We start from the raw sequence: 57,216 nt of genomic DNA on the forward strand, positions 1-57,216 counted from the left end.
AGCTGCTCTCCAGCAGCGTAACGAAGTAATCAGTGTCGACGATAAAGCGATTAAGAGCAGCTTTGGCTTGTGTAGTGTCAACTGTATTAGGGGTCGAGACTTGCTCAAGTGCGGGCATAAGAGTGTGCTGCCACTGCTGCTGAAGCTCATCTAGCTGCTCTAAAATAACTTCGTTACGGGAGAATAGTGGGCCTTCATATAGCGTCGGGCTGTCAAGACGAGTCGTCAAATTCTCTATCAATTGATTTATATTGTTAGTGTTTTCCGTCTCAGCCCTATCTTGCATCAATTCAATAATCTGAGCGCTTGTAAGCCTTAATGAGCCTGCCAAATTAATGGCTGCCGCATCACCTTTACTGCTATGAGCGATCACCATAGTTAAGCTGATGCTGATGATGGACATACCGCTGATCGCCAGAAAGTACGCCACAATACGAGTAACGAGTGAGTGACGAAGAGATTTCATGCAGCTCCCAGTGGTGGGGGAAACGTGTTGGCTTCTTTGCAATACTTATTCTACAAATTCATGTTAACAAATGCTTATTTTACATAATTGTAGTAAGTAAATTACTTCTTTACAGGTGAATAGTTTTGCAAAGCGCTACCTTTACGCCAAAGGCGTTAGTAACCGAGCGGCTAGTGGGGGACGGTGAGGGTGGGAATACGCATCAGCGTTGAGAGCTGTGATGTACGATCTGTTAGCAGGTCGGCAAGCGTATATTGATCCAATACACCAAGAAATGCCGAGAGCGCTTCCGCCAAAATCGGCTGCAAACGGCAAGATGGAGTGATGACGCATTTATTATCTTCGCGGAAACACTCAACCAGTGCCATCTCATGTTCGGTATCTCGGACCAAAGCCCCCAATGAAATAGTTTCTGGCCGTCGACCCAGCAATAATCCACCACTTTTACCGCGTATGGCGGTGAGATATCCCTTCTGATTAAGCTCTTGAACGATTTTCATCAAGTGATTACGTGAGATGGAGAACGTCTCCGCTATCTCATTGATTGTGGAGCGTTCTTCGCCCTTAACCGCGAGGTAGAGAAGTACGCGGATGGCGTAATCGGTATAGCGAGTCAAGTGCATAGAGGGCCATCAGCTCAGGTAAAACGCCATTGTACGGTCTGCGCAGGCGTGCGGAAATGATATTCGACTTCTTGTTTACGGCGAGAGTAAAGCTTGATATTTTAAAGATATATTTAAAATATATCTTATGGGGCGCTTATGTTGACACCAATGCAAGAAGAGATTGTTCAAGCCACTGCACCTGTGGTGGCAGAACATCTAGACGTGATTACTCAACGCTTTTACCCGCTTATGTTTGAGCGCTACCCCCAGGTAAAGCCCCTATTTAATCAAGCGCATCAGCAAAATGGCGGGCAACCCCGCGCACTGGCAGGGATGATTCTTGCCTATGTGCAGCTACGCCAGTCCCCTCAAAAAGCCAGAGAGACGTTAGAAATCGTGGTCAATAAGCACGTCGCCCTGGATATTCAGCCGGATCAATACCCCATTGTGGGTGAGTGTTTGATGGCGGCGATTGGTGAAGTACTCGGTGATGCAGTAACACCGGAAGTCGCCGATGCATGGAGTGCGCTCTATCAGGAGTTGGCTGACCTGCTAATAAGCCTGGAAAAGCAGCGCTACCAAGCTTTTGAGCAGGAGCCAGGCGGTTGGCGTGGTGCTCGACGTTTTCGTATTGCGAAAACCCACCAGGAAAGCCGCGTGATTCGCTCGTTCATTCTCGAACCTGAAGATGGTGGCCAAGTTGCCGCCCACCTCCCAGGGCAATATATCGGTGTCAAACTTACCATCGGTGGCCAACCGGTTTACCGTCACTATAGCCTTTCGGATGTTCCCAACGGGCACTCCTATCGGCTCTCTATCAAGCGGGAAACTCACGGTGTAGCAAGCCGCTATTTTCATGATCAGCTTAGCGTAGGCGACACCATCGAACTGCTGCCGCCTGCGGGTGAGTTGATCTTGGCAGGGAATAAAGAGCCGTTGATGCTGATTAGCGGGGGCGTCGGTCAAACACCCTTGCTGCCAATTGCCAAGCAGGCGCTTGAACAGGGACGCACTGTTACCTACCTGCATGCCGCGCTGGATGCTGAGCACCACGCCTTTGCCGATGATTTAGCGGAGTTACGCAATGCATACCCCGCCCAGTTGAATACTGTCACCATCTACGAAAATGAGGCGGGCGGGAATCATCAAGGACGCATTAACCGGAGCCTGCTATCGGACTATTTGCCGGCCCAGGCTCGTTGCTATTTCGTGGGGCCACACGGTTTTATGGTGCTCATTAATCAAGAGCTGGAGCGCTTGGGTGTACCAGCTTCGAAGCGACACTTTGAGCACTTTGGCCCAGCCGAAGCGTTAAATGTGGCGTAACTCGCAGGGTGCTGCTGAGCATTGGCGATAGAGCAAGAAGGAGGGGGCTCAAACAAGCTGAGCTCCCTTGTCGATATGCACTATCACCGTAAACCTATCCCCGCTCAATAAGCCCAAATAACGGCTAACAGCACTCCCCACCCTAAAATGCCAGCCGACATAATGGTGTAGGTAGCGGAGATAGTGACGACGTCATGCTCTTTTCTTGTGCAGAGCGCTTGTAAACCGTGGTAAATCAAACTGCAAGAGATGCCTAGTGCAAAGAGCGCCACTAGCGTATTAAAGAGCAGACTGGGCACCCCCAGCGCCAATGAAGATGCCCAGAGCGGCAAAGGAGCCAAAGCCGCCAGTAGGTAGGCATCTTGATAATTGATGGAGAGCTGCTCCGTGCCATTGACGACGGCGTGAATTACCCAGCCCATGATGAAAAATGTCAGTAGTTCAGCTAAAAAGAGAATAGTGGTGATGAATCGCCACTCGCGGTCAGCAAAGCCTGTCATGAAAGCATCGCCATAATGCGTGCCAGCAAAGTAGAGCATAACGGGGGGAAGCAGCGACATGGGTAACACCACACACCATGCCAGCAGTGGAATTGAGGGAGACTTTGCCTGAAGTTCTCGCCACCCTTCACGATAGCTGAAAGGCATCTTCATGTAGGCCATTACTTTCATCGGTAACCCCTCCAGTGAACATCGGCTAAACCGTTTTTTGCATCACATGGGATAGTATCTCTAGAGTAGCAGCAAATAGGGCATTGTCAGCGGATAGGGTGACAGAGCGATGATTTATCACATTGAACTAAAGCGCGTATACGCCCCTATCGACGAGCAGGATGGAGCTCGAATATTAGTCGACCGGTTGTGGCCACGCGGGAAATCGCATAGCTCCCTTGCACTGGATGAGTGGTGCAGGGAGGTGGCGCCATCAAACGAATTACGCCGTCACTACCATCAGCAACAGATTAGCCAAGCAGTGTTTAACTCACGCTACCGTCATGAGCTGGAAAGAACACTAGATAATTTGCTACCACTAATGGCGTATGCGCGGCAGGGGCGTTTGACGCTGCTCACCGCAAGTCGCTACATAGAGAAGTCGCACCTTCCAGTGCTAAAGGAAGCGACGCTGGCCGCGCTTGCAGAAGAGGACGCTAGTGATAGTGAACCCTCTTCTCCGCCTTGTTGGGCTCATATGCTACCCACCTCTCGACACGAGCGTTGATGCTTTAGCCAAGCCAGGAGAGTGGGGAACGCTCTACCGCAGCGCCGACTATATACGCGAACACCAAAACCGCGGCGACGGCGGCAGAAGCACGAATTTTAGGCGTTTTACCACGCTTGATAGCGACAGTGCCGAGCAAAATATAAATCACAAGCGCGGTGATTTTAGCGCTCAGCCAGGACGGTAGTGGCCAGAAGTTGAGTATAACGGCTAGTGTTACGCCGAACGTGAGCAGTAGGGTATCGATCACATGGGGGACGATTTTAACCCAGCGCGCTTGCAGTAAAGATACTCTCCGAACCGACCATAACGCCCGTAGAACAAAAAATGCCAGGCTGGCATAAGCCGTTGTGATATGCAGGTGTTTCAGTATTAAGTAGTGTTCAATCACCCTCGTCCTCCCTTGCTGTTTGCCGCGCCAACAATGGGCGATGGTTAGCCTTCCTCGCCATCAACACGCGCGCTCAACAGTGGCACAGCGTAGTGCAACACAAACACTAGATAACTTAAGCACCAGGCAATAATGACAACGCTGTAAACCCAGTGGCTAGATTGAGGAAAGAGCACTAGCCATACCGAGCGTAGCAGCGCAGCGATAAGCAGCACCGCTATCGCGACCCCAATCCCTGGCAGTGTGCGAATGGCGCGTCCTGTGTGGCCTAGCGATACCCGTGACATCATTGCCAGCATCATCGTGCCCATGCTACCAATCGCAAGCGCGTGCAAAGCGGTTTCTACCCGTTGACCAGTGAAGAGCTGCCATGCCCACATCGCAAGCCCGAGCGGAATAAATGCATAGCTAAGGTGTAATCCCCAGAGCAGTGGTTCTCTCCAGCTTTGCCACCCCTTCCAATGGCTTAAACGCCAAGCGTTGCTGATAGCCGCTATCACCATTAACGCTGCCAGCATCGTGTCAGCGTGCAGACCGCTTATCATCAGCACCCCTTGAAGTAGGACGGCTGCTGCCAGGGCGCCCATACTGCCGATCTCAATCAAGCGTGTACGCTCAGGTTGAGGAACCCCCAGTTTGCGCGACGTAAAAAACGGAATGACGCGCCCCCCTAGCAGCACCATCACTAACGTGATGATAAGCATCGCCAAGTGCCCCGCCTCCCGAATCAATAGCGCATTGCCGCTCATCACACCTACATGCATGGCGATATTCGTCAACGCCAGCGCTAGCAGAACGGGAACAAACATCAGGTTCCGCCACATTCGTTCGGTGATGACCGGTTTTGCCATGGCTAGCGCCACTAACGGCAAAAACGCACCATCAATTAGTAACAACCACCAAGCGGGCAGGTGAGCAGCGTAAGCGAGGAGTAAGCGAGCTGTCAGCCATAGGCTTACGAGTGCTAATAGTGGCCAGCCAGAAAGGCCAGGGCGCCCTGTCCAATTCTGAACCGCCGTGAGTAGAAATCCGGCAATAATGGCACTGCCAAACCCAAACAGCATTTCGTGCTGATGCCACCACAGCATGCCACCGTAGGGGGTGAGCCATAGGTTGCCGTGCCAAAAAGCCAGCCAAACGAGCAGTGAGAGTAGGCTAAACAGTGCCCCCAATAGAAAGAAGGGTCGAAAGGCAAGGCGTATAAAAGCGAAGCGTTTAGGGTTGTGGCGTGCGGTCATGGTAAGCCTATTGGCGAAGTGCCGGAGCGTTGTTCAGGTTTAAAGAGCATACAAAACTTGTGCTTAGCATCGATGACATAGATCAATGACAGCAAGCTATTTCAGCCCTCTATCCCCAGTGGCTTTCCTGACTATCACCTAAGAGGTAGAGAGAGGCTATATAGGGGTAACCACGCAGTAATTGCCGCTTTAATCCCCCAGAATCGATCTCCAAGGTGCCTGTCAGCAGGCAATCGCTGTATTTTGAAAAGCCTGGAGATTGTCCATGAGTCATTTCATTGACCGGCTGAATTTTTTCCGCAAAGCGCGAGAGCCTTTTGCCAATGAGCACGGCGAACTGCGCAGCGAGTCGCGCGATTGGGAAGATAGTTATCGTGCCCGCTGGCAGCACGATAAAGTGGTGCGCTCTACCCATGGCGTAAACTGTACCGGCTCCTGTAGCTGGAAGATCTACGTTAAGAACGGCTTGGTCACCTGGGAAACCCAGCAAACTGACTACCCACGCACTCGGCCTGATCTTCCTAACCATGAACCGCGTGGCTGTCCACGCGGTGCCAGCTACTCCTGGTATCTGTACAGCGCCAATCGCCTGAAGTATCCATTGATCCGAAAGCCGCTGCTGGCGCTATGGCGCGAAGCGCTTAAGGCCCATCCCGACCCAGTCGATGCCTGGGCGTCTATTGTCGAAGACCCCGCCAAGACCAAACAGTACAAGCGTGCTCGCGGCATGGGCGGCTTCGTTCGCGGTGACTGGGAAGAGCTCAACGAGCTGGTCGCTGCCTCTAACGTTTACACCGCCAAGCAGTACGGCCCCGACCGAATCATTGGCTTCTCTCCGATTCCCGCCATGTCGATGGTCAGTTACGCAGCAGGCAGCCGCTACCTGTCGTTGATTGGTGGCGTCTGCATGAGCTTCTACGACTGGTACTGCGACCTGCCGCCGGCCTCACCGATGACCTGGGGCGAGCAGACCGACGTGCCCGAGTCCGCAGACTGGTACAACTCGGGCTACATTATCGCCTGGGGCTCCAACGTACCCCAGACGCGTACCCCAGATGCCCACTTCTTTACCGAAGTGCGCTACAAGGGCACCAAGACGGTTTCGATTACCCCGGACTACGCCGAAGTTTCCAAACTCACCGACGAGTGGCTGTCCGCCAAACAGGGCACCGATGCCGCCCTGGCGATGGCCATGGGGCACGTCATCCTCAAAGAATTCCACCTCGACAAGCCCAGTGCTTACTTCACTGACTATGTGCGCCGCTACACCGACATGCCGTTCTTGGTTGAATTAGAGGTACGTGAGGACGGAAGCCTTGTGCCGGGCCGCCAATTGCGGGCTAGCGACTTTGATGCCGCCCTGGGTCAGGAAAACAATCCTGAGTGGAAAACCGTTGCCTGGGACGAAACCCGCGACCAGCTGGTGGTGCCGCGCGGTTCCATCGGTTTCCGGTGGGGCGAGACCGGCGATGAAGTGGGCAAGTGGAACCTTGAATCGCTGGATGCCGAGGGCACGGAGATCAAGCCGCTACTCACTTTGGCCGAACATTACGATAGTGTGGCGCGCGTTGCATTTCCGTACTTCGGAGGTATTGAGCACGAACACTTTAAGCACGTGAAAGGTGCCGGTGTAGGTGCTGCTGATGACCTGCTGTTCCACAACCTGCCCGCCAAACGACTGAAACGAGCTGATGGCAGTGAAATGCTGGCTGTCACTGTTTTCGACCTGATGTGTGCTAACTATGGTATCGACCGGGGTTTCATTGGAGAGGGTGAAGATGATGGCGCGACAGCGTATAGCCAGATTCGCCCCTATACCCCAGCGTGGCAGGAGAAAATCACCGGTGTCCCTGCAGAGCAGTGCACCCGCATTGCCCGTGAATTTGCCGACAATGCCAATAAAACCAACGGGCGTAGCATGATCATCGTCGGTGCCGGTATGAACCACTGGTACCACATGGACATGAACTACCGCGGTCTGATCAATATGCTGGTCATGTGCGGTTGTATCGGCCAGAGCGGTGGCGGTTGGGCTCATTATGTGGGGCAGGAGAAATTGCGTCCGCAGACTGGCTGGACACCGCTGGCCTTCGGCCTCGACTGGCAGCGCCCACCGCGCCATATGAACTCTACCTCGTTCTTCTATAACCACTCCTCCCAGTGGCGCTACGAGAAGCTCGAAATCAAAGAGATCCTCTCACCGTTGGCTAAGGCCGAGGATTATCCCGGCAGCCTGATTGATTTTAACGTGCGCGCCGAGCGTATGGGCTGGTTGCCGTCAGCACCTCAACTGGACACAAACCCGCTGCGCCTGGCGAAAAAAGCCGAAGCTGCGGGTATGTCTACCGCCGACTATGCGGTTCAGCAACTTAAAAGCGGTGAGCTGCGTTTTGCCGCTGAAGACCCCGATGCTCCACAGAACTTCCCGCGCAATATGTTCATCTGGCGCTCTAACTTACTGGGTAGCTCCGGCAAGGGCCATGAATACATGCTCAAGTACCTGCTGGGTACCCGCCATGGTATTCAGGGCAAAGACCTGGGCGACTTCGGCGGACAAAAACCTGAGGAGGTCGTGTGGCGTGACGAGGCACCGGAAGGCAAGCTCGACTTGTTGGTGACTCTAGATTTTCGCATGTCCACCACCTGCCTCTACTCGGATGTCGTGTTGCCTACGGCCACTTGGTATGAGAAGGACGATCTCAATACTTCTGACATGCACCCCTTTATCCACCCGTTGACCGCGGCGACCGATCCGGCATGGGAGTCGCGTAGCGACTGGGATATTTATAAAGGTATTGCCAAGGCTTTCTCCAAGGTGTGCCTAGGCCACCTGGGCGAGGAGACCGACTTGGTTACGCTGCCGATGCAGCACGATTCGCCAGGGGAGTTGGCCCAACCGGCGGTGATGGATTGGAAAAAGGGCGAATGCGCGCCGATTCCCGGCAAGACCATGCCATCGCTGATAGAGGTCAAGCGTAATTACCCCGAAACCTATGAGCGCTTCACTTCCGTTGGGCCGCTGCTGGAAAGCATCGGTAACGGCGGCAAGGGCATTGCCTGGAATACCGATACTGAAGTCGAGCTGCTGGGCAAACTCAACCATCGCAAATTGGATGGCCCGCATAAAGGACGCCCATTGATCGACAGCGCTATCGATGCCGCCGAGATGATTCTGACCCTGGCGCCGGAAACCAACGGCGCCGTGGCAGTAAAAGCCTGGGATGCACTCTCCAAGATTACCGGACGTGACCATACCCACCTGGCGAGACCCAAACACGAAGAGAAAATTCGCTTTCGCGATATCGTCGCCCAGCCGCGCAAGATTATCTCCAGCCCGACCTGGTCCGGCCTAGAAGATGAACACGTCTCCTATAACGCCGGTTACACCAACGTTCACGAGCTGATTCCCTGGCGCACAGTGAGTGGCCGCCAGCAGTTCTATCAGGATCATGCCTGGATGCGCGCTTTCGGCGAAAGCCTGCTGGTCTATCGCCCACCCATCGATACCAAGGCGGCCAAAGGCTTCACGCTGCCCGCTGACAACGGCTTCAAGAGCAAAGCGCTGAACTTCCTCACGCCGCACCAGAAGTGGGGTATCCACTCTACTTACTCGGACAACCTGCTGATGCTGACGCTCAACCGAGGCGGCCCGGTGGTATGGCTCTCCGAGGCGGACGCAGGGGAGATCGATATCGAGGACAACGACTGGATCGAGGTCTACAACGCCAACGGCTCGATTGCCGCGCGAGCGGTAGTCAGTCAGCGGGTCAAGGCGGGCATGGTAATGATGTACCACGCCCAAGAGCGCAACGTGAACGTGCCCGGTTCTGAAATAACCGGCACCCGAGGCGGTATCCACAACTCTGTCACCCGTGTCTGCCCCAAGCCCACTCACATGATCGGCGGCTACGCGCAGCTTTCGTACAGTTTCAATTATTACGGAACGGTCGGCTCCAATCGCGACGAGTTCGTGCTGGTACGCAAGATGAAACACGTTGACTGGCTGGATGGTGAAGGCAATGACAGTGTTCAGAAGAACAGTGCTCAGGAGGCCGTGAAATGAAGATTCGCTCCCAGGTAGGCATGGTTCTCAACCTTGATAAGTGTATCGGTTGCCACACCTGTTCGGTGACCTGCAAAAATGTCTGGACCAGTCGCGAAGGTATGGAGTACGCCTGGTTCAATAACGTCGAGACCAAGCCCGGTATCGGCTACCCAAAAGAGTGGGAGAACCAAACCAAGTGGAAGGGCGGCTGGATGCGCCGGACCGATGGCCGGATTGAACCGCGAATTGGTGGTAAATGGCGGGTGCTGGCGAATATCTTCGCCAACCCCGACCTGCCCGAAATGGACGACTACTATGAGCCGTTCACGTTCGACTACCAACACCTGCATACCGCCAAAATCGGTGAGCACCAGCCGGTGGCGCGCCCACGCTCACTGATTTCCGGTCAGCGCATGAAAAAGATTGAATGGGGCCCGAACTGGGAAGAGATTCTCGGCACCGAGTTCGCCAAGCGGCGCAAAGACGCCAACTTCGACAAGGTGCAGGCAGATATATACGGCCAGTTCGAAAATACCTTCATGATGTATCTGCCGCGTCTGTGCGAGCACTGCTTGAATCCTACCTGTGTGGCGGCTTGCCCCAGCGGTGCGATCTACAAGCGGGAAGAGGACGGCATCGTTCTAATCGACCAGGACAAGTGCCGCGGCTGGCGGATGTGTATCTCCGGCTGCCCCTACAAGAAGATCTACTACAACTGGAAAAGCGGTAAGTCCGAGAAGTGCATCTTCTGCTATCCACGTATCGAAGCCGGTCAGCCGACTATCTGCTCCGAGACCTGTGTGGGGCGCATTCGTTACCTCGGCGTGCTGCTGTATGACGCCGACCGCATTGAGGAAGTGGCAAGCTCTCCCGACGAGCGTGACCTCTACCATCGCCAGCGCGAGATCTTCCTTGATCCCAATGATCCGGAAGTGATTGCCCAGGCCAAGCGGGATGGCATCCAGGATAACGTCATCAAAGCCGCCCAGGCCTCACCGGTTTACAAGATGGCTATCGACTGGGGATTGGCGCTGCCGCTGCACCCGGAATACCGCACGCTGCCGATGGTGTGGTACGTGCCGCCGCTGTCACCGATTCAGTCCGCCGCCGAGGCAGGGCATGTCGAGTTCGACGGCATCCTGCCCAAAATCGAATCGCTTCGTATCCCCGTGAAGTACTTGGCCAATCTACTCACCGCTGGCGAAGAGGAGCCCGTGGTGTTGGCACTCAAGCGCTTAATGGCGATGCGCGTTTACATGCGCGGCAAGCATGTGGAGGGTGCCCCCAACGCCGAAGTGCTCGACGCCGTGGGGCTGAGCGTGGCCCAGGTAGAGGAGATGTACCGCTACCTGGCCATTGCCAACTACGAGGATCGGTTTGTGATCCCCACCAGCCATCGGGAAATGGCCACCGAAGCCTTCCCCGAACGGGGCGGATGTGGCTTTACCTTTGGTGATGGTTGCCACGGTGAGAGCCAGCCCAGTCTATTTAACGGCCGTAAGCAGACCAGCGTGTTGGTCAAACCGGTAGAGGTCTTCGACCCGCAGCCACAACTTGAGGAGTCTCGTCATGACTGAAGCCGCTACCCCATCGCCGACCCTGGTAGAGCCGTCGTTCGAGCCGCTACAGGGCATGCGTAGCCTACGCGTACTGGCCCGCCTGCTCGATTACCCGACCCAGGAACTGCAGGATGCCTGCGGCGAGCTCATCGAAATCCTCAATGCCGAGCGCCGCCTGGAGGCGGCTCTCAAATCGTCATTAATGGAGTGGTGTCAGCGTCTTAACGATGGCGACTTGCTTGAGCTGCAGGCCGAATACGTCGCCATGTTCGATAAGGGAAGGGCTACCTCGCTGCTGCTATTCGAACACGTTCACGGCGAGTCCCGTGACCGTGGCCAGGCCATGGTGGATCTCATGGCTGAGTACAGCGCGGCCGGGTTCGAGTTGGATGCCCGTGAACTGCCCGATCATCTACCGGTGTTTCTTGAATACCTTTCGATGTGCGACGAAGCCGAGATTGGCCGCTGGCTGGGCGAAATACGCCATATTCTGGCGCTGCTGACCGCACGGCTGGAGGAGCGGGGAGCAGATCACGCGCTAGTACCGCTGTCACTGTTGGCGTTAATCGGGGCCGAGGGGGATGTCGAAGAGCATCGGCCCCAGGTCAAAAAAGAAGCGCCTGATAACACCCCCGAAGCCTTGGACGCCGTATGGGAAGAAGAAGCGGTACGCTTTTCGGCGACCTCTGACGAAGACTGCGCGCTGCAGTCTGCGGAAGGGCGGCGGCTTGCCGAGCGCAAGAATACGGTGCACAGCGATCCCGTCAAAATCATGCCGTCCGCCTGGAGCGCTGCCCCTCCCTCAACCGTGGCCGATCGCTAAAAGGAGAATCGCCATGTTCATAGAATACTTGCAACATCTTATCTACGGCTATTACCCCTATCTGGCCGGTACGGTGTTCTTGGTCGGAAGTCTCATGCGTTACGACCAAGGCCAGTTCACCTGGAAGACCGGCTCCAGCCAAATGCTGTCCTCGAAAAACATGCGCCTGGCCAGCAACCTGTTCCATATCGGGATTATCGTCATCTTCTTTGGTCATTTGGTGGGCATGCTCACGCCGCACTGGGTCTACGCACCTTTCCTGCATGCAGGCACCAAGCAGCTGATTGCCATCGTGGTCGGCGGTATCGCCGGTGCCATGTGCGTGGTGGGCGGCGCCATGTTGCTCTATCGGCGATTGTTCAATCCTCGCGTAAAGGCATCGTCGAGCTTAATGGATACCTTGATCCTGGGTTTGATCGTCTTACAGGCATGTCTTGGCATGGTGACCATCATTTTCTCGCTAGGCCATATGGACGGTGAAATGATGTTGACGCTCTCCAGCTGGGCGCAGTCGATTGTCTTCTTCAGCGGCGGTGCGGCGGATTACATGCAGGAAGTGTCGTGGATCTACAAACTGCATATCTTTATTGGCCTGACCATCATTCTGCTGTTCCCGTTTTCGCGGCTGGTGCATGTGTGGAGCGTACCTTTCGGCTATGTGACTCGCCGCTACCAGCTTGTCCGTCGGCGCAGCTAAAAACCGGCTTGTGCACGTCCAGGACTAGAGGAGAAATAACATGCAGATGATTGATATCGAACAACTACCTGGAGGCATCGCTCCGCCTCCGGTACGCGTCGGCAGCGCTGGTATCGGTGAAGAAACGATTGCGTTAGAGATGCAGTATCACCCCGCTGAAACGGCGGGTGAGGCCCAGCTTCAGGCTGCTCGTGCGTTGGTGGTTCGAGAGCTGCTTCGCCAGCGTGCTAGCGTCCTGGGCCTACTATCGACACAGGAAGTTAGCGAAGCACAGGAAGATGCGGCGATTGCTGCCTTGCTTGAGCAGGAACTTGAGGTGCCCGAGCCGGGGGAGGCCGATTGCCAGCGCTTTTTCGACACCCACCGGGAGCGCTTCAGCGAACCGACCCAGTTACGCGTTCGGCATATCCTGCTCGCGGCCGCAGCCGATGACTCCCAGGGGCGCGACGACGCTTACCAGCTTGGCGAAAAGCTACTCGAACAGCTTAATCAGATACCCGAACGGTTTGCCGAATTTACTCAGCACCACTCCGCGTGCCCTTCAAAAGAGCTGGATGGTGATTTGGGTTGGTTGGTATCAGGGCAAACTGTTCCAGAGTTGGATCGCGCTTTGCAGCACTTGCCCGAAGGTCTACACGAGCGCCCCTTGGCGTCTCGCTATGGCTGGCATGTGGTGAGTATTGACGAGCGCAGAGAAGGTAGGGCGTTACCTTTCGATCAAGTTATTGACCGGGTGCGCCATAGCCTACGGGAGCAGGCAACTCGACGCGCGCTGCGTCACTATTTGCTGGCGTTAGAGAGCGAAATAGGCGTCGAAGGGATTGTTCTGGATGACGATGCTGGCGGCAGCTTGATGCAATAGGAAAGCTAATAGGAGAGGCTTGATGTCCCATGTTCCTGTAGATGCCCTTTTCGCTCCGCTTGGCATCGCGGTGCTAACGGTTTCCGATACGCGTGGTTTCGATGAGGATGGCAGCGGTGACTTGCTGGTTAAACACCTGAGCGAAAGCGGCCATATCCTGGTGGAGAGACGCATCGTTCGTGATGATATCTATCAGGTTCGTTCCGTGGTCTCGGAATGGATTGCGCGAACAGATATTCACGCGATTCTGGTTAATGGCGGCACTGGCTTTACCGCCCGAGATACCACTCCCGAGGCGTTGATACCGCTGTTCGACAAAGCGATTGAAGGTTATGGCGAGCTGTTCCGACACTATTCTTTGCAGACCATCGGCACCGCGACGATCCAGTCTCGCGCCGTAGCGGGGGTGGCCAACCGAACGATGATGTTTGCGATGCCCGGCTCGCCCAAAGCGTGTGCGTTGGCGTGGGACAAAATAATCGCTTTGCAGCTGGACTCCCGCACTCGGCCCTGCAACTTCGCCGCCATGGTGCTGCCTTCAGCGACCCCGTGCAGTGGACGCCAAAAAGCGACTTCTTTCAATGAGGTGGAGCGCTTATGAACTGTCACTGCGCAGAAATCGTCACGCCCGGCTTGTTAGAGCTGTTTGATGCACGTCAACGGCTTATCGACGCCGCCAGGCCCATGAATGCAGTAGAAAACATCACCCTTGAACACTCTGCGGGGCGAGTGCTGGCCGAAACGGTGGTCGCACCTCTCGATATGCCGGGGGTGGACAATAGCGCTATGGATGGCTACGCGCTGTGTCTGGCTGACTACCAAGCGACACCTCTCGGCTCTGGCTTACCCATTCTTCAACGCGTGCCGGCAGGTGCAGGCGTCATGCTGCTACCGAAAGGAGGCTCCGCGCGTATTTTTACCGGCGCGCCGGTACCCATGGGGGCGGATATTGTAGTGCCTCAAGAGCGGGTAACGCTTGATCAGCGCGGGCATATACACCTTGAGGGTAACTTGGTGGTAGGCGCTAATATTCGTCGTCAAGGCGAGGAGACCCGCATGGGTACCCCGCTACTCGCTGTGGGTAAGTTTCTTGATGCCGCGTCGATTTCGCTGTTGGCAAGCCATGGGATAAATGCTGTTACCGTCAAACGGCGCCTGCGGGTGGCACTGCTCTCAACCGGCGATGAACTGATTGCCCCTGGCATGTCGCGGTCACCGGGGCAGGTGTACGACAGCAATCGCGCCATGCTTAACGTACTGCTAACGCAAGCTCAGTGCGACGTGCTGGATTTGGGCGTCATTGCTGATTCGCCAGCGTCATTGCATCAGGCCTTTGAACACGCACAAACCGTTGCAGATATGGTGATGTGTACTGGGGGCGTTTCGGTAGGCGAAGAGGATCATGTTCGCCCGGTGATCGAGCAGCGCGGCGGGCTGCATTTTCATGGTGTCGCGATGAAGCCAGGGAAGCCCTTTGCGTTCGGTTATCTTGGCCTGGAGCCTTCTTCTGCCAAGCCACTCATCGCGCTACCGGGTAACCCCGTGGCATCCCTGGTGGGCTGGCAACTGCTGGCGCTGCCGTTTATACATGCCATGCAAGGTAGAGCTGTAGCGGCTCTACAGCGTTACCCGGTAAAAGCCGGCTTTTCTCAGCGTGGGCCCCAAGGGCGCTGCGAGCTATTACGGGTGGAGCTGGATTGGTCACAGGGGACTCCCGTGGCGCAGTTAGCGGGCGGGCAGGGGTCGCATATGCTCAGTGCGGCCAGTCAGGCCCATGGTTATCTGATGATTAACCCTGACTCCGACGTGACAGAAGGGGACTCATACCCCTATTACCCGATCAGTCAGTTCGACGCTTGAATCGCTTTTTCTGGCGTGACCGCTGACGTCGTTTGCTTTTATAGGAGAGGGTATGTCTTCACATCATAAACCGCGCACACTGATTTATGCCTGCTCCGGCTGTTCTGATGTGGCGCAACTGGCCAATAGTGTTGCTCTGCGTCTTGACCATGCAGGAGAGGCAGAAATGTCCTGCATTACCGGTGTCGGCGGTGGTGTGCCCGGTCTGGTACGCATCGCCCGCTCCGGGAGGCCTATCGTAGCCATTGATGGGTGTCAGATGGATTGCGCCAGCCACTGTCTTTCCAAAGCGGGCGTTATACCCACTGAGCACGTCAAGCTGTATGAGAACGGCCTGCGCAAGCGGCGGGCCCAACTTTATGATGAGGAAACCAATGAAGAGGTCACCGCCGAAGTGAAAGGGCTCATAGCTCGGCTACCCGTTAACGCCAGTGCCCAAGCAGAGGAGCCCTCAGATTGAGTGCGCTAGTCGATGGGTTTGGCCGTACGGTGCGTTACCTGCGCATATCGGTGACTGATCGTTGTGATTTTCGCTGTGTTTATTGCATGGCTGAGGAGATGACCTTCCTGCCTCGGGCCCAACTGCTTACCCTTGAAGAAATAGCCACGCTGTCGCAGGCCTTCGTAGAGCTGGGGGTGGAAAAAATCCGCCTAACTGGCGGGGAGCCGCTGGTACGCCAGGGCGTACTAACGCTAGTGCAAAAACTCGGTGAATTGGAAGGCCTGCGCGAGCTGGCCATGACCACCAACGGCTCAGGATTAGTCAAACATGCCGAGGCCTTACGTTTAGGCGGACTTGATCGTCTCAATATCAGTCTCGACTCACTCAAGCCCGAGCGCTTTAAAGCATTAACCCGGACAGGTGACCTTAGCCAGGTGGTCGCGGGTATCCGCGCAGCTCGCCGCGCTGGGTTTCAGTCGATTAAGCTCAACGCCGTATTGCTTAAGGGGCGAAATGACGACGAAATCCTCCACTTGGTGAACTTTGCCCGTGATGAGGAAGTGGATATCAGTTTTATCGAGGAAATGCCGCTGGGCGCTATCAGCGAGCATAACCGTGGCGAGACCTTTCTTCCCACCGATACGGTGCGTGAGACCATAGAAAACCATTATCAACTCTTACCCACCACCGAGACTACCTTAGGGCCATCCCGTTATTACCGTATGTCTGACAGCCAATCGCGCATTGGCTTCATTTCACCTCATAGCCACAATTTCTGTGGTGCCTGTAATCGTGTTCGGGTGACGGCAGAAGGGCGGCTACTCCTTTGCTTGGGCAATGAGCACTCGGTAGATTTGCGCGCTGTAATGCGACGTTATCCGGGTGATATCCAGCGGCTTAAAGTGCACATAGTGGCGGCCATGAAGAAAAAGCCCGAGCGTCATCACTTTACGACGGATGGTGAGGTTCAGATCGTGAGGTTTATGAATGCAACAGGTGGCTAACCCATTATATGTGTTTGAAACTGCTATATCTTTACAAGGAATTTGTAGATTAGGCATGAACGTTGGATCGCAACTGGCAAGTTTTTTGAAAGACTTTTGTTTACAGGACGCGAAAGAGTTTGAAAAGCTAAGGCGTTAACAAGTATCACTATTGCCCGCGGCCTATGCTTGTCGCTGATATAAACAGATCACAGGCTTTGATGCACCGTTACTCATTGGAGTAATTCTGAATTCAAGCGGCAAACCCGTGACGCAGTTGCTCAAGAAGCGTTACAACGCACTTGTACCCCGGTGTGGTAGCAGTCGCCTCCAGCGCAGTTCGCCCCCCGAACGCTTTTCGCGGCTTATGAAGCCAAATATCTGATTTTCGTTTGTTGCGGAAAATCGATGTTGCGAGGAGTGTTGCCAGAATAGCCCGATAAAGTTTGTCACCCTCGCAGGGGGTGAGAGGTTTTCCCTGATTCAATCTACGCTTGAGAGCAATTTTACTGATAATACCCAGCTCTCCAGCGTCCACGCCATACTCTGCGACCCTGTCTATAGCCGACAAAGGGACTCCCTGTCGGATCAGTACATCTAAACTGAGGTTGTCACTAGCCCCGAGTAGCACAGCCACTTGTCTCTCAAAATTGCTTTCACAGTCGGTTGACGATGGCATGATCATTTCCCTACAGGAGTTGCTAACGGTAAAGATAGTAGATCCAGCTTGGAAAGGGCAGATATAGGGGGCAAGCAAAAAATGGCACCATAGGTGGCCACGGGCGAGCGAAACCTGCGAGGGAGTTGTGAGCTAAGTCACAATTCATGAACTTAAGATTGTTTCAACGGCTTAACTATTTGATATTAATAACCAATTAACTAAAAACAAAGAGGTTACTTTATTTTAAAATTGATGCAGATCATTTTTTTTCAAAATTCGATTTTTTTATTTAATTTTCATGTGTCTGATGCCGATATTATTTTTAACTTCATCTAAATCAGTATTTAGATGATTGTTAAGGCAGGTGCCTTCCCAGTGGCTGGACGCATTCAAGTAGAATGACTCCCCTCTCTTAGAGAACATAGATGCATAACCTATTGAAAAAATTAACCGTTAAGGCGAGTTTGACGGTTGTATTAGGCTTATTTACTACCTTGATTCTCATCGTAGCTGCACTTGGCTACAAATCCAGCATGTTGGGCGCTGGTTCGATAGATGAGCTAAACCGCATTAACGTGCAGCAGTTGAATACGCTTAACCGTGCTCAGGTAAATGTTGCTGATACTCAGCTGTTTTTTCTTAACCATCTGGATGCATTGAACGAAGGTGACGAAACACTAGCAAGAAACTACCTGGAAAAGGCGGGTCAAGCGCTGCAGTTGGCTCAGCAGCGTTTTGATGCGTTCTTGGCTGTGCCTAAGACGGAGCAGGGCAAGCCTTATACAGATGCAGTCGAGGTAGCTTTCGCTGAGCTTCTCTCCCAAGGCTTGGTTCCACAGCATGAGGCGCTCCAGAGCTATAACGAAAGGGCTTATCGTGCTGCTAAGCGTGAAGGCGACCGACTCAATCTGGCTTATATCCAAACTAATGAAGCCTTTATCGACTTTGCCAGAACACGTGGTCAGGATCTAATGGCTGGTTATCAAGCAACCATGACGACGTCAGGGTATGTGGGTTTGGCTGCATTGCTGCTGGTTATCCTTAGTGTTGTCTTGGTTAGGATCGGTATGATGCGTGTTGTCATTCAACCCCTTCAGGAAGCTGTTCACCATTTTGAGCGCATTGCCCAGGGTGACTTATCGCATAAGATTGCTGATCGTGGCCGGAACGAAATTGGTCAGCTGTTCGCAGCTATGCGATATATGCAATCGGGACTTTCTCAAACGGTCTCAACCGTGCGTGACAGTAGCGGCTCAATTCATATCGGTGCACGTGAAATTTCAACTGGCAACGCTGATTTATCTTCGCGTACTGAACAACAAGCTGCTTCGCTGGAAGAGACGGCTGCCAGCATGGAGCAGCTCACCGCGACAGTGAAGCAAAACTCCGATAATGCGCGACAGGGTAGTACCCTTGCGAGCAATGCGTCTGCCACGGCAGCCCGTGGTGGTGACGCGGTAGGTCAAGTTGTCGAAACGATGCATAGCATTGCTGAAAGCTCTAGAAAGATTAGTGACATCATCGGCGTGATCGATTCGATTGCTTTTCAGACCAATATTCTGGCACTTAATGCATCGGTCGAGGCTGCACGGGCCGGTGAGCAAGGCCGCGGTTTCGCTGTTGTTGCAACTGAAGTACGTAACCTCGCTAGTCGTAGTGCTGATGCAGCGAAGGAGATCAGAAAATTAATAGAAACTTCAGCGGGACAGGTTCACCAGGGCTCCACTCTAGTGGAGGGCGCTGGTCAAACAATGGAAGAAATTATGGCTTCTGTGAAGCGAGTTGCCGATATCATGGATGAAATCTCTGCTGCTTCCATAGAACAAAGTGAAGGTATCGAGCAGGTTAACCAAGCAGTTTCACAGATGGATGAGGTGACTCAACAAAACGCAGCTCTTGTGCAGGAAGCCGCCACAGCAGCATCTTCCCTCGAAGAGCAGGCAGCTCAGCTTGAATCAGCGGTGGCAACCTTCAAGCTAGAGGGTGGTGAACATCGTACGTCTCTTCCTCTTGGCAAACCTGTGACAAAGCCAGTTGCTAGTCTTAAGCAGGATCGACCCATTGTAGGTAGGCCTACTAGGGCTAAGGTGGCAGAACTGGAATGGGAAGAGTTTTAAGTAAGCGATTCGGACTGAGATCTCCGCCCCCATATAGTAATAATATCCCGGCTAAGCAGCCGGGATTTCTGTATGTGTAGGCTCCCTGATATCCCTTGCCTCTCATGCTTCTCCCTAGCTTTGCCATGAACACTAGCGTAGGCACAAGCATAGTGACACGGTTCTATAATCTCGTGTTGAGGTATAACGGCTAATCGTTGGTGCGTAGCATAGCCTGGAGAGCCATGGTTTGAGATTGACTATAGCATTGGCTAATGCAGTGAGACGTCCGCCAGTTTACTGAATGAGAGATGATGCGATGCGACTTCGATTCAAATTCTGTCTATTGATGATGCTTCCTTTGGGACTACTGGGCGGTTGCGACGAGACTCCGAGCGGTCGCTCTTAGCTGGCGCTAGTACCCGAAAGCATGATGTCTCAAATGGGTGAAGACGCCTTTGATCAGCTTCTTAGTCGACAGCCGGTGTCCCGCGACGTCGCTGTGAACAAACAGGTGCAATGTGTTGCTCAGAAAATAGTGAATGCCGCTGAAGTTCATTACTCAAACGCTGAACTGCCTGACGCCTGGGAGATTGTCGTTTTCGAAAACCCGTCTCCGAACGCCTTCGCTTTGCTAGGTGGACGCATCGGCGTAAATACTGGCTTGCTCAGGGTGGCTGAGACGCCAGCCCAGCTTGCAGCAGTAATCGACCATGAAGTAGCCCATGTGTTGGCTGGTCATGGTAATGAGCGTCTCACCCAACAGCTCGGCATTAAAACCGTGTTGTTGCTGGTAGTGATTCTCGGTGAGGTTGATTTTGGACAGCAACAATTGATGCAGGCCTTGGGCCTCGGTGCTCAGCTTGGCATTAGTCTGCCCTTCAGCCGCACTCATGAAGAAGCCGATCTCATGGGGCTTGAGATCATGGCGCGGGCAGGGTTCGACCCCCATCAAAGCGTGGCCTTGTGGAGCAACATGGCCACCCTCGGTGGCGGACAGCCCCCAGACGACGCATCCTGCTCACGGATCGCGCATTGAGGCGTTGCTGCAGGTGATGGAGAAAGCTTTGGAAGCTTATAACGATTCAAGCCCGGCTGACTGTTCCAGGTAATTGAGTGTGGGGGAAGTCAATATACTTGGTTCCAAGCGTCAAACGTGGTGGCTCCCGACACAAAAAAAGCCATATCACGCTTTACTGGAAGAGCGTAAGCCTCATCATTGGATTAATTACGATGACTAGGCAATAAGGTTTGAGCCCTCAAACTGCTGCCTATAGCTATGCTCTATTCAGTTGCTGACGCTCAAAGTCAGGGTAACAAGGAAGCGACTCGTGGTAGGCGAGTCCCGAGATCAAGCAAGCGGAATTACAAGCAGATCTCTAATTCTGGTGCTAAGGTGACTGAGACGCTAGCAGTAAGTTTGCAGTTGGAGAGTAAGATGACATCGGCACAGCCGCCAAGTGATAACCCTTCGCATAGTGTATTTGCGTATCGTGCTTTTGATCTACGTGATCGCTTTCCTCAGCCATTAGAAACGTTTCGACAGGCATTAGAGTGCTTACAAAGCAGTGAAGCTTACTTGCCAGACATGAGCGGTGAAATAGTGGCCTATGCTCGTGGCGGCCGTGCACTCTACATTCCAGAGCATTTTTTCATCCGCCAGAATGGGAATAACTCTTTCGTCGTTCCACCAAATGAAAATGATCAAGTCTGTGAGTCTGTAGACGCCTGGCTTCGGGATGTTTTAATGCAGGAATCTAATGTTTTCTTGATGGCATCAAACGTTAGGCCTGCAAGATTCAACATCTCGCATGATCAAAATGCTCCAAAACTTGACGATATATACACATGGCTGGGCATATTTTGCAGATAGGGATGGGGGGCTAATGACTGCTTTCGGCCGAGGCTGTGTGAAAACGTTTAGAGCGTCTCACGCTTGTCAAAAATCAATCAAAATTAGTGCTCTCTCGCAAATTATGAGGTGTTGCATGGCAAGTTTGCTCCAGATTTCACGTACAAGCTTCTCCTTCAGGACAGCCCGAGTGTTTTCACACAACCTCGACCGAGGCTGTGTGAAAACGTGATGGTCGCTATACTTTGACGAGGTTCGCTGAGGAAATAGTGATGAAGCGATTCGTGGTAGGCGAGGCCCGAAATCAAAGTACGTTATTCCCTGCGCTTTTAGACGATTTCATCGCAGACGATAACCCTGTCCGTGCCATAGAGGCGTTCATAGAAGGTCTCGATCTTAGAGGGCTTGGTTTTAAGGGCGTCGATCCGCATGCAACAGGTAGGCCCGCCTATCATCCCGCTGTACTCCTGAAGCTCTATATCTACGGCTACCTCAATCGCATCCAGTCGAGTCGCCGTTTGGAGCGCGAGACGCAGCGCAATGTCGAGCTGATGTGGCTGACAGAGCGCCTGACACCAGATTTCAAGACGGTTGCCGATTTTCGAAAGAACTATGGCGAGGCCATCCGCCGTGTCTGTCGAGAGTTCATCGTGCTTTGCCAGCGACTGGAGCTATTCTCCCAAGCCATCGTGACCATTGACGGCAGCAAGTTCAAAGCCGTCAACAACCGCAACCGTAATTTCACGGCGACCAAGATGAAGTGTCGCCTTGAGCAGATCGAAGAAAGCTTCAATCGGTACCTTGGTCAGCTTGACGCAGCTGATCGCGAGGAACCTGCACTGGCAGAGGCGAGGACAGCGCACCTGAAAGATAAAATCACGAAGCTCAGGGAAGAAACTGCACGATTACAATCAGTTGAGGAGGCGCGACTTCAGTCTCCCGACCAACAAATTTCCTTGACGGATCCAGACTCCAGGTCGATGGCCACGAGTGGTAGAGGTACCGGGACGGTGGGATACAACGTACAGACAGCGGTCGATAGCAAGCATCATCTAATTGTTGCCCATGAGGTGACCAACGTCGGACATGATCGGGGGCAGTTGTTCATCATGGCCAAGCAAGCTCGGGAGGCCACTGGCATCAAGGAGCTGGAAGTCGTAGCGGATAGAGGCTACTTCAAGGGCGAGGAAATTTTGTCCTGCCACAAGGAAGGAATCACTACTTACCTCCCCAAGCCGATGACATCGCCCAACCAGGCAAAGGGACTGTTCCCAAGAGAAGCCTTTCGGTATCTTCCTGAAATAAATGAATATTCTTGTCCAGCAGGGCAGCGGCTTACTTGGCGGTATGTATCTGAAGAAAATGGGCAGAAGCTAGATACTTATTGGAGTTCGTCATGTGTCAGCTGCTCCCTAAGGGAAAAATGCACAACAGGAAAGCAGAGGCGGATAAGGCGTTGGGAACATGAAGATATACTCGAAGCCGCGCAGTCACGTCTTAATTGGAACCCGGAAATGATGCGCTTAAGGCGCCAAACGGTGGAGCATCCCTTTGGCACGCTGAAGGCTTGGATGGGGGCGACACATTTCATGACCAAGCAGTTCAAAAATGTGAGCACGGAAATGAGTCTTCATGTGTTGGCCTACAACCTAAAGCGTGTCATAAAGATCTTGGGTGTCAATGAGTTGATGAGGGCCGCGAGGGCGTAAAAGCCCTGTTTTTCCGTCTATTCAGGGCCAAATAAGAGCTTCTGCTGATTCTGCCATTCCCATCTATCACCACAGCATCAGGTGGTAATCATCCGAGCAAAGACTTGTGTGGGCTCAACAGGAAGCTGAGGGTGAAGATTCTTGAGTTAGACCAGGTTTTTTCTGTTTTTACACGGCCAGGACCCAAAGCGGTCATTTACTGAGATCGGATATTCACGGAGCGTTTTAGCTCGCAATGTGCGTTTTTCTGGTGGGGCTAGTAATGTGAGTGCTCATATATCTGAGAAAAAATCTTTTAAATTACGGTAAAACAATGACTTATGGTAATTTGCTTTATACTTATGCGCAATTTTGAACAGATGACGATAATGATAACGTGCTTGAGCACTAATAAACTGTTAGCTGGATACGTAGCACAAAGATATCTGAATGTTCAAAGACCATGTTATAGATAAAATTTCCGAAGAGTTTGGCGCTCCATCACGTAAAACTGTCAAAGTGACTGCTTTGGATATTGGAAGCAATTTCGGCGTGGTAGTACAAACAGATCAGCCAAATAAAGATGACTATGCTTTTGTATGGTTGCAATACCCCCCAGATTCTGAATCTCTTCCTGAGATTGCTTTAGAGTATGCGGAAGAATCAGGTCGCCACAGTAATACTTACCCATCCCCAGGTCTAGAGCAGGGAAAGCCTGCGCTAAAGATCATTGTTACCTGTGCGGAAGAGTTGGCTGATTTAATCTCATATACCCACGCCATTATGTCTTTTAAAGCTCCTCCTGAGTTTAAAGCGAATTCGTCTCCAGATTCAGATCCTGAATCCATCACTGAAGATATATTAATTCGGGTAGACGTATCGTCAATGCCGAAGCCACAGCCAATAAAACCGTGTCGAGAGGTCATTCCAAGAGCGGTGCAAAGGGAGGTATGGCAAAGAGATGGTGGTAGGTGTGTTGAGTGTAATTCCAACGCTAAATTATGCTTTGACCACATTGTTCCATTTTCAAAGGGCGGCAGTAATACAGTTCGAAATCTACAATTACTTTGCGAGCGTTGTAACCTATTAAAAGGAAACAGAATATAAGCAGGTAACAAGCGCAGGCACTGGGACAAAACTTCCGCTGTGCTTCAATTTTTCCCATGCTGCGTGCTTTATATCAGCATTATCTAAAGGAGTGCTTCTGGCCGGATCCAGGACTTCAGAATACATTGAAAGGGCAGGTAAGAAGGTCAGGGTTAAGTAAATATTGCCCGGCTCAGGCCTTCCAGACGGGCAACCTCAGGCTGGTTGACTTGCAGAAAAGCAATGTTGGCCATAATTTAGTAATGTAGTTACTGAATTAAACGAGAAGGAATACCTTTTGACTATTTTTATAGGTCATCGTTGTCAGGTATAATTGTTAGTCTTAAATTTGTAAATAGGGATGAAAAGCATGGCGTCAGTACTGAATGACTACCTGAAGAAAGAACAGCTATTAAAACAGTTGCAAGAAGAGCTGCAAGAACTTCAAGGTAACAGCGAGCTGAAGAAAGAGCTTGAGTTCAAAGAAAGATTGCAAGGGCTGATGACGGAGCATGGAAAATTGGCTCGTGACGTGTGTGAGATTTTAGATCCGTCGTATCGCAATACACCAGCCAAAAGCGATAAAGGCGTAAGTAAAGATGGTCGAAAAAAGCGCCTGCTGAAGGTATATAAGAATCCACATACAGGTGAAGTGGTCGAAACACGCGGTGGAAATCACAAGGTGATTCAAGAGTGGAAAGCAGAATTTGGCAATGAAGAGGTTGTTAGTTGGATTGTGGAAGAGCGCGCATAAGCCTAGAAAGAATTCTGTTTTTTCTAGGATCAACACCTGGATGCCGCCTTGTCGCTTCACCGCCTTGATCGCTAAGTGGAGGTCAAAAGAGGTAGCCTCATTTAACCCAAAAATGACCATAGCTCTGCCACTACCGCATCAGGCGCACTGTAGATGACATTATGACCCCAGTTAGGGATGGTCACTACCCGCACCGCGCCAGTCATTAGGCTCGCTTGGTCGAGCCAGCGTTGTGGCGCGATCTTATCCCGCTGGCCACGAACCAGTAACACAGGCTGCTCAATGCAAGAAAGCTTCTCTTCGATAGGATAATTGAGCATGGCGATCGCTTCGGGCCAGAGCCGCGTTCCCATGCGCCAATAATCAGCCATGAAATGCAGGAGGAGCCCGGGGCGCTCGAAGGTACAGGCGTAGAGCGCCCGAAGCAGCTGAGCGCGGAGGTTGCGATGGGAAGGGTCAACTGTCGGCCCTATCAGGACCAAGCGTCTTACCCGAGTGGGGAAACGAACAGACACATCAGACGCTATCTGACAGCCCATTGAATGCCCCACCAGGTCGGCTTGTGCAATGTCCATGGCATCCAGCCAATCGATCAGGGCATTAGCCAAGTCGAGCATGTTCAAGGGCGATTCGGGTGTATCACTTTTGCCATGGCCGGGTAGATCGGGCACGTAAACGGCGGCACCCTTTGCGGCGATTCGCTTTGCAGTGGGCATTAGATAGTCACCAGACATTCCCAAACCATGTACCAGCACAATCGGATTTATCCCCTGCGCTGAGGCAGTAAGGCTGCGTCTGGTGTGGTAAGTCATACCTCCCACATCAAAAAAGAGACTTTCCCATTGCGCCTCGTCTCGCAGAACATATCCTGGCAGGCTGATCATATAAACGTTCCTTATCGACATGGTCCATAGGTAATCGGGACAAACTAACCTAGTCGTGTTCTTTGAACTCCCGATGAGTCAATTGCTAGGGAAACTCTGAAAAAGTCTACTGCCATCAGCGATAATACGGCTATCGTCAACTGCATAGGGTTCAGTGGTGCCATGGATTAATGAAACGTCCCGAGATTTGTAGACAACATCTGATCTTATGTTTGTGGTGTAAGGGGATCACGTGAGTGGTGAATTAAAGTGTTTAGATAAGGTTTTCATTTAATAATGAGCCTAGATCAGCTTTAACTAATTGTCTGCTTCTGGTCGAGGCTGTGTGAAAACGTAGCTGTCGCTATACTTTCCCCATGACAGATCGTGGGAGGTACCGATGAAACGTTTCGTCGCAGGTGAATCCCGGTCCCAAGCTACGTTGTTTCCTGAGCTCCTGGATGATTTCGTCTCTGAAGACAATCCGGTTCGTGCCATTGAGGCTTTCGTGGACGCCCTCGACCTCAAACAGCTGGGTTTCAAAGGTGTGATCCCCATGCCACGGGTCGACCCGCCTATCATCCCGCTGTTCTTCTAAAAATCTATCTTTACGGTTACCTCAACCGCGTGCAATCGAGCCGCCGACTTGAACGTGAAACGCAGCGGAATGTTGAACTCATGTGGCTAACGGAGCGTCTCGCACCAGACTTCAAAACGATTGCCGATTTCCGCCAGCACAATGGCAAGGCGATCCAAGCCACCTGCCGAGACTTCGTCTTGATATGTCGACGTCTGGGACTCTTTGCACAATCGGTGATGGCAATCGATGGCAGCAAATTTAAGGCGGTCAACAATAGAGACCGTAACTTCACCTTTGCCAAGATGAAGCGACGTGCAGAGGAAATCGATAAAAGTATTGAGCGTTACTTACGCCAACTCGACGCAATGGATCAAGGCTCCGCTGTGGTCACAGAAGCACAGACGACACGGTTGAAGGAAAAGATCGCCTCCCTCACAGAAGAAGTTCAACAACTGCAATCTATTGAAATTCAAAGAACCGAGGCACCTGAACAGCAAGTTTCGTTGACGGACCCAGATGCTCGCTCCATGACAACACGAGGGACGGGGGTAGTGGGCTACAACGTGCAGACGGCTGTCGATAGTCGGCATCACTTAATCGTCGCCCATGAGGTTACCAATGTCGGCAGTGACCGGCGTCAGCTTTCCCGGATGGCCAAGCAAGCCCGCAATGCTAGCGGCGTCAGTGATCTCCACGTTGTGGCTGATCGCGGTTACTTTACAGGGGAGGAGATTCTTGCGTGTCACGAGGCCGGTATCACGACATATCTTCCCAAGCCCAAAACCTCGCCGAGCCAGGCCAAAGGCATGTTTCCCAGAGAGGCGTTCCGTTACGTGCCCGAACGTAATGAATATCGCTGTCCCGCGAGAGAGCGACTGGTTTGGCGCTTCAAGAACGTCGAAAAAGGCCTGACGCTCAATTGCTATTGGAGTTCCGCCTGTCCGAGTTGCTTCATGAAGTCGCAGTGCACCACGGGTATCAATCGGCGCATCAAACGCTGGGAACACGAAGAGGTACTGGAGGCGGTAACATCACGTTTGGATCAGACGCCGGATATAATGCGCATCCGTCGTCAAACGGTTGAGCATCCTTTGGCACGTTAAAAGCATGGATGGGTGCGACGCACTTCCTGACTAAGCGCCTTAAGAACGTCAGCACGGAAATGAGCCTTCATGTACTTCCTTACAACATGAAACGCGTCATGAATATCCTTGGCACCAAGGGTTTGATCCAGGCGATGCGAGCATAGGGCCTTGTTGCTGACCTGGCTCTGCCATACCTGTAGTAGCCAATAGCGCTTGTTAGTAAGTTCTGCCTAGGCTTTATCTCGACTAACTCAGATATTGGCGGAATAAATGAAGGCGCTCTGAACTGCCTTGCTGGCCCGTTAGTGGTGCCAAAACGGCTAAGCACTTTAATCGCCAACTGTTTTTGGGTTTTCACACAGCCTCGGTCGTTATCCGAACATAATGGCGATGGTGAGTCGATCGGCTGTGGTGAAGCACATATCCTCAATTCGGCAGCCAGTTTTTTTAGATTCCATCATATATGTGTGTGCTAGCGCACAGACCGCGGGATGTCAGACCCTGAACATGACGGTGCGGCACCGTGTCGTTTGACCGCCAAGGTATCGGTCACGTCACTATCCGCGCTAGATAACTAATAGTGCATTATTGAAATACAATCCTAATAATGTCAGGAAGGGTCTTCTCATGAATAGAGTCAATACTGCAGCAATGGCTTTTTGTCTTCTCGGTGCTCTATCAATGGCAGCATCCGCCCAAACCTCAGAGTATGGCCCACAAGGGGGCGACCGTGAGTTTTCGATCTCTGGTACTGGCAGTAACGATCGGAATTTTAATAGCGGAAACTTCGGCGTGACTGGTGATCTTGGTTGGTATCTGAGGGATAACATGGTTGCCGGTGTCCGGCAAAGCGTTAATTACGCCGATGTCGAAGGCGAAGGCGTCACAGATGATTTCTGGAACGGCTCTACCCGTGGTTATCTAAACCATCAGTTCCTTGATGGTCGTGCGCGGCCCTTCGTCGGTGCTAGCCTCGGTGGAATCTATGGAGACGGTGTCAAGGACAGCGCCTTCGCGGGACTGGAAACAGGTATGAAATACTATGTACTGCCCAAGACCTATTTCCTCGCTCGCGCAGAGTATCAGTTCCTGTTCAGCGACACCGACGATGCCACCGATGCGTTTCAGGACGACGGTATCTGGGCTTATACGATTGGTCTGGGCTACAACTTCTGAACCACGTTAAGATGCCACCAACCACCATGGCCACGTGGCTGGTGTGCATCTCTTGCAGCGCGCGGATGGCATCGACCTTGCCTTCCGGATGGTGTTGTTTATAGCTATTAAGCTGGGTTCTTAACTACCTAGGTGGTTGTCCTGTCCTTCACCCATTCGGTGATTCTGGGTCTCCTCAGAGCTAGCCACTTTACCCTCAATGACTGCCCAGCACCCAACGCTGGCGAGTGCAGCATGCCTTAGTTAATAATGGTACTCATATCGGAAATTTTCTAGATTTCCTCTTTAGCCCCAGGGTTATATTCAGTTAATAATATACTTACTTAAAATTGTTTTATTTGCGCGGTGTTGTATAGCAAAGGCAATATTTTTGTATAGATTTTGTTGTTGATTGATATAAGTATTGTATTGTAATTTTTATACTTATTTTTATATCTTATTGTTTTTTAAAGCTTGTATTTTGCTCTGTAAATTTAAGATAAAGATACCTGGAAAGAAGTGGTGCTTGTAATATAATACGAAGTAATGAATGTGTTTTTAGTGATTGTTAAATTTCTACTTGTGTCATAAAAATTGACAAATATCATGGATAATTAACTTATTTCCGTTTTAGGATGGCGTCTTTAGTATTACGCCAGTTCCAATTTTTATAGCGAGAGTAATATGACTATGGATAAGTTAGTTGCACTTAATTTCTTACCCCAAGAGCAATTAAATTTAGCTTATTCCCACGAAAAAAATGAGCTCCATCGTTACCGGTGGCTAGCCCTCAGCTTCCTTCCCATCGACCCCCCTGTAAGCCGGCTGATGAAAATGATCAGCATGGAGTGCGTGCAGCGTCTTCGTAACGTACAAGATGTGGCTAAGCTGATGGACCTCGTAGCTTGTACTGAAGAGCTTCCGATAAAGAAAGCTCCTCCATTTTTCAATAAAAACAGGCAGCATTTTTTTGTGGTCGATGAGCCTATGGGTCGAAAATTTCTTGAGCGCGCTGAGGAAGCAGCGCAAGAAACATACGCGTTCTTTGACTGGCTGCTGGAAACGAATGCCACCCCCGAATTACATCAACTTTTATTTAGGTTCGTAACTCAGAAAAAAAATGAGCACAGCATAATTAAGGAGTGTAGAGAGCAGTGGAAAATAGGTTTTACTGAGCCTGTCGCACGCTATAAAAATTGAGACATAAGACAGTCAATAGAGAAGCTCGCTCATGCTTTGAAGATTTGCTCAGAGCATGAGCTATAATTTTTAAAAATGGCTTTTTATCAAAAGCTTACATTATCTGATATGTTCAGAAATTCTTGCCATTCCTTCTTGATTGACAATGCAGTATTCATGCCCATTGACTGATAGCAAACCTCGATGTTGAAGGTGGCTGATAATCCGGCTGACAGTCTCGGGTGCCATGCATAAATAATTAGCAATTTCTTGTTTTGACATGGGTAGTCTCAGAAAATTTGAGGAATAACCAAGTTCGCGATATTTGTAAGACATCGTCAACAAAAAACTGGCCACTCTCGCTTCTGATGGTTGGCTTAAAATTTTTCTTAGCCGAGTATGTCCATAGTGCACGGCGTTGCTCAAACAGCGTAGCAATTGCATATGAATAGCGTCGGTGGTGGGGAAGTCTTCAATCTGGCTAAACGGAATCAAGCACAGGCCAGAGGTCTCAATGGTGGTAACAGTCCCGGTATATGTTCTATCACCAATGGCATCTAAACCTATCACATCCCTTGGTAGGTAAAAATGGGTGAGTAGTTTTACCCCATCCTTATGTTGGTGGCTTTGCTTCAGCATGCCACAGTGAACTATATATAATCCTTGAAATGGGTCTCCTTGGTTTACTAATGTTGATTTTTTACGCAACGTAAACAAAGGCTGAGAAAGTATACTCAATGCCTCGACTTCTGAAAGTGAGGGGGAATGAAACGCCTCTTCTTCTTGAGGCTGCTTAACTACCTTGCGCGATACTTCCATATCTATATTTCTCTATGCCAAGGTATTGTTAGATTAAGTTTTGTGGTGAAGTGTTAAGTCCCTATTTGGTTTAATTTTTATGCGCAGAGTATATGCATTCGTTTTTTCTACATTAACAGGCGCTAGTCATTTTTGATGATTTATATCAATAAGTTTATATTGCCTCATCAATAATGCAAGATCGTGGCGAGACCTTTCTTTCTACCGCTACAGTGCGTGAGACCATAGAAAACCATTATCAACTCTTACCCACCACCGAGACCACCTTAGGGCCATCCCGTTATTACCGTATGGCGGACAGCCAATCGCGGATTGGCTTCATTTCACCTCATAGCCACAATTTCTGTGGCGCCTGTAATCGTGTACGCGTGACGGCTGAAGGGCGTCTACTTCTTTGCCCGGGCAAATGAGCACTCAGTAGATTTGCGCGCTGTCATGCGACGTTACCCTGGTGATACACAGAGGCTTAAAGCGAGCATAGAGGCGGCAATGAAGAAGAAACCTGAGCGTCATCACTTCACGACGAATGGTGAGGTTCAGATCGTGAGGTTTATGAATGCAACAGGTGGATAATACGATTCGGTCAATGCTCTACACCCATCTTTCAGCTCATAGGCGAGCGCTTGTTAAAAGCGTTACGCTTGAACAACTTCCAATCGAGTGTTTTTTTAAGTCTTTGAAACTCTCTCAAAAAGCCCGGGGGGTAGTGGTGAATAGCGCTTTCCGTTAAGCTGCTCAGCAATTTTTATCTGCCTGCTTTGAGGTGAGTGTATGTGGAGCCTGCTAAGGCTGTCTGCAATATCACTATCAGTACTCATGATAGCTGGTTGCTCAGATCCCAAAATTGATACTAGCTCCATGCCTGCGTCGGTTGTCTCCGTTGAGGAAGTGCGTAACTCGTTGCCAGCCTACAAGCGCGATGAGTTTGATCAAGGGTTGATCATCATCGCCACGTCGACATCGTTTAGTGGTTTCGATATTCTCAACCCTCACCGCATGAATGCCGCAGAGATTGCCGAAGCAGCTAATGTACAAATGCATGGGTTAACGGGTGATCAGGTTATTCAGCGTGCTGATCAGATTCTGCGTGAACGCCGGTCACGTGAGCGTGAGCAGTCGATTCGCACCTTAAAGCGGCTAGAAGATAAGCAGGCGAAAGCTGCAAGTGATCGGCAGCAGTTAGCGCGCTTCACCATTGACAGTGCTCGCTATTACATTGGCGCAAGCCCCTATGGTGCCCCGGAGCCAGTGATCGATCTTGAAGTAACCAATAGCACGGATCAGGCCATTTCTGAACTTCTATTGAGGGGTGTTCTTACTAGCTCTGATCGCTCAGTGCCGTGGGTGGATGAGTCCTTCTACTACGTCGTACCTGGTGGTATTGAGCCGGGAGAAACGTTGAAGTGGAGCCTCGCACCCAACCGCTTTGGTCCCTGGGGAGATGCTCAAATTCCTGGTGATGCAGAACTGGCAGTCACCTTGGAAGGGCTGAAGGGGCTTGATGAACAGCTATTATGGGACTCGCCTGAACTAACTGAGCGTGAATTGGCCAGGCTCAAGCGTCTGCAGGAAGTGTATGGGGGCGTTGCCCTCTCGCGCGTTGAGTAAACCTCCTGTGGAATCAGTCAAGACTCGTATTTGGTTACCAAGTTAAAACCTAAAGTGCCCTATCGAACTGATCGATAGGGCACAGGTGTAGCTTTACTAAATAAGCTGGATTAGCAGCTGCGCTAGTTACTCTTTAGCTTCATGGTCGGCGAGAGCAGCAACAATTGCCTCTTCCCACTGCCCTTCGGTCAGCCCCCAATGCTCCATTTCTGCCTGATCGGCGCTGCCTTCAGATGCTTCGCGTAGTTTATCGACGCTGCTGCTTTCATAGCAGTGCTTGGCGAAGTCTTTGGTTTTTACATCTTTTAGCTGATTAATCATCGACATATTGAGTTCCTTTCAAGGTCAATAGTGGGAGATTGCCCACCAAGTGTAGCTAATCAGGCTCCATTCTCCTGGAATAGTTCCCGTTATTTCAGCACATAGCAGGGCACATAGTGTTGGCCGTCGAGTTTCATGCGCCCTTGGGCTACAAAAGAGGTCAGCAGCTCGTCGAGGCGGTGCATGAGTTCGGGCTCTGCGGTGAGTACAAAGGGGCCATGGGCTTCAATGGCTCGAATGCCGGCCTCTTTGACGTTGCCCGCGACTATCCCCGAGAAAGCGCGGCGCAGATTTGCGGCTAGCTCGTGGGTGGGCTGCTGGCGGTGCAGCGCTAAGGCGTGCATAGCGTCGTGTGTCGGCTCAAAGGTCGCCTGGAAGTCGCGCGCAATGGTCAAGCGCCAGTTGTAGTAGAAAGCATCCTGATGGGTGCGCCGGAATTCAGCGATCTCATCGATACCGTGGCGCATGGTGCGCGCAACCGAGACCGGGTCGCCGGTAATGATGGTGTAGTAGCGGCGGATATCCTCACCGAGGGTATAGACGAGGAATTCATCAATTTTCTGAAAGTAGGCCGCAGAGTCGGCGGGGCCGGTGAAAATTAACGGGAAAGGAATATCCTTGTTGCTGGGGTGCAGCAGGATGCCCAGTAAATAGAGAATCTCTTCCGCGGTGCCCACCCCGCCGGGGAACACGATAATGCCATGGCCCAGGCGCACAAAGGCTTCCAAGCGTTTTTCAATATCTGGCATGACTACCAGTTCATTGACGATGGGGTTGGGCGCTTCGGCAGCGATAATGCCGGGTTCTGAAATACCTAAATAGCGGCCTTCTTTGCGACGCTGTTTGGCATGGGCCACGTTAGCGCCTTTCATGGGGCCTTTCATTGCGCCAGGGCCACAGCCGGTACAAATGTCTAAATCGCGCAGCCCTAAGTGGTAGCCCACATCTTTGGTGTATTCGTACTCTTCCCGGGAGATAGAGTGGCCGCCCCAGCACACCACAAGGCTAGGGTCGCGGCCGGGTTTTAGCGTTCCTGCTTTGCGCAGAATGTGGAAGACCGCATTGGTGGTGCCTTCTCCTGTGCTAAGGTCGAAACGATTGTGGTGTTGAATCTCGTTGTAGACGTAAACAATATCGCGAATGATCGAGGATAAATGCTCGCGGATACCGCGAATCATGCGGCCATCAACAAACGCTTCAGCGGGCGCGTTAGTCAGCTTTAAACGAATACCGCGGTCTTGCTGCAGCACTTCAATATCAAAATCTTTATAGGCTTCTAAAATAGCCAGACTATCGTCGCTGGGATTGCCGCAATTGAGTACTGCCAACGCACAGCGCCGAAGCAGATCGTGTAGACCGCTTTGAGAAGTACTGTGCAGCCGATTAACTTCGTGCTGAGAAAGTACTTCGAGACTTCCTTCGGGAGAAATGATGCTGGAAAGGGTGGCGCGAGGTTGAACGTTTTCGGTCATTAGCGGGGCTGTCCCTAGTCGTTAGATGTCTTTTGGCATACTACCACGGCCAAGCAGCGGGTACAGCGCAGCGGCTGGCACACCTGGCTGTGCTATTATTAGGCATATTTTATAGAACGGCGGCAATAGCGCTTTTTGTTAGTTATTAAACTGTTGCCTAAAGCGTGTTCTCAAAGAGAGCTGCTACAGACCGTTATCAAAGACCATGGCGCTTTACTATGTTCAATGCCCACTATTTTCGTACCTTTATTACGCTTGTTGAAACAGGCAGCTTCACCCGTACGGCGCAACGGTTAGAAATGACCCAGCCGGGTGTAAGCCAGCATGTGCGCAAGTTAGAAGACTATTTGAATAAAGAGCTGCTAGAGCGCAAGGGGCGCAGCTTTACGTTAACCGAATCGGGGCGGCGTGCTTACGATTACGCTTTAAAGCTATTTGCAGAGCATGAGCAGTTCCGTCATGGGCTTGATGATGACTCTCTGGATAGCGGTGACTGCCGCATTGCTTCGCCGGGTAGCGTTGGCCTGATGTTTTATCCGTATATATTGGGGCAGCAGCAAATGCACCCGAATTTAACGGTCAATTACAGCTTTGCGTTTAACCACGAAATCGTCAATGACCTGCTCGAAGGTCGTTATGACATTGGAATAGTTACCGAGGCGATGCGCCACCCTGAGCTTAATTGCAGCATTTGGCATGAAGAACCGCTCTGCTTAGTAGTGCCTGCTGATTTTGCGGGCAGCACACTGTCAGATTTAATGGGTATTGGTTTTCTCAATTATTACGACGGTATTAACCACGCCAATGCGCTGCTGCGAGCCAATTACCCCGACGAGTTTCGCTCGATGACCCATTTCCGCCATCAAGGCTTTACCAATGAAGTCAGCATGGTGCTGGATGCGGTGGCCAGGGGGTTAGGGTTTACCGTGGTGTCGCGACTGGTATTGGAAACCTCGCCCTGGCAGCGCCAGGTAAAAGCGTTGAACCTGCCTAATGCGGTCAATGAAGTGCTCTATTTGCTGCGCCGCCGCGACTCAGTGCTGCCTAAGCGCTATGAGAAGCTGTTAGACGGTTTTCACGCTCAACGCCTGCAAGAAAAAACGCCCCTGATGCCGGCTAATAATTGATTAGGCACCAAGGGCGTTCTCGTTACTTAAAGCGCTATTGCTTCACTTCTTGTCAGCTTTGCCGTTAGTTGCGGTACTCGTCAATGCTAGGGCAAGAGCAGATTAACTGACGGTCGCCGAAAACGTTATCGACGCGGTTAACGGCGGGCCAGTATTTAGCAGCTTGCACTGCCGCCGTCGGGAAAGCGGCCAATTGGCGGTCATAAGGCCGCTGCCAGTCGCTAGCCATCAGATCCGCCTGGGTATGCGGTGCATTGACCAGCGGATTATTATCCAGCGACCATTCGCCGCTCTCCACTCGGGCAATCTCGTCACGAATGGCAATCATCGCATCGCAGAAGCGGTCGATTTCATACAGCGACTCAGACTCGGTCGGCTCAATCATCAGCGTGCCCGGCACCGGGAACGACATGGTCGGTGCGTGGAAACCGTAATCCATCAAGCGTTTGGCGATATCCTCCTCGCTAATCCCAGAGGCCGCTTTAAGCGGACGAATATCGATGATGCATTCGTGGGCAACCGTACCGTTCTGGCCGCGGTAGAGAATCGGGAATGCCGCTTCCAGTCGCTTGGCAATATAGTTGGCGTTTAGGATGGCAAGCTCGGTGGCTTCACGCAGGCCGCGTGCGCCCATCATTTTAATGTAGGCCCACGAGATCGGTAAGATCGAGGCGCTGCCAAACGCTGCCGCCGATACCGCACCGCTATCGCTATTCACGCCGTTGATCGGCGTTACCACGTGGTTGGACACGTAGGGCGCGAGGTGGGCTTTAACACCGATAGGTCCCATGCCAGGGCCGCCACCACCATGAGGAATGCAGAACGTTTTGTGCAGGTTAAGGTGAGATACGTCGCCGCCAAAATCGCCGGGGCGCGTTAAGCCCACCTGGGCGTTCATATTGGCGCCATCGATATACACCTGACCGCCGTTATCGTGAACGATCTTGCACGCTTCGCGTACGCTGGTTTCAAACACGCCGTGTGTGGAAGGGTAGGTCAGCATAATGGCGGAGAGCTGATCGCGATGTTGCTCGGCTTTAGCACGCAAATCCGCCATATCGATATTGCCGTTTTGATCACACTCGACCACCACCACTTTCATCTGCACCATGGCTGCCGAGGCAGGGTTGGTGCCGTGGGCGGAGCTGGGAATCAAGCAGACATCGCGGTGACCTTCGCCTTCAGCCGCCTGATAGCGGCGAATGGCCACTAAGCCTGCGTATTCACCCTGCGCGCCGGAGTTGGGCTGCATCGAGAGGTGATCGTAACCGGTTACTTCTACTAAGAAGGCCGATAGCTCATCGATCATTTGGTGATAGCCAGCCACCTGGTCGCGGGGTGCGAAGGGGTGCAGATGCGCAAACGATGGCCAGGAAACGGGGATCATCTCGCTGGTGGCGTTGAGCTTCATGGTGCAGGAGCCGAGCGGAATCATCGCATGGGCAAGCGACAGATCCTTGTTCTCCAGACGCTTCAAGTAGCGCAGCATTTCGGTTTCGCTGCGGTAGCGGTTAAAGGTGGGATGGCTTAAAAAGTCGCTTTCGCGCTGGCAGGCAGCGGGGATGCCGGAAGCGCCGTTAGCTACCACTTGCTCGTCCAATACTGAAACGGCAAGGCCGTGCTCATCGCCCAGTAGAACGTCAAACAATGTGGCTACATCGTGGGCGGTGGTGGTTTCATCCAGGCTGATACCCACATCGCCATTGGCGAAGTAGTGCAGATTAATATCATGGGTCATGGCGCGGCCATGGATCTTGCCAGCATCAACGCCGGTTAGGCGCAGCGTATCGAACCAGCTGTTATGAGCTAGCGTTACCCCTGCCTGCTTGAGGCCCTCGGCAAGCAGGGTCGCCAAGCGGTGAACACGGCCGGCAATTTTGCGTAGCCCTTCAGCGCCGTGATAGGTGGCGTAAAAACCGGCAATGTTGGCCAGCAGCGCCTGGGCAGTACAGATGTTAGAGGTCGCTTTCTCGCGGCGGATATGCTGCTCGCGGGTCTGCATCGCCATGCGCAGGGCTGTGTTACCACGGCTATCTTTGGAGACGCCGATGATACGCCCAGGGATCGAGCGCTTTAGCTTGTCGGATGTAGCAAAGAACGCCGCGTGAGGGCCGCCAAAGCCCATGGGTACGCCAAAGCGTTGGGAGTTGCCCACCACAATATCCGCGCCGAGCTGGCCGGGTTCCTTAAGCAGCACCAGGCTCAAAAGATCGCTGGCGACGCAGGTCATGATATTACGCTCAGCAGCGGCGCTTAATAGCGGTGCTAGGTCGCGGACTTCACCACTGGCAGAGGGGTACTGAACCAGGGCGCCAAAAACATCGTGGTTGGCTAGCTCTTCCGCAGGCCCGGTGATGAGTTCAAAGCCAAAGAACTCGGCACGGGTTTTAACCACGTCTAGCGTTTGCGGGAAAACGTCATCGGCGACGAAGAATGCGTTGGATTTGCTTTTCTTATTGCCGCGCTTACACAGCGCCATGGCTTCGGCGGCGGCAGTGGCTTCGTCCAGCAGCGACGCATTGGCCAGCTCCATGCCGGTTAAATCCATGACCACTTGCTGGAAGTTAAGCAAGCCTTCCAGTCGGCCTTGAGAAATCTCCGGTTGGTAGGGGGTGTAGGCCGTGTACCAGCCTGGGTTTTCCAACACGTTGCGCTGAATCACCGCGGGCATATGGGTGCCGTAATAGCCCTGGCCAATATAGCTTTTAGCTACACGGTTCTGCCGCGCTAGCTGGGCTAGGTACTCTAGTGCTTCTGCTTCGCTGCGCGGTTCATCAAGCGCTAGCTCGCGGCCAAGACGGATATCGCTCGGCACGGTCTGTTCAATCAGATCTTCCATGTGCTGCATGTTGAGCGCTTTTAACATGGTGGCCACGTCATCTTGACTTGGACCATTATGACGTTTGATAAAAGCATCGTGATCGGCCAACTCGGCCAGACGGCGTGTTTCAAGAGACATGAAGAAGATTCCGGACGTTAAGAGAGAACCGTGCAGGGCATTAAGCTAAGAGCCCACCATAAAGGGCAGGCTCTTAATTGATTCAACTACCGCTTTTAGTCGTCGGCGCTTAGCGTTGCTTGGTAGGCATCTGCGTCTAGCAGGCCGTCAAGGGAGTCGCTGTCTAAGCGCACTTTCATAATCCAGCCGCCTTCGTAGGGCGCTTCGTTGACTGTTTCGGGGGCGTCTTCAAGAGCTTCATTGACTTCAATGACTTCGCCAACAACCGGCGAGTAGAGATCAGAAGCGGCTTTTACCGATTCGATAACGCCAAACTCTTGCCCTTTGCTCAGCGCTGCACCCACTTCAGGCAGTTCAACAAACACGACATCGCCGAGCGCCTGCTGGGCGTGATCGGTAATCCCCACGGTAACAGTGCCGTCTTGATTATCCAGCACCCACTCGTGGCTTTCCGCGTAACGAAGATTGGCAGGAAGATTGCTCATGGTGTTTTCCTATATGAAACAGTTTTCTGGGCCCGAGCATACTAGCGGTTGTCGTTTGCCTTGGCGACTAGTGACTGGGGCAGATCGAGCGAATAAGCAAGCATGTTAACGTGTTTCCAATCGGAAACAAATTTCTTCGTTGCCTCAAAGCTTGCTTTATAGCGGTCTATGTTCAGGTACTTTTCGCCGGGTTCGTGCAGAAGATCGGGTTATGAAAAAAGCGGTATCCTCTATGCACAAGCGACATCACCCTAGATGCTAGCTAAGTTTATGGTGTAAAACATTCAAATCGTGCGCTAACCAACAATAGCGACGTTAGGAATAGCCCGTAATCGCAGCAAGCCAATAATACACACCAACATTGCATACCAACAAAGCGAGGAGACGAACATGGAAGCACTAACTAGCCTCTTAGGGGCGATCAACGGCGTGGTCTGGGGGCCCGTCATGTTGATTCTGCTACTCGGTGTGGGGATTTACCTGCAGCTTGGCTTGAAACTGATGCCGATTAGAAAGCTCGGCATGGGTTTCAAGCTAATGTGGGCGGGGCGTGATGCGAAACCAGGGGTGGGTAAAGCGGCTGCCAAAGAGGGTGACGAAGGGGAAATATCGCCTTTTGACGCCTTGATGACGGCACTCTCTGCGACCATCGGTACCGGTAATATTGCCGGTGTCGCCACGGCCATTGCGTTAGGGGGTCCAGGCGCCGTGTTTTGGATGTGGATTACCGCTTTGGTAGGTATGGCCACTAAGTTTGCCGAAGCGGTGTTGGCCGTGCGCTATCGTGAAACCGATAGCACCGGTTACCACGTGGGCGGGCCGATGTTTTACATCAAGAATGGCCTGGGTAAAAAATGGCTATGGTTGGGCGGCCTGTTCTCATTTTTTGGTGCTGTCGCTGCCTTCGGGATCGGCAATACCGTTCAGTCAAACTCCGTTGCTGACGCCATGGACGCCACCTTCGGCGTGCCGCACTGGCTCACCGGTGTGGTCATTATGGTACTGGCAGGTGCGGTGATTCTGGGCGGCATCAAGCGTATTGCTAAAGTGGCGGGCAAGTTGGTGCCGATTATGGGCATTGCCTACGTAGTGGCTGGCTTGTTGGTATTGATCGTCAATGCCGGACAGATCGGTGAAGCCTTTGGTTTGATCTTCTACTACGCCTTCAACCCCATGGCGGCCGCAGGTGGTTTCGCGGGTGCCGCCGTCATGGCAGCGATTCGTTTTGGTGTGGCACGCGGTATCTTCTCCAACGAAGCGGGTTTGGGGAGTGCGCCTATCGCCCACGCGGCGGCCAAAACCAAAAATCCGGTGCGCCAGGGCTTAATCGCAATGCTGGGCACCTTCATCGATACCATTATTGTGTGCACGATTACCGCGCTGGTGATTTTGACCTCAACGGTTTGGCAAGAGGGCGAAGCCGGGGCGTCACTTACCGCGCTCTCGTTTGACGCTGCGCTGCCTGGCTTTGGTAATCAGATCGTTGCAGTTGCGTTGGCGATTTTTGCCTTTACGACCATCCTAGGCTGGTCATTTTACGGCGAGAAGTGCTGCCAGTTCCTGTTTGGCACGCGCTCCATTATGATCTATCGGGTGCTGTTCGTACTGGCCATCCCGTTGGGCGCTATCGCTCAACTGGGCTTTATCTGGCTCATGGCGGATACCTTCAACGCTATGATGGCGATCCCGAACCTAATTGCCTTGGCACTGCTTTCGCCGGTAGTCTTTAAGTTAACCAAGGACTATTTCGACGGCAAAGACGTATTGCCGGGTGAAGAGCTGGATCACGACCAATAATACCCGCAGCGCTTTAATAGGCGCTGTAGGTGAACGTGAATAACAGTAGAGTCGGGAAGACACCTAATCGGTGGCTTCCCGTTCTCTTTTTGAGCGAACAATTTTTAAGTGAGGAAAGCCCCCATGTCTGAATTAAAGCAAACGCCGCTGCACGCGCTACACCTCAAGCTAGGCGCCAAGATGGTACCTTTTGCTGGCTACGATATGCCGGTGCAGTATCCGTTGGGGGTTAAAAAAGAGCATGAACATACCCGCCAAAATTGCGGCCTGTTTGATGTTTCCCATATGGGGCAGATTAGCGTATCCGGCGACAACGTGGCCGAGGCCCTGGAGACCTTGATTCCCGCAGACTTGGTGGGCCTGGAGAAGGGCGCACAGCGTTACGGTCTTTTCACCAGCACCGAAGGCGGCATTATTGACGACCTGATGGTGGTCAACGCGGGCGATCACTTCTATTTGGTGGTCAACGCAGCCTGTAGGGATCAGGACTTGGCTCACTTGCGACTTAACTTGGCGTCAACTCATACAATTGAGTCGTTGGATCGTGGCTTACTGGCGCTGCAAGGGCCTCAGGCGCGGGATGTCATGCAGCGGCTTTGCCCTGAAGCCGGTGAGCTGGTGTTTATGCAGCATGGACGTTTCACCATTGCAGGGCAGGAGGTATGGGTAAGCCGCAGTGGCTATACCGGTGAAGATGGTTTTGAGATTTCTGTCGCTGCCGATGCTTGCGAAGCCTTTGCAGAGCAGCTTCTCGCAGAGCCCGAAGTCGAGGCGATTGGCCTGGGAGCGCGGGACTCGCTGCGTCTAGAAGCCGGTTTATGCCTCTATGGCCATGATATGGATATGCAGACAACGCCTGTGGAGGCGGGTTTGATTTGGGCGATTGGCAAGCCGCGTCGCCACGGCGGTGAGCGCGCCGGTGGTTTTCCAGGCGCTGACGTGATTCTTCATCAGGTCGATGCCAAAGATCATACCCGCAAGCGTGTTGGGCTATTAGCGGAAGGCCGCGCGCCGGTACGTGAAGGGGCGCCATTAGTTGATGAGGCTGGCAATGAGGTCGGGATTGTGACCTCAGGCAGTTTTGGCCCAAGTGTCGGCAAGCCGGTGGCGATGGGTTATGTCACTCGCGAACTGGAAGCGCCGCAAAGTGCCGTGTTCGCGGTAGTTCGCGGTAAGCAGTTACCCATGGTGGTGACCCCCATGCCGTTTGTAAAACCGGGCTACTATCGCGGCTAGACGCGAGTCCATCGAACCGCGGCCCCTGCTTAGGCAGGGGCCGCGGTTTTATTAAGTACCGTATTCTCAAGCGAGTGTTTTAGCGCAGCACCTGCTTGGGATCGATGGGTTTGCCGCCTTGGCGCAGATCAAAGAGTAGATCATAGCGCTGGGTGGCACTGCTTTGACCGACCTCGCAAAGCGGATCTCCTGCGCTAACCTGTTTGCCTACTTCGACCAAAATGCGCTCGCAAAGCGCGTACACGGTCTGGAGATTATTGGCATGGTGCACAATCACCACTTCGCCTAGCTGGCGCATACCGTCGGCAAAGCGGACCTCGCCAGGGGCAACGGATTTAGCCTGAGCGCCGGCTTGAGTAGCCAGTAACATGGGCTGCAATGTGCCACGGCTGTCCGGCCCGAATCGGCGCACCACGCGATAATCTTCCAGCGGCCAAGGCCAGCCCCTTGCTGATGAGGGGAGCGCTTGACTGGGCGCGCTGCTGGTAGGTACCGCGGCAGGCTTGTTAGCGCTTGAAGAGCCACTGCTGCTTGCCGGGGGTCGCGATGCGCTTCGCGTGGCTGAACCGCTAAGGGGCAGGCTGACTATTTGGCCAACTCTCAAATTAGTGGGGGAGGCGCTAGGGTTGGCGCTCTGAATGCGACCACTGGTAGTGCCAAAATGTCGGGCGATGCTCGAGAACGTATCGCCAGGACGGATTTGATAGCGGTAGGGGCCGCCGGAAGGCGCCCGCTCCAGTTGGGTAGGAATTAATAGACGTTGGCCAATTTCCAGGCGCCGCGTATCCGCGCCAGGGTTAAAGCGCTCCAAGCGTTCCAGTGGCACGTTAGCCCGGGCCGCCAGTTTGCCCAGCGTGTCGCCGCGCTGTACTTGAACCCAGTTACCACTGATCTGGCTAGCGCTAGGTACTGACGCCCGCTGAGCGGATGACGACGGTGTGCTGGAACAGCCGGTTAGTAGTCCCGCTAACAGCCAGACAGTGAGCCAGCCAGTTAGTCGTGATCGGTTCGGTTGTCCAGCATGCCATCTTTTTCCAACCAGAGTGAGTTGATCCATGTGTGGAAGCGTTCCTTATGCTGCTTTTCTTCGTGGTTATCTGACGCGTACATCCACTCAGGAATGCTGAGTTGCCGTGCCTGCAAGGTAACAGGGGCCTCCTTGCCGCATAAAAAGCCCCAAAACGTCGGCGCAGGATTGGCGTAGCTGATAGTTACATCCAGGATACCATCCAATTGGTTGCCTAGCAGACTAAGCACTTGGGCAATGCCGCCCGCTTTAGGGCGCAATAAGTGGCGGTAGGGGCTTTGCTGGGCGTCGCGTTTGGCAACTGAGAAGCGGGTGCCCTCGACAAAATTAAAAATCGCAATGGGCGAGAGACGTGCCTGATGACACATACGCTCGGTAGCGGCTCGATCAATGGTGGCCAGTTTAGGATTTTTAGCCACTTGCTCGCGGGTAAAGCGGCGCATAAAAGGAAACTCTAGCGCCCAAAAAGCCAAACCTACGATGGGAATCCAGATTAATTGACGCTTTAGGAAAAAGCGTGGCATGGGGATACGCCGATGCAGCGCCATCAACAGCATGAAAATATCGGTCCAGCTGCGGTGGTTGGAGATCACCAGCCACCACTGCTGCGGGCTCAAATTATCGGGTACGCTGGCGTGTAGCACGGGTTTAAGCCAGTGCCGCATCCACCAGAGGTTAACGCCTATCCAATTAAGCGCAACGCCATTCAGCCCCTGCAACACTAACTGTTTCAGCCGTTGCCCTGGGGCAATGACTTTAAGTAGCGTCAGCAGAATCAGAGGTACGCCCCAGAACAGCGTGTTGAGCGTTAGCAGCAGAGCGCTAACCAGCCCCTTTAAAATAGGCATACCACTTTTCCTTACCGTCAGACCAATAAGCGTAATACTGAATGCTAAATGATCCTAGCCACGCTGCCCAGTAGAAACCTAGGGCAATTCATTAGCTTGATGATGTTTTAGACCAGAGGCAGTGAGGGGGCTTGGACGGTGTCTAGGAGCACAGTACGCAGTGCGTGGGCGGCTACGGAAAGCTCTTGGTGGGTCAAAATGCCAACTCGGCATGAGATGGCGGGCGCTGTTAGTGGTATGCAGCGGGCACCCAGTTCATGCATTTGGCGGATACACATCGAAGGCACCGCGCTGACGCCCAGGCCGTCGGCTACCATCCTTCCAACGGTTGAGAGCTGGTGGCTTTCAAAGGCTACCGTTAGCTCCATATGCTGCTTGCCTAACTCCTGTTCCAATAAACGACGCACCATGGAGGGGCGCTGAAGGGTAATGAAGTCGTGGTTGAGCAGTATTGTCCAGGACAGCGGAGAGGCCTGGGTTAGGGGAGAGTCTGGTGGCACGACAGCCACAAAATGGTCTTCAAACAGCGGCGTAAACAGCAGGCTGCCGGTGCCCTCCGGCGAAAAAGCAATCCCCATCTCTACCTGACGGGAGCGCACCATGGCGGTAACCTCCTCGTTGATGACATCGTGTACGGTAATGTTGATTTTGGGGTGCTGCTGGCGAAATTTAACCAGCGCCGCAGGGAGTAGGTTGCAGGCAAAGGCGGGCATCGCCGCGACGCTGAGCCGCCCGAGTTGAAGGGTGAAATGTTGGCGTAAACGCTCCTCGGTATTGTCCCACTGCGCCAGCAAGTGTTTGGCGAGCGGTAGTAGCGACTCACCTTCAGGGGTTAATCTGACGCTGCGGGTGCTGCGAATGAGCAGTTTGCCACCCAGGGACTCTTCCAGGCCTTTAATCGCCAGACTTAGCGCCGGTTGCGATAGGTGGAGGCGCTCGCAGGCTTGGGTAAAACTGAGGGTTTGGGCGACCGCCAGAAAGGCGCGCAGCTGTTTGACGGTCATAAAGTGCCTTTTATAAGTTTAAAAAATAAATTAATAAGAAAAACAAACTTAACAAATATATCATCTGGCACAACACTGGCACTATCGTAAGCTTCAATTCGCGAATTTTTGGCAGCACTCATCTACGATAATACTGATCATCAACAACAATGTGAGGCACAACAATGGCAGGATTCGATAAGCGTGTAGCTTCCTACGAAGAGGCTATGGAAGGCATCGAGAGCGGTATGACCGTTATCGCCGGTGGCTTTGGGCTCTGCGGTATTCCCGAAAACCTGATTGCCGAAATCAAACGTCGCGGCGTCAGTGACCTCACCGTGGTTTCAAATAACTGCGGTGTAGACGGTTTTGGCTTGGGTATTCTGCTTGAGGACCGCCAGATCAGTAAAATTCTGGCCTCTTACGTAGGTGAAAATGCCTTGTTTGAGAAGCAAATGCTCAACGATGAGATTGAGGTGGTATTAACGCCTCAAGGCACGCTGGCGGAAAAAATGCGCGCTGGCGGTGCTGGTATTCCCGCCTTTTACACCGCTACCGGTTACGGCACGCCGATTGGTGAGGGTAAAGAGGTTCGCGAGTTTAATGGGCGACACTGTATTTTAGAAGAAGCCATTATAGGTGATTTTGCCATTGTAAAAGGCTGGAAAGCGGACCGCTATGGCAACGTAATGTACCGCCATACGGCGCAGAATTTTAACCCCATGGCCGCCACGGCGGGGAAAATCACCGTGGTGGAAGTTGAAGAAATCGTTGAGCCAGGTGAGCTCGAGCCTAGCCAGATCCATACACCGGGGATTTATGTGGATCGGATTATTCAAGGCACGTTTGAAAAGCGGATAGAGAAACGCACGGTGCGCAGCTAACGCGCGACCCCTTCAAACGTAACACTTGCTTCTCATTTAACGATTCAACAAGAGGAAGTCACCATGGCTTTAACACGAGAACAGATGGCTCAGCGTGTCGCCCGCGAACTTCAAGATGGTTTTTACGTCAACCTAGGCATTGGTATTCCCACCCTGGTTGCCAACTACATCCCAGATGGCATCGATGTCATGCTGCAGTCCGAGAACGGACTGTTGGGGATGGGCCGCTACCCCAGCGAAGACGAGCTTGATCCAGATATGATCAATGCGGGTAAAGAGACGGTGACGGCGCGCCCAGGCGCAGCGATTTTTTCTTCAGCAGAATCGTTTGCGATGATTCGCGGTGGCCACGTGGATTTGACCGTGCTGGGAGCTTTCGAAGTGGATCAGCAAGGGAACATTGCTTCCTGGATGATTCCGGGAAAGCTGATCAAAGGTATGGGCGGTGCCATGGACCTTGTTGCCGGTGCTGATAACATCATTTGTACCATGACCCACGCCTCCAAGCATGGCGAATCCAAGCTGCTTGAAAAATGCGAACTGCCGCTGACCGGCGCTGGCTGTATTAACCGTGTTTTGACGGATCTCGCTTATCTTGAAATCAAAGACGGCGCCTTTATTCTCAAGGAGCGCGCGCCGGGGGTAAGCGTTGAGGAGATCATCGAGAAAACGGCAGGCAAGCTGATTGTACCGGACCATGTTCCCGAGATGACGTTTGATGCCGAGTAAGCACCGTTTCCATACCCCGCGCGATTAACAGCCCGAAGATTAAGAAGGGTAGATAGAGGGCGCAGTGAGACGTTAGCGCACATTTCGCTAGCGTCTCAGGCCATTTCACAGCGCGTATGGTGGGGCAGCAGTAAATCGGCAATACGCTCGTGACTATCTTCAACATGCTTTTGGACTAACGCCAGACCGCCTAAGCAGAGGCGATGCTCATCGCCATCGGCGAAGACTGTTTTCTGCGGTGTGGTGGGGTAAAAACGGTGATCCAGTAGTGATGACACCGTGAAGACACCGTTTTGCTGCCCCTCTAGGCTTGGCATGCCTACTTCGTTTAGGCGCTGATCCAGCGTCTCCATGGGCTCCCCAAGTTGACCGCAATCAAAGCCAGCGTGATGTAAACGGGGCCCCATAACCGCAATCCAGGCAGCCAAGGGGTGTGCTTGCTGCAACTGTTGATAAAGCGCCCAGGAAGGCATCGGCCAGGGGCGACCGCGGCAAAGTAAATTGTGACCTTTGCAATCCTGAGGATGAGATTGTTGCACTAGCCCTTCAATGGCTTCCCGAGGAGCCTTGGACAGCGTGCCTATTTGCAATTCTGCCAGCACCAGCCAACTACTACCGTCGCTTGGCGCGAGTAGTTGAACTAATAGCCCTTTATCGGCCATGGCGTAATGGCCCATGGCGCGATAGCCCATATGAGCCAAATTGCCGGTAAGCGCGGCAGCGGCAAAGGGGCCGTAATTGAGCGTTACCAGCGTTAAATATTCGGCCGCCGTGGATAACGGCCACAGTCGAAGGGCGCCGATATCGGGATGGGTATGAACATAGTCAAGCCACAGCTGCTGAACAAACTCCTGACGCTGCATGGTGAACTCCTTGCCTAAAATGGCACACCTGGCGTGAGCCATTAAATAACTGCTCAGTATAGGCAAGCGAGGTAAGCAAGTGTTCAACGGCTATTAACGAGCGGTTAAACGGCAAGCAGCTGCTGGTCGCGGACAAACTGATCAAATTCAGTAAAGCCGCCCACATGGGCTTGATCGACAAATATCTGCGGGACAGTGTGAATGGGTTTACCCGCCGTTTTGGCGATATCTTCTTTGGTGACGCCTTCGGAAGGCATATCCACATAGCGATAGCCTTCAATTTTGCCGATTTTTTCCAAGTGCTCAGCAAGCTGTTTTGCGCGCACACAGAAAGGACAGGACATCCGACCAAAAATAACCACAAACATAGGTGGCGCTCCTTTACGATAAGCAGAGTAAGTTACCATGTGGACAGTAACTGAAGGGTCAATAGCCGTAGGCTAAGCGATAAATTCGCGCCCATTGTGGCTGAGCAGAACACGTTTCGCCAATAGCAGCTCGCTACACGAACCATTAATGCCCGTTATCATCTGGGAAAACCAACAAGCCTATGCAGACGCTCACCGCTGACGAATACACCTTCCTTTCTGAATTGGCGAAGGCCTACCGAGACGTGCACTTGCCCGCCATTAAACAAAAGAGTGACTGGAACCCGCGTTTGGGGGTTGATGCGCTATGCTTTCAGCATCATGACGCTGAGCATAGCGTGGGTGCGTTGATTACGCCCTGTGAGCTGTGGCTGGTTGCAGTGCCTGACCAGTCCCTGTTTACCGAGCCTTTGGCGGATAGCCTTACGCTCTCACTGCCGTCAGGCGCATACCAATTATCGCTTGAGCATTTGCCAGGCGGCTATGAACTTTACAAGCGCGTCATTTTGCATGATTTAAGCGAGCTGGAAAGCATGCAGGAGGCCGCAAGGCTGGCGCAGCAAATGATGGCGCGTTTAATGCAGCCGAACGAGGAGCCCGACGCCTAAGCGCAGCCAGCTATACTGTCAGGATTTCTACAAACAGCATCTTCCATCCATTAGTGAAAAAGGAAATTGCCTATGACTTCCCAAGCCGTTACAACGCCGCGAGTTGCGCTGGTAACCGGTACTAGCAGCGGGATCGGTGCCGCTGTGGTTAAGCACTTTTGCGAATTAGGCCATCAAGTGCTTGCCGTCGATTTTAATCCGGCGGGTAATACCGTCGCTGAAAAAGCCGGCGCGGCGTTCTTTGAAGCGGATCTAACCGACCCTGATGCCTGCCGTGCGGCGGTAGCAGATGCGGTTAAGCGCTTTGGCGGGGTTGATATATTGGTCAATAATGCTGGCATTCAGCATGTTGCCTCGATTGAGACCTTCCCCGAAGAGAAGTGGCGTCAGATTATGGATCTTATGCTGACGGCACCTTTCTTGCTGACACAGGCAGCGTGGCCGCATATGCGTGAGAAGGGCTGGGGACGCATCGTTAACGTGGCCTCAATACACGCCCAGGTGGCTTCACCGGGTAAAGCAGCGTACATCAGTGCTAAACATGGCATGATTGGTTTGACCAAAACGGCGGCGCTAGAGGGCGGTGACCAAGGCATCACTGCTAATGCGGTATGTCCTGCCTATGTGAAAACCCCGCTAGTAGACAATCAAATCGCCGACCAGGCTAAATTGCACGGTATGGACGAGCAAGAAGTCATCGAAAAAGTCATGCTCAAAGAGGCGGCGATCAAACGCTTGATAGAGCCTGGAGAAGTGGCGCAATTAGTCGCTTACCTGGCGTCCGACGCTGCCGGTGCCGTGACTGGCTCAAGCTTTAATATTGATCTAGGCTGGACGGCGCATTAAGTAATCAGTGCGGCCCCGCCAATGACCTTATGTGGTTGGCGGGGAGCCTTGTTGCAGGTTTTAACGCCGTACCGGGCGTTTTTGTAATTTGCGCTGCAGTGTGCGGCGATGCATGCCTAGTGCCCGGGCGGTGGCGGATATATTGCCGTCGTGCTCCTGCAGCACTTTCTGAATATGCTCCCAGGTGATGCGGTTAATCGATGGCGGGTTGTCCGCAAGCTCAATATCCGGATCGCCGCTCTGGCGCTCGAACGCGGCTAATACATCGTCGGCATCCACCGGCTTACACAGGTAATTAACCGCGCCAAGCTTAATCGCCTCCACCGCTGTGGCGATGCTGGAGTAGCCGGTCAGCACCACAATGCGACACTGGGGGACGGTGGCAAGCAGCTCAGGAAGCAGTTTTAAGCCTGAGCTGTTTTCCAGTTTTAAATCAAGGGTCGCCATGGTGGGTGAGTACTGCGCGGCCATGGTCAGGGCCTGTTCGGCCTCGTGGGCAACGATAACGTCGTAACCGCGGCGCGTTAGGGCACGGTTCAAAACATGACAAAACATTTCATCGTCATCAATGATCAGCAGGCGTTGCTCTCGCGTTTGCATGTTGTCCTCAATCCTTACTGGCGGTGCTTGGGGCGGGCGCGATTAATTAGGCGCTGCGCAGCGAGGCATCGTAACTTCCGTTAGCGTACCCCCTTCCGGGTGATTATACAGGCTTACGCCCCCACCAAAGCGATTGATGGTGGCATGGGTTAAAAACAAGCCGATGCCCATGCCCTTGCTTTTAGTCGAAATAAACGTCTCACCCAATTGGTCAGCAATCGACATGGCGACACCTGGGCCATGGTCACGAATGTCGATCACCACGCTCTCACTCTGCCAGTCTAAGCGTATGGCAATGTGTTCTGGGTTAGCGTCAGCGGCGTTATTGAGCAAATTGGTTAACGCTTGGTCGAGCGTGGCATCGACGGCCAGCCAAGGCCTGCCGCGTTTCTCTGCTACATCGAATTGATGGCTTACATCAGGACGAAGCACCAGCCAGCGCTGCACAACGCCCGCTAACCACACTTCGGCATCGAGCACTTCGGGTTCTGCCATGCGCCGCCGATCAGCGTTTGACACCAAATTTTGCAGACGTGATTTGCATACGTCTACCTGCTGGCGCAATAAGTTAATGTCCTGATCAAGCGCCGAATCGACGGGGGCATCGGCCTGCATCTCTTTGAGGAGGACGGCCATGGTAGAGAGGGGTGTGCCCAGTTCATGGGCGGTGCCCGCGGCTTGGGTGGCGACCGCCAATACCTGCTCATTGCGCAGGGCGGCTTCCCGAGTGCGGGAAAGCGCCTGATCACGGCTGCGCAGTGCGTGAGCCATTTTATAAATAAAAAACGTTACCAAGCCCGCAGAGAGACCGAAGTTAAGCCACATGCCTAATATATGTAGGCTCAAGGGGCTATCACTATTGATATGGCCCAGCTGGGGGATGGGATAGTAGGAGAACATTAAATAGGTATAACCCGCCATGGAGCAGGCGGCGATGATCCATGCGTGGCGCCAGGGTAACGTGGCGGCGGCGATGGTGACTGGCACCAAGTAGTAGGTAATAAAAGGGTTGGTGGAGCCGCCCGAGAAGTAGAACAGCAGCGTTAAGCCGGTAATGTCAGCGAGTAAATGCAGCAAGTACTCAAGGTGGGTCACCGCGCGTGGACGGCCCAGGCGCCACCAAGTGGCGATGTTGAGCACGCCCATTGAAATGACTACGCTCACTACGGCGGTTACCGGCAAATCGAAGGCGAGCAGTTCAACGCCCACCACGATAGCCAGTAAAAAACCGGTCCAGGTGATACCGCGCACAATAGTCAGCCGCACCAAGTTACGGTTGGGCGTAGAAAGCGGAAGGGGTAGGGCAGTTTGCATGTTGGGCTTACTTGGTTCTGGCTTTAAAGCCATGGATGACAAATTTAATGAATAGCGTCATGACGTAGGTTGTCCAGCCAGCAGACGCCAATATATTGAACAGCAGCATTTTGGGTGGAAGCCAGGCGCTACCCAGCAAAGCTTCAAGCATGATGTGGAAGAACATCGCCAGCAGTAGCGGCAGGGCCAGGGTATGTATCCACATATCGGTGCGCCGTTTACGAATATGGTAGCGGCGTAACAGGTAACGCAGTGGCCGATGCGCCCAACTGAAAACCACCAGTGCCCCAATCACCAATAAGCTGGCGAGAGTAGGTTCCGTGCTGCCGATTTGAACCGAGAGTGAAATCGACCAAGCGAGGCTTAGCCACATCAATCCTTCCAGGCTGGCAATAATATCCGCATAGCGGCGCACGTTCTGCATAAACAACTGAATCCTTAGCGTCAAAAACTAACTTTTATAAACGACTGTAAAAACTATCCGTTAGACCTCGGTCTTAATAAAGCTAGGTCTTAAAAGAGCCGTGGCTTAAAAACAGCGCCGCCATAATACGACACTTGGGCTGGGGTGTGGGCGCTTGATGAGCGGATTTATCCCATCGCGCAATTGCGTATACTGTACAGACCGTATTTTACCCGACTTACTTTACCCGATTTAACACCACTACAGGACTTGCCGTGGACACTGTGACACTGACCCGCCCCGATGACTGGCACCTTCACCTGCGCGATGATGAGGCGCTTAAAGCGGTAGTTGGCCATACCGCCGCGCAAATGGGGCGGGCGATCATTATGCCCAATCTCACACCGCCGGTTACCACTACGGCTCAGGCGCTTGAATACCGTCAGCGTATTCTCGCTGCCTTGCCAGCGGGCAGTACCTTTGAGCCCTTAATGGTGCTCTATCTCACCGATACAACGCCGCCGGAAGAGATCGAGCGTGCGGCACAAAGTGGCATTGTTAAAGCGGTGAAGCTTTATCCGGCGGGGGCCACTACTAACTCCGATTCAGGGGTGACCGATTTGGCCCACTGTGACGCCACTATCGAAATGATGGCTAAGGTCGGCATGCCACTTTTGATGCACGGTGAAGTCACCCATGCCGAAATCGATATTTTTGATCGCGAAGCGGTATTCATTGAAACAGTGCTAAAACCGCTGCTGGAACGCCACCCAGCGCTGAGAGTAGTGTGTGAGCATATCACCACCCAGCAAGCCGCAGAGTTTGTTGCCCAAGCACCGGATAATGTGGCCGCTACCATTACCGCCCATCACCTGCTGTTTAACCGCAATAAGATGCTGGTAGGAGGCATTCGTCCTCACTACTACTGCCTGCCCATCCTCAAGCGCGAGCAGCATCGCCAAGCGCTGCTAAAAGCGGCCACCAGCGGTAGCCATAAGTTCTTTTTGGGCACTGATAGCGCGCCTCACTCCCAAGGCGCTAAAGAGTCAAGCTGTGGCTGTGCCGGCGCCTATACCGCCCCCGCGGCCATTGAGCTTTACGCCACCGCCTTTGATGAAATGAATGCCTTGGACAAGCTGGAAGCCTTCGCCAGCCTTAATGGGCCGCGTTTTTATGGGCTTCCGGCTAACGCAGACACCATTACGCTTGAGCGACGGGATTGGGCGCTTCCGGAGAGTTACCCTTACGCCCAGGGGGAGAAAATTATTCCCTTGCTGGCGGGGGAAACGCTTAGCTGGGCGGTTAGGTCTTAACAAGCCAGGTCTTAACAAGCCGTCGACGCTTAAACGGTCGACGGCATCAAGCGCTTAGCAGGCGCTGCTAGGCGTTGCCAAGCTGCTTAAGCATTTGATCAACCATGCGCGATGAGTGGTCGGCGGCCACTTCCAGAAACTCATCGAAGGAGAGGTGGTTGTCGCCACTGCCGGGAATATCAGAGAGCGCACGGATAACCACGAAAGGGCACTGGTAGAGGTGGCACGTTTGGGCAATGGCGGCGGCCTCCATCTCTACCGCAAGCATGCTGGGGAACTGTGCGCGGGTAGCGTCTACCCGGGCTGGGTCACTCATAAAGGCGTCACCAGTGGCGATCAAGCCTTCGCGCACCTGAACTTCACCCAGCGAGGCGATGGCATTACGCGCTACTTCTCGCAGTGATTTGTCGGCTAAGTAGGCGGCGGGCATCCCCGGCACTTGGCCTATCTCGTAGCCAAATACCACGGCGTCGACGTCGTGATGGCGTACTTCGTCCGAAATGATCACATCGCCAATGGCTAAATCGGCGGCAAAGCCACCGGCGGAACCGGTGTTGATAATGGCGTCGGGCAGATGGCGCTCTAATAAGATAGCCGTGCCTACCGCAGCGTTGACTTTACCTATTCCCGACTGCAAAACAATGACCTCAAGGCCGTAACGCGTGCCGGTATGGAAGACAAAACCCGCGTGCTCATAGCGTTGCGGGTTATCCAGTTGACTTACCAAAGTACTCACTTCCTGCGCCATTGCGCCAATAATACCAATACGCTTCACTGCTCCATGCTCCTACATTAAAAGTGGTGTTTAACTCAGGCGTGCTCTAGGGCAGCTAAATCGTGTTGCTCAGCGGCTTCAAGGGTATTTTCCAGCAGCGTTGCAACGGTCATTGGCCCAACGCCTCCGGGTACGGGGGTGATGAAGCTAGCGCGTTCGGCAGCAGTGGCAAAATCAAGATCGCCTTTTAAGGTGCCATCCTCCTGGCGATTGATGCCTACGTCGATCACGATAGCGCCCGGCTTGATCCATTCGCCTTTCACGATACCCGGCTTGCCGACGGCCACGACCAGAATGTCGGCTCGGCGTACGTGATCTTCGAGGTTGCGGGTGAAGCGGTGGCACACGGTGGTGGTACAGCCCGCCAGCATCAGCTCCAGCGCCATCGGGCGGCCTACAATGTTAGAGGCACCCACGACGGTGGCGTCTAAGCCGCGTAGCGCAATATCGCTCTGTGCCAGTAGGGTCATGATCCCTTTCGGCGTACACGGGCGCAGGGCGGGCATACGCTGCGCTAAGCGGCCAATATTGTAGGGATGAAACCCATCGACATCTTTGCCAGGCAGAATACGCTCTAGAATGGGCTCTGCATCGAGATGCTTGGGCAGTGGCAGTTGAACCAAGATGCCATCAACGGTCGGGTCGCTGTTGAGCTGATCAACCAGGGCTTCCAACTCATGCTGTGAGGTTGTAGCGGGCAGAGCGTGCTGAAAGGAGAGAATGCCGGCCTGTTCACAGGCGCGGTGCTTATTGCTGACATACACTTGAGAGGCGGGATCGTCCCCGACCACAACCACGGCTAGTCCCGGTGCCCGCCCGCCTGCTTGACGGCGTGCAGCGATCTTTTCGGCAACCTGTTGGCGGACAGTAGCAGCGATGGCTTTGCCATCGATTAGTTGGGCGGTCATGTAATGGAATCCCTGTGGATGTTAAAAATGGCCTAGGCATTTAAAGCGCTCACGCAACAGCGCTTTAAAGAGGGTAATTTTCGCACGCTGGGGCATCCAGGCAAAGCGCCTTCACTAACAATCACTTTAATGGTTGACTTTAAAATTAAAAATAGTAATATATGCCTCGCTTGAGACGGGCAGCACGGTAGCGTCTAAGGTGATAAAAATCGGGATGTAGCGCAGTCTGGTAGCGCGCCTGCTTTGGGAGCAGGATGTCGGGGGTTCGAATCCCTCCATCCCGACCATTCACTTAGCATGAAAGGTAGTAGTTTGCTTTTCCAAGCTGCAGTTGTGGTCTAGTGCTCATCAGTGTTCGTTTCTTATGAATACTATATGTGCGCCCATAGCTCAACCGGATAGAGCAACGGCCTTCTAAGCCGTAGGTTGCGGGTTCGATTCCTGCTGGGCGTGCCACCTAATTCAGTGGTAACAACCTGTCAGAATCTTATCTCCAAGCAAGCATTATTTGTTTTTACGTAAGATTGTCTTTGGTGGGTGTAGCTCAGGGGTAGAGCCCCGGATTGTGACTCCGGTGGTCGTGGGTTCAAATCCCATCATCCACCCCAGTGACAATGTTTGCGTAAGTGACAATAGCTGCGTATCCAGTTTTAGGTTGTGGTGGGTGTAGCTCAGTGGTAGAGCCCCGGATTGTGACTCCGGTGGTCGTGGGTTCAAGTCCCATCATCCACCCCATTACCCCCGCATATTTTATCTTCTGTTTTCCCCTCTCTTGTTTTAGCGATTTCCTAATTTAGTATTTATGCCCTTAGTTGGGATTTTGGCGTTTCTGGCTTTTAGGTTTTCCCCTCTGATCGCTAGCGCGGCATTACCTTAATGCGGTGGCCTGCCAAATGGGTGAGCGGTTCAGGTCTGCCAAGGAAATTCCCTTGTGCATAGTCAATTCCCATGTGGTGCAGCGTGTCGAGCGTTGCTTGCGTTTCCACAAATTCAGCGATGGTCTTGATCGCTAGCGCCTTGCCAACGGCATGAATCGCCTCAACCATCGCTCGGTCGATTGGGTCCTGATGTACATTGCGAATAAAGTTACCGTCAATTTTCAAATAATCGACGGGCAACTGCTTTAAATAGCTAAAAGAGGAGAGGCCGGTGCCAAAGTCATCCAGTGCAAAGCGGCAGCCGTACTCTTTTAGGGTGACAATTAATTCGCTAACCCTTGAGAGTTGGGCAATGGCGGTGCTTTCGGTAATTTCAAAACATAGCGTGCCGTGGGGTAGGTTGGCCGTGGCGACTTGCGTAATAAGATCCTGACAAAAATCCGCATCGGAAAGTGATGCTCCAGAAAGATTGATCCCCCACAAGCTATGAGACGGCAGCGTCGCGTGGCGGTTTTGATCTCCTAACCAGGCTAGGGTGTTACGAATCACCCAGCGATCAATGCGTACCATGAAGTGATAACGCTCGGCGGCGGGTAGAAAGCTACCTGGCGTGATGACCTCTCCATGCTCTTCAAGTCGCAGCAGAATTTCCCGGTAGCCAGGGCCATCGGCACAAACGGCTGTAATAGGTTGGGCGAAAAGGCGGAAGGCGTCGTTATCCAAGCCATTTTGTAAGCGTTGCACCCACTGCAGTTCACCGTGTTTCTCCAGTAATGAATGATCGTCAGGTTGATAGCAGTGGATGCGATTGCGGCCTGCCTCTTTGGCGGCGTAGCACGCCGAGTCTGAGGCGTGAAGAACCTGGCTCAACTGCATGGGATGAGCAGCGGTTAGCTCAACTAGGCCAATACTCACCCCGATACCAAAGGTGTGTCCCTGCCAGGCAAAACGGTACTGTTCAATATCGCAGCGAAGCGCTTCCGCAATCGTCATTGCTCGCTCTATCGCACAGTCAGGTAGCAACAGAGCGAATTCATCGCCGCCTAGGCGGGCCGCGATATCGCTACTGCGTACATGGTCTTTCAATTTTAACGCCACTTGGCGCAACAGCTCGTCTCCAGCGAGATGGCCGCAGGTGTCATTGACGATTTTGAATTGATCGAGATCTAAGTAGCACATCACATGATGGCCATCTTTGCGATTGAGTAATGCCCTGAGCGCTGATTCAAAGGCGCGGCGGTTGAGCAGGTCGGTGAGGATATCGTGGCTGACCTGATAGCTCAGCTGTTCAGTAAGCTGGCGCGTAAGGCTAACATCCTGAAAAACAACGACTGCACCTAAGGTAATACCGCTGCGCGAACGTATCGGTGAAGCGCTGTGCTGGATTGGGGTAGGCGAGTGATCACGACTCACCAGCAGGCAATGTTCGGTGGCGTGCACCGGGTAGAGCTGGGTGAGCACTTGTCGGGCTGGGTTGCTCAGCGGTTCACCGCTGATTTCATTGAGTAACTGATAAACCACATGAATGGGTTTATCCATGGCCTCCTCGAGTGTCCATCCGGTCAAGCGCTTAGCTTCCGCATTAACAAACGTTACGTTGCCACTGGCGTCGCAGGTAATAACGCCGTCCCCGATGGATGCCAGCGTGGTGCGGGCAAGGTCGCGTTCGCGGTTTAACTGCTCCTGCAGCTGTTTACGCTCGGTAATATCTCGCACCATGCCCGAGCGCTCTGACACGGAACCACTGGCGCCTTCACTAACTTGTATTTCCAGGTAGCGCACCTGCATATCGGCGCAGCGGCGCTTAATTTCATGGCGTGCTCCGGGAGTGAGCGAGCGGGTTGGCAATAGCTGTGAAACGGGTTGGCCAATAAACCGTTTGGCATCGACTTCGAAAAGGTGTTCCGCCCCAGGGTTAAGGCTGGTCAGGGTGCCGTCTGCCTGCCAGGTAATCACGCCATCGCGGAGATTACGCAGCATCACGCGGGTATGCCCAACGGCGCGTTCAAGGGCGGCGGTGACGCGATTATAGCTCGCCGCTATTTCGCCCACTTCGGTAAACGGATCGGCATCAATGCGCTGGCGCATATCGCCCTGCTGTTCATGCTGGCGCATATGTTCAAGTAGTTCGTTCAACTCATTATTGGCGCCATGCTCCGCGAGGTTGAGGCCTATCTTTTCTGCTTCAGGGGAGACGCGTATGGGCAGGAAGCGCCGGGTAATGCGGAACAGTAGCCAGGCGCTGCCAAAGCTCCAGACGCCGCATACCAAAACGCCGATCAACTGAATGCCAAATTGAGTAGATCGAGACAAGCCACTCTCCAATAGCGTTAGGTCAGCGACCCAGGGCAGTGCAAGAGTGCCCCATATGCCTGCGACGAGGTGCGAAGGTATGGCGCTGACTGCATCATCAATATGTTTACTTAGCAGCCATTCGCTGGTTAGTGCCATCAGTACCCCGCTAACCGCACCCAGCCCAAATGCCGCCGATAAGGAGATCACGTGCGCGCTTGCAGTGACGGCGACCAAGC

At 52.9% G+C, this 57,216-nt stretch carries 51 protein-coding genes, 4 tRNA genes and 2 pseudogenes (2 of these 57 only partly in view); 34 read left to right on the top strand and 23 right to left on the bottom strand.

The annotated features are described in order from the left end of the window. Positions 1-466, bottom strand: the 5' end (the start) of a protein-coding gene (locus QHL1GM_RS02980; RefSeq protein WP_071693149.1) for a histidine kinase. The gene continues 1,379 nt to the left of window position 1, outside the view; only the first 466 of its 1,845 coding nucleotides appear in the window; its start codon is at positions 464-466; its stop codon lies off the left edge, out of view. Positions 467-636: 170 nt separating this feature from the next. After that, a complete protein-coding gene (locus QHL1GM_RS02985) occupies positions 637-1,089 on the bottom strand; it encodes an Rrf2 family transcriptional regulator (RefSeq protein WP_071693150.1) in 453 nt (150 codons plus the stop codon). A gap of 138 nt (positions 1,090-1,227) precedes the next feature. On the opposite strand from QHL1GM_RS02985, the gene hmpA reads away from it, so the two are divergent. Further along, positions 1,228-2,397 carry an NO-inducible flavohemoprotein gene (hmpA, locus tag QHL1GM_RS02990; protein ID WP_071693151.1) on the top strand — a complete coding sequence of 390 codons (1,170 nt, stop codon included), beginning with the start codon at positions 1,228-1,230 and terminating at the stop codon, positions 2,395-2,397. Positions 2,398-2,501: 104 nt separating this feature from the next. Here the strand turns inward: hmpA and QHL1GM_RS02995 are convergent, their stop codons facing one another. Next, positions 2,502-3,068: a YIP1 family protein gene (locus QHL1GM_RS02995; protein ID WP_071693152.1), complete on the bottom strand. Its 567-nt coding sequence runs from the start codon at positions 3,066-3,068 to the stop codon at positions 2,502-2,504. 109 nt (positions 3,069-3,177) lie between these two features. Between QHL1GM_RS02995 and QHL1GM_RS03000 the strand changes: the two genes are divergently transcribed. Further along, on the top strand, positions 3,178-3,615 hold the full coding sequence (locus tag QHL1GM_RS03000) for a DUF488 domain-containing protein (RefSeq protein WP_071693153.1): 438 nt from the start codon (positions 3,178-3,180) through the stop codon (positions 3,613-3,615). Positions 3,616-3,619: 4 nt separating this feature from the next. On the opposite strand, the gene QHL1GM_RS03005 is transcribed toward QHL1GM_RS03000, so the two are convergent. Both QHL1GM_RS03005 and QHL1GM_RS03010 read right to left on the bottom strand, forming a co-directional pair. Beyond that, a complete protein-coding gene (locus QHL1GM_RS03005) occupies positions 3,620-4,003 on the bottom strand; it encodes a SirB2 family protein (RefSeq protein WP_071695892.1) in 384 nt (127 codons plus the stop codon). 47 nt (positions 4,004-4,050) lie between these two features. After that, complete coding sequence (locus tag QHL1GM_RS03010; protein ID WP_071693154.1) at positions 4,051-5,244, bottom strand: NnrS family protein; 1,194 nt, start codon at positions 5,242-5,244, stop codon at positions 4,051-4,053. A 265-nt stretch (positions 5,245-5,509) separates the two neighbouring features. Here QHL1GM_RS03010 and QHL1GM_RS03015 point away from each other — a divergent pair, with 265 nt between their 5' ends. The 9 genes from QHL1GM_RS03015 to moaA are packed head-to-tail and all read left to right on the top strand — an operon-like array spanning position 5,510 to position 16,536. Continuing rightward, the gene (locus QHL1GM_RS03015; protein ID WP_071693155.1) at positions 5,510-9,307 is read left to right on the top strand and encodes a nitrate reductase subunit alpha; all 3,798 of its coding nucleotides are present in this window, start codon (positions 5,510-5,512) and stop codon (positions 9,305-9,307) included. Next, entirely contained in the window at positions 9,304-10,866 is a 1,563-nt protein-coding gene (gene narH, locus QHL1GM_RS03020; protein ID WP_071693156.1) for a nitrate reductase subunit beta, read from the top strand. The genes QHL1GM_RS03015 and narH overlap by 4 nt, the downstream gene beginning before the upstream one ends. Next, entirely contained in the window at positions 10,859-11,671 is an 813-nt protein-coding gene (gene narJ / locus QHL1GM_RS03025; RefSeq protein ID WP_071693157.1) for a nitrate reductase molybdenum cofactor assembly chaperone, read from the top strand. The genes narH and narJ overlap by 8 nt, the downstream gene beginning before the upstream one ends. A 13-nt stretch (positions 11,672-11,684) precedes the next feature. Next, complete coding sequence (gene narI / locus QHL1GM_RS03030; RefSeq protein WP_071693158.1) at positions 11,685-12,368, top strand: respiratory nitrate reductase subunit gamma; 684 nt, start codon at positions 11,685-11,687, stop codon at positions 12,366-12,368. Positions 12,369-12,408: 40 nt separating this feature from the next. Continuing rightward, positions 12,409-13,230, top strand: a complete 822-nt coding sequence (locus QHL1GM_RS03035) for a peptidylprolyl isomerase (protein WP_071693159.1) — start codon at positions 12,409-12,411, stop codon at positions 13,228-13,230. A 22-nt stretch (positions 13,231-13,252) separates the two neighbouring features. Further along, complete coding sequence (gene moaB, locus QHL1GM_RS03040) at positions 13,253-13,831, top strand: molybdenum cofactor biosynthesis protein B (protein ID WP_071693160.1); 579 nt, start codon at positions 13,253-13,255, stop codon at positions 13,829-13,831. Then, positions 13,828-15,090 carry a gephyrin-like molybdotransferase Glp gene (gene glp, locus QHL1GM_RS03045; protein ID WP_071693161.1) on the top strand — a complete coding sequence of 421 codons (1,263 nt, stop codon included), beginning with the start codon at positions 13,828-13,830 and terminating at the stop codon, positions 15,088-15,090. The genes moaB and glp overlap by 4 nt, the downstream gene beginning before the upstream one ends. 52 nt (positions 15,091-15,142) lie before the next feature. Then, positions 15,143-15,550, top strand: a complete 408-nt coding sequence (locus QHL1GM_RS03050) for a putative zinc-binding protein (RefSeq protein WP_071693162.1) — start codon at positions 15,143-15,145, stop codon at positions 15,548-15,550. After that, positions 15,547-16,536 (top strand): GTP 3',8-cyclase MoaA, encoded by a 990-nt coding sequence (moaA, locus tag QHL1GM_RS03055; protein WP_071693163.1) that lies wholly within the window; start codon positions 15,547-15,549, stop codon positions 16,534-16,536. Before QHL1GM_RS03050 ends, moaA begins: the two co-directional genes overlap by 4 nt. Before the next feature lie 232 nt (positions 16,537-16,768). Here the strand turns inward: moaA and QHL1GM_RS19890 are convergent, their stop codons facing one another. Then, positions 16,769-17,200 carry an antitoxin Xre/MbcA/ParS toxin-binding domain-containing protein gene (locus tag QHL1GM_RS19890; RefSeq protein ID WP_083570964.1) on the bottom strand — a complete coding sequence of 144 codons (432 nt, stop codon included), beginning with the start codon at positions 17,198-17,200 and terminating at the stop codon, positions 16,769-16,771. Positions 17,201-17,601: 401 nt separating this feature from the next. On the opposite strand from QHL1GM_RS19890, the gene QHL1GM_RS03065 reads away from it, so the two are divergent. The 6 genes from QHL1GM_RS03065 to QHL1GM_RS03085 all read left to right on the top strand — a co-directional run bounded on the left by QHL1GM_RS03065 (position 17,602) and on the right by QHL1GM_RS03085 (position 24,652). Next, positions 17,602-19,293, top strand: a complete 1,692-nt coding sequence (locus QHL1GM_RS03065) for a methyl-accepting chemotaxis protein (RefSeq protein ID WP_071693165.1) — start codon at positions 17,602-17,604, stop codon at positions 19,291-19,293. A 409-nt stretch (positions 19,294-19,702) separates the two neighbouring features. Next, entirely contained in the window at positions 19,703-20,311 is a 609-nt protein-coding gene (locus QHL1GM_RS03070) for a M48 family metallopeptidase (RefSeq protein WP_368087058.1), read from the top strand. Between the two features lie 399 nt (positions 20,312-20,710). Next, positions 20,711-21,145, top strand: coding sequence for a hypothetical protein (locus tag QHL1GM_RS19065; RefSeq protein WP_175540343.1), 435 nt, complete (start codon positions 20,711-20,713; stop codon positions 21,143-21,145). Positions 21,146-21,396: 251 nt separating this feature from the next. Next, complete coding sequence (locus QHL1GM_RS03075; protein ID WP_071693166.1) at positions 21,397-22,833, top strand: IS1182 family transposase; 1,437 nt, start codon at positions 21,397-21,399, stop codon at positions 22,831-22,833. Positions 22,834-23,262: 429 nt separating this feature from the next. After that, entirely contained in the window at positions 23,263-23,919 is a 657-nt protein-coding gene (locus tag QHL1GM_RS03080; RefSeq protein ID WP_071693167.1) for an HNH endonuclease, read from the top strand. 349 nt (positions 23,920-24,268) lie between these two features. Then, entirely contained in the window at positions 24,269-24,652 is a 384-nt protein-coding gene (locus QHL1GM_RS03085; protein WP_071693168.1) for a histone-like nucleoid-structuring protein, MvaT/MvaU family, read from the top strand. Between the two features lie 101 nt (positions 24,653-24,753). Here the strand turns inward: QHL1GM_RS03085 and QHL1GM_RS03090 are convergent, their stop codons facing one another. Then, on the bottom strand, positions 24,754-25,536 hold the full coding sequence (locus QHL1GM_RS03090; RefSeq protein WP_071693169.1) for an alpha/beta fold hydrolase: 783 nt from the start codon (positions 25,534-25,536) through the stop codon (positions 24,754-24,756). Between the two features lie 379 nt (positions 25,537-25,915). On the opposite strand from QHL1GM_RS03090, the pseudogene QHL1GM_RS03095 reads away from it, so the two are divergent. The 3 genes and pseudogenes from QHL1GM_RS03095 to QHL1GM_RS03105 all read left to right on the top strand — a co-directional run bounded on the left by QHL1GM_RS03095 (position 25,916) and on the right by QHL1GM_RS03105 (position 29,535). Further along, positions 25,916-27,344: pseudogene (locus QHL1GM_RS03095) on the top strand (IS1182 family transposase). 463 nt (positions 27,345-27,807) lie between these two features. Then, positions 27,808-28,356 carry an outer membrane beta-barrel protein gene (locus QHL1GM_RS03100; RefSeq protein ID WP_071693170.1) on the top strand — a complete coding sequence of 183 codons (549 nt, stop codon included), beginning with the start codon at positions 27,808-27,810 and terminating at the stop codon, positions 28,354-28,356. A gap of 669 nt (positions 28,357-29,025) precedes the next feature. After that, complete coding sequence (locus QHL1GM_RS03105; RefSeq protein WP_071695893.1) at positions 29,026-29,535, top strand: hypothetical protein; 510 nt, start codon at positions 29,026-29,028, stop codon at positions 29,533-29,535. Positions 29,536-29,634: 99 nt separating this feature from the next. On the opposite strand, the gene QHL1GM_RS03110 is transcribed toward QHL1GM_RS03105, so the two are convergent. Then, the gene (locus tag QHL1GM_RS03110) at positions 29,635-30,333 is read right to left on the bottom strand and encodes a Crp/Fnr family transcriptional regulator (protein WP_071693171.1); all 699 of its coding nucleotides are present in this window, start codon (positions 30,331-30,333) and stop codon (positions 29,635-29,637) included. Positions 30,334-30,512: 179 nt separating this feature from the next. On the opposite strand from QHL1GM_RS03110, the pseudogene QHL1GM_RS03115 reads away from it, so the two are divergent. Beyond that, positions 30,513-30,906 (top strand): annotated as a pseudogene (locus tag QHL1GM_RS03115) (GTP 3',8-cyclase MoaA); the annotation flags it as partial. 198 nt (positions 30,907-31,104) lie between these two features. Further along, complete coding sequence (locus QHL1GM_RS03120; protein WP_368087059.1) at positions 31,105-31,941, top strand: DUF6694 family lipoprotein; 837 nt, start codon at positions 31,105-31,107, stop codon at positions 31,939-31,941. Between the two features lie 126 nt (positions 31,942-32,067). On the opposite strand, the gene QHL1GM_RS03125 is transcribed toward QHL1GM_RS03120, so the two are convergent. Beyond that, complete coding sequence (locus QHL1GM_RS03125; protein WP_071693172.1) at positions 32,068-32,268, bottom strand: hypothetical protein; 201 nt, start codon at positions 32,266-32,268, stop codon at positions 32,068-32,070. 83 nt (positions 32,269-32,351) lie between these two features. Continuing rightward, positions 32,352-33,734 (bottom strand): nucleotide 5'-monophosphate nucleosidase PpnN, encoded by a 1,383-nt coding sequence (gene ppnN, locus QHL1GM_RS03130; protein ID WP_071693173.1) that lies wholly within the window; start codon positions 33,732-33,734, stop codon positions 32,352-32,354. A 218-nt stretch (positions 33,735-33,952) separates the two neighbouring features. On the opposite strand from ppnN, the gene QHL1GM_RS03135 reads away from it, so the two are divergent. Then, positions 33,953-34,861 carry a LysR family transcriptional regulator gene (locus QHL1GM_RS03135; protein ID WP_071693174.1) on the top strand — a complete coding sequence of 303 codons (909 nt, stop codon included), beginning with the start codon at positions 33,953-33,955 and terminating at the stop codon, positions 34,859-34,861. 64 nt (positions 34,862-34,925) lie between these two features. Here the strand turns inward: QHL1GM_RS03135 and gcvP are convergent, their stop codons facing one another. Both gcvP and gcvH read right to left on the bottom strand, forming a co-directional pair. Further along, a complete protein-coding gene (gene gcvP / locus QHL1GM_RS03140) occupies positions 34,926-37,820 on the bottom strand; it encodes an aminomethyl-transferring glycine dehydrogenase (protein WP_071693175.1) in 2,895 nt (964 codons plus the stop codon). Between the two features lie 95 nt (positions 37,821-37,915). Then, entirely contained in the window at positions 37,916-38,305 is a 390-nt protein-coding gene (gene gcvH, locus QHL1GM_RS03145) for a glycine cleavage system protein GcvH (protein WP_071693176.1), read from the bottom strand. Positions 38,306-38,695: 390 nt separating this feature from the next. Here gcvH and QHL1GM_RS03150 point away from each other — a divergent pair, with 390 nt between their 5' ends. After that, positions 38,696-40,102, top strand: a complete 1,407-nt coding sequence (locus tag QHL1GM_RS03150; protein ID WP_071693177.1) for a sodium:alanine symporter family protein — start codon at positions 38,696-38,698, stop codon at positions 40,100-40,102. A gap of 123 nt (positions 40,103-40,225) precedes the next feature. After that, positions 40,226-41,338 (top strand): glycine cleavage system aminomethyltransferase GcvT, encoded by a 1,113-nt coding sequence (gene gcvT / locus QHL1GM_RS03155; RefSeq protein ID WP_071693178.1) that lies wholly within the window; start codon positions 40,226-40,228, stop codon positions 41,336-41,338. A gap of 79 nt (positions 41,339-41,417) precedes the next feature. Here the strand turns inward: gcvT and QHL1GM_RS03160 are convergent, their stop codons facing one another. The 3 genes from QHL1GM_RS03160 to QHL1GM_RS03170 form a co-directional block, all read right to left on the bottom strand. Beyond that, complete coding sequence (locus QHL1GM_RS03160) at positions 41,418-42,395, bottom strand: LysM peptidoglycan-binding domain-containing protein (protein WP_254795250.1); 978 nt, start codon at positions 42,393-42,395, stop codon at positions 41,418-41,420. Next, positions 42,332-43,213 (bottom strand): acyltransferase, encoded by an 882-nt coding sequence (locus QHL1GM_RS03165; protein ID WP_071693179.1) that lies wholly within the window; start codon positions 43,211-43,213, stop codon positions 42,332-42,334. Before QHL1GM_RS03165 ends, QHL1GM_RS03160 begins: the two co-directional genes overlap by 64 nt. A gap of 107 nt (positions 43,214-43,320) precedes the next feature. Next, positions 43,321-44,217: a LysR family transcriptional regulator gene (locus tag QHL1GM_RS03170; RefSeq protein ID WP_071693180.1), complete on the bottom strand. Its 897-nt coding sequence runs from the start codon at positions 44,215-44,217 to the stop codon at positions 43,321-43,323. A gap of 164 nt (positions 44,218-44,381) precedes the next feature. Here QHL1GM_RS03170 and QHL1GM_RS03175 point away from each other — a divergent pair, with 164 nt between their 5' ends. Beyond that, a complete protein-coding gene (locus QHL1GM_RS03175; RefSeq protein ID WP_071693181.1) occupies positions 44,382-45,080 on the top strand; it encodes a CoA transferase subunit A in 699 nt (232 codons plus the stop codon). 63 nt (positions 45,081-45,143) lie between these two features. Continuing rightward, a complete protein-coding gene (locus QHL1GM_RS03180) occupies positions 45,144-45,809 on the top strand; it encodes a CoA transferase subunit B (RefSeq protein ID WP_071693182.1) in 666 nt (221 codons plus the stop codon). Positions 45,810-45,904: 95 nt separating this feature from the next. Here QHL1GM_RS03180 and QHL1GM_RS03185 read toward each other — a convergent pair whose 3' ends face one another. Together QHL1GM_RS03185 and QHL1GM_RS03190 are read right to left on the bottom strand one after the other, a co-directional pair. Continuing rightward, complete coding sequence (locus QHL1GM_RS03185; RefSeq protein ID WP_071693183.1) at positions 45,905-46,672, bottom strand: DUF1338 family protein; 768 nt, start codon at positions 46,670-46,672, stop codon at positions 45,905-45,907. Positions 46,673-46,776: 104 nt separating this feature from the next. Then, positions 46,777-47,040, bottom strand: a complete 264-nt coding sequence (locus tag QHL1GM_RS03190) for a GrxA family glutaredoxin (RefSeq protein ID WP_071693184.1) — start codon at positions 47,038-47,040, stop codon at positions 46,777-46,779. Positions 47,041-47,222: 182 nt separating this feature from the next. Here QHL1GM_RS03190 and hybE point away from each other — a divergent pair, with 182 nt between their 5' ends. Both hybE and QHL1GM_RS03200 read left to right on the top strand, forming a co-directional pair. Further along, positions 47,223-47,648, top strand: coding sequence for a [NiFe]-hydrogenase assembly chaperone HybE (gene hybE / locus QHL1GM_RS03195; RefSeq protein WP_071693185.1), 426 nt, complete (start codon positions 47,223-47,225; stop codon positions 47,646-47,648). 72 nt (positions 47,649-47,720) lie between these two features. Next, positions 47,721-48,494: a 3-hydroxybutyrate dehydrogenase gene (locus QHL1GM_RS03200; protein ID WP_071693186.1), complete on the top strand. Its 774-nt coding sequence runs from the start codon at positions 47,721-47,723 to the stop codon at positions 48,492-48,494. Positions 48,495-48,554: 60 nt separating this feature from the next. Here the strand turns inward: QHL1GM_RS03200 and QHL1GM_RS03205 are convergent, their stop codons facing one another. From QHL1GM_RS03205 to QHL1GM_RS03215, 3 genes are read right to left on the bottom strand one after another with little or no spacing between them, the layout of a single operon-like run. Beyond that, a complete protein-coding gene (locus QHL1GM_RS03205) occupies positions 48,555-49,094 on the bottom strand; it encodes a response regulator transcription factor (protein ID WP_071693187.1) in 540 nt (179 codons plus the stop codon). A gap of 42 nt (positions 49,095-49,136) precedes the next feature. Continuing rightward, the gene (locus QHL1GM_RS03210) at positions 49,137-50,408 is read right to left on the bottom strand and encodes an ATP-binding protein (RefSeq protein ID WP_071693188.1); all 1,272 of its coding nucleotides are present in this window, start codon (positions 50,406-50,408) and stop codon (positions 49,137-49,139) included. A 7-nt stretch (positions 50,409-50,415) separates the two neighbouring features. Beyond that, positions 50,416-50,832, bottom strand: a complete 417-nt coding sequence (locus QHL1GM_RS03215; RefSeq protein ID WP_071693189.1) for a hypothetical protein — start codon at positions 50,830-50,832, stop codon at positions 50,416-50,418. Positions 50,833-51,086: 254 nt separating this feature from the next. Between QHL1GM_RS03215 and pyrC the strand changes: the two genes are divergently transcribed. Continuing rightward, entirely contained in the window at positions 51,087-52,124 is a 1,038-nt protein-coding gene (gene pyrC / locus QHL1GM_RS03220; protein WP_071693190.1) for a dihydroorotase, read from the top strand. Between the two features lie 67 nt (positions 52,125-52,191). Here pyrC and mtnN read toward each other — a convergent pair whose 3' ends face one another. Both mtnN and folD read right to left on the bottom strand, forming a co-directional pair. Beyond that, positions 52,192-52,899, bottom strand: a complete 708-nt coding sequence (gene mtnN / locus QHL1GM_RS03225; protein ID WP_071693191.1) for a 5'-methylthioadenosine/S-adenosylhomocysteine nucleosidase — start codon at positions 52,897-52,899, stop codon at positions 52,192-52,194. Between the two features lie 35 nt (positions 52,900-52,934). Further along, positions 52,935-53,807 carry a bifunctional methylenetetrahydrofolate dehydrogenase/methenyltetrahydrofolate cyclohydrolase FolD gene (folD, locus tag QHL1GM_RS03230; protein ID WP_071693192.1) on the bottom strand — a complete coding sequence of 291 codons (873 nt, stop codon included), beginning with the start codon at positions 53,805-53,807 and terminating at the stop codon, positions 52,935-52,937. A gap of 210 nt (positions 53,808-54,017) precedes the next feature. Between folD and QHL1GM_RS03235 the strand changes: the two genes are divergently transcribed. The 4 genes from QHL1GM_RS03235 to QHL1GM_RS03250 all read left to right on the top strand — a co-directional run bounded on the left by QHL1GM_RS03235 (position 54,018) and on the right by QHL1GM_RS03250 (position 54,542). Continuing rightward, positions 54,018-54,094, top strand: a tRNA-Pro gene (locus QHL1GM_RS03235). Positions 54,095-54,186: 92 nt separating this feature from the next. Then, positions 54,187-54,263 (top strand) — tRNA-Arg (locus QHL1GM_RS03240). 77 nt (positions 54,264-54,340) lie between these two features. Continuing rightward, positions 54,341-54,415: transfer RNA gene (locus QHL1GM_RS03245), tRNA-His, on the top strand. Positions 54,416-54,467: 52 nt separating this feature from the next. Continuing rightward, positions 54,468-54,542: transfer RNA gene (locus QHL1GM_RS03250), tRNA-His, on the top strand. 122 nt (positions 54,543-54,664) lie between these two features. On the opposite strand, the gene amt is transcribed toward QHL1GM_RS03250, so the two are convergent. After that, positions 54,665-57,216, bottom strand: partial view of an ammonium transporter gene (gene amt / locus QHL1GM_RS03255; RefSeq protein WP_071693193.1) — the 3' portion only. Its footprint extends 829 nt past the window's final position; the window shows 2,552 of its 3,381 coding nt (coding positions 830-3,381); its start codon lies beyond the right edge, outside the window — the gene reads right to left on this strand; its stop codon occupies positions 54,665-54,667.

Source organism: Halomonas sp. QHL1 (genome assembly GCF_001882345.1).
In the GTDB taxonomy this organism is placed as follows: domain Bacteria; phylum Pseudomonadota; class Gammaproteobacteria; order Pseudomonadales; family Halomonadaceae; genus Vreelandella.

Coding starts and splice junctions, on each gene's coding strand:
- hybE (WP_071693185.1), top strand. CDS start 47,223: ATGCAGACGCTCACCGCTGACGAATACACCTTCCTTTCTGAATTGGCG.
- QHL1GM_RS03165 (WP_071693179.1), bottom strand. CDS start 43,213: ATGCCTATTTTAAAGGGGCTGGTTAGCGCTCTGCTGCTAACGCTCAAC.
- QHL1GM_RS03000 (WP_071693153.1), top strand. CDS start 3,178: ATGATTTATCACATTGAACTAAAGCGCGTATACGCCCCTATCGACGAG.
- QHL1GM_RS03075 (WP_071693166.1), top strand. CDS start 21,397: ATGAAGCGATTCGTGGTAGGCGAGGCCCGAAATCAAAGTACGTTATTC.
- QHL1GM_RS03065 (WP_071693165.1), top strand. CDS start 17,602: ATGCATAACCTATTGAAAAAATTAACCGTTAAGGCGAGTTTGACGGTT.
- QHL1GM_RS03190 (WP_071693184.1), bottom strand. CDS start 47,040: ATGTTTGTGGTTATTTTTGGTCGGATGTCCTGTCCTTTCTGTGTGCGC.
- QHL1GM_RS03210 (WP_071693188.1), bottom strand. CDS start 50,408: ATGCAAACTGCCCTACCCCTTCCGCTTTCTACGCCCAACCGTAACTTG.
- QHL1GM_RS02995 (WP_071693152.1), bottom strand. CDS start 3,068: ATGAAAGTAATGGCCTACATGAAGATGCCTTTCAGCTATCGTGAAGGG.
- hmpA (WP_071693151.1), top strand. CDS start 1,228: ATGTTGACACCAATGCAAGAAGAGATTGTTCAAGCCACTGCACCTGTG.
- glp (WP_071693161.1), top strand. CDS start 13,828: ATGAACTGTCACTGCGCAGAAATCGTCACGCCCGGCTTGTTAGAGCTG.
- QHL1GM_RS02985 (WP_071693150.1), bottom strand. CDS start 1,089: ATGCACTTGACTCGCTATACCGATTACGCCATCCGCGTACTTCTCTAC.
- ppnN (WP_071693173.1), bottom strand. CDS start 33,734: ATGACCGAAAACGTTCAACCTCGCGCCACCCTTTCCAGCATCATTTCT.
- QHL1GM_RS03205 (WP_071693187.1), bottom strand. CDS start 49,094: ATGCAAACGCGAGAGCAACGCCTGCTGATCATTGATGACGATGAAATG.
- QHL1GM_RS03135 (WP_071693174.1), top strand. CDS start 33,953: ATGTTCAATGCCCACTATTTTCGTACCTTTATTACGCTTGTTGAAACA.
- narJ (WP_071693157.1), top strand. CDS start 10,859: ATGACTGAAGCCGCTACCCCATCGCCGACCCTGGTAGAGCCGTCGTTC.
- gcvH (WP_071693176.1), bottom strand. CDS start 38,305: ATGAGCAATCTTCCTGCCAATCTTCGTTACGCGGAAAGCCACGAGTGG.
- folD (WP_071693192.1), bottom strand. CDS start 53,807: ATGACCGCCCAACTAATCGATGGCAAAGCCATCGCTGCTACTGTCCGC.
- moaB (WP_071693160.1), top strand. CDS start 13,253: ATGTCCCATGTTCCTGTAGATGCCCTTTTCGCTCCGCTTGGCATCGCG.
- QHL1GM_RS03215 (WP_071693189.1), bottom strand. CDS start 50,832: ATGCAGAACGTGCGCCGCTATGCGGATATTATTGCCAGCCTGGAAGGA.
- QHL1GM_RS03160 (WP_254795250.1), bottom strand. CDS start 42,395: ATGGATCAACTCACTCTGGTTGGAAAAAGATGGCATGCTGGACAACCG.
- QHL1GM_RS03150 (WP_071693177.1), top strand. CDS start 38,696: ATGGAAGCACTAACTAGCCTCTTAGGGGCGATCAACGGCGTGGTCTGG.
- QHL1GM_RS03070 (WP_368087058.1), top strand. CDS start 19,703: ATGATGTCTCAAATGGGTGAAGACGCCTTTGATCAGCTTCTTAGTCGA.
- QHL1GM_RS03170 (WP_071693180.1), bottom strand. CDS start 44,217: ATGACCGTCAAACAGCTGCGCGCCTTTCTGGCGGTCGCCCAAACCCTC.
- QHL1GM_RS03015 (WP_071693155.1), top strand. CDS start 5,510: ATGAGTCATTTCATTGACCGGCTGAATTTTTTCCGCAAAGCGCGAGAG.
- QHL1GM_RS03185 (WP_071693183.1), bottom strand. CDS start 46,672: ATGCAGCGTCAGGAGTTTGTTCAGCAGCTGTGGCTTGACTATGTTCAT.
- QHL1GM_RS03010 (WP_071693154.1), bottom strand. CDS start 5,244: ATGACCGCACGCCACAACCCTAAACGCTTCGCTTTTATACGCCTTGCC.
- QHL1GM_RS03100 (WP_071693170.1), top strand. CDS start 27,808: ATGAATAGAGTCAATACTGCAGCAATGGCTTTTTGTCTTCTCGGTGCT.
- QHL1GM_RS19065 (WP_175540343.1), top strand. CDS start 20,711: ATGACATCGGCACAGCCGCCAAGTGATAACCCTTCGCATAGTGTATTT.
- narH (WP_071693156.1), top strand. CDS start 9,304: ATGAAGATTCGCTCCCAGGTAGGCATGGTTCTCAACCTTGATAAGTGT.
- QHL1GM_RS03180 (WP_071693182.1), top strand. CDS start 45,144: ATGGCTTTAACACGAGAACAGATGGCTCAGCGTGTCGCCCGCGAACTT.
- QHL1GM_RS03200 (WP_071693186.1), top strand. CDS start 47,721: ATGACTTCCCAAGCCGTTACAACGCCGCGAGTTGCGCTGGTAACCGGT.
- QHL1GM_RS03105 (WP_071695893.1), top strand. CDS start 29,026: ATGGATAAGTTAGTTGCACTTAATTTCTTACCCCAAGAGCAATTAAAT.
- QHL1GM_RS03035 (WP_071693159.1), top strand. CDS start 12,409: ATGCAGATGATTGATATCGAACAACTACCTGGAGGCATCGCTCCGCCT.
- QHL1GM_RS03080 (WP_071693167.1), top strand. CDS start 23,263: ATGTTCAAAGACCATGTTATAGATAAAATTTCCGAAGAGTTTGGCGCT.
- QHL1GM_RS19890 (WP_083570964.1), bottom strand. CDS start 17,200: ATGATCATGCCATCGTCAACCGACTGTGAAAGCAATTTTGAGAGACAA.
- QHL1GM_RS03085 (WP_071693168.1), top strand. CDS start 24,269: ATGGCGTCAGTACTGAATGACTACCTGAAGAAAGAACAGCTATTAAAA.
- gcvT (WP_071693178.1), top strand. CDS start 40,226: ATGTCTGAATTAAAGCAAACGCCGCTGCACGCGCTACACCTCAAGCTA.
- QHL1GM_RS03125 (WP_071693172.1), bottom strand. CDS start 32,268: ATGTCGATGATTAATCAGCTAAAAGATGTAAAAACCAAAGACTTCGCC.
- QHL1GM_RS03110 (WP_071693171.1), bottom strand. CDS start 30,333: ATGGAAGTATCGCGCAAGGTAGTTAAGCAGCCTCAAGAAGAAGAGGCG.
- gcvP (WP_071693175.1), bottom strand. CDS start 37,820: ATGTCTCTTGAAACACGCCGTCTGGCCGAGTTGGCCGATCACGATGCT.
- QHL1GM_RS03090 (WP_071693169.1), bottom strand. CDS start 25,536: ATGATCAGCCTGCCAGGATATGTTCTGCGAGACGAGGCGCAATGGGAA.
- QHL1GM_RS03050 (WP_071693162.1), top strand. CDS start 15,143: ATGTCTTCACATCATAAACCGCGCACACTGATTTATGCCTGCTCCGGC.
- QHL1GM_RS03120 (WP_368087059.1), top strand. CDS start 31,105: ATGTGGAGCCTGCTAAGGCTGTCTGCAATATCACTATCAGTACTCATG.
- narI (WP_071693158.1), top strand. CDS start 11,685: ATGTTCATAGAATACTTGCAACATCTTATCTACGGCTATTACCCCTAT.
- QHL1GM_RS03175 (WP_071693181.1), top strand. CDS start 44,382: ATGGCAGGATTCGATAAGCGTGTAGCTTCCTACGAAGAGGCTATGGAA.